Source organism: Myxococcus sp. CA039A (assembly GCF_013336645.1).
Classification (GTDB): Bacteria; Myxococcota; Myxococcia; order Myxococcales; family Myxococcaceae; genus Myxococcus; species Myxococcus llanfairpwllgwyngyllgogerychwyrndrobwllllantysiliogogogochensis.
Window position 1 is genome coordinate 1 of the sequence record NZ_JABUMQ010000015.1, and the last position, 57671, is coordinate 57671.

Here is a 57671-nt window from a genome sequence, read left to right on the forward strand (position 1 = left end):
CCGCCGCCAGTCCCACCCACCCGTAGCGCTTCCATTGCCGCATGAGGCTCCTCCCTTTTCGCGTCTTGGCCCCATCCGGCGCGCGAGCTGGTTCGTCCAGCCCCGCCACGTCCAGATGGCTCAACGGTCCGGGCGCGCTCTTGCCACCGTCATGCCAGCACCGGGCAGACAGAGGACTCCGGGATTTCCAGGGGGTTGCGGGAGACAGTGCCTCTCAGAAACCTGAGGAGCGAGGAGTCCCCGAGGGGGAAAAACCGTGGGTCCTGGGCACGAAGCGGACGAACTGCTGCGTGAGCGCCGGGTCCATGCGCTCCAGTCGCAGGCCCATGCCGGCCGGAGCACGGAAGGGGCCCGGGGTGCGCGGCGGGTTGGACCAGACAACAGTGGCCTCGGCCGAGCAGGGCGTGCGCTGCCCGGCGAGCAGCACCTTCAGCGTCAGCCGGGTGCCCTCGCGCGCGGGGGTGAGGGTGCGCACGAAGAGGGCGTCGGGGCTGGCGTCGTGGCTGAAGCCCGTCAACGTCGCGCCACCGCCCACCGGGGCGAACTCCACCACGGTGAAGAAGGGCACGCGCTCCGCGGCGCGCAGCGGCACGCGCTCCGGGACGAGCCGCGACAGCACCCGCCCCAGGAGTTCATCCGCGCCCAGGTGCCGCTTCTCCAACAGCGGCGCCCCGGCGAGCACCTGCGCGCGCGCCAGCACGTCCGCGGACTCCTCCGCGCGCGACAAGAGCACCAGCGGCTTCTTCGGATTCGCCTCGCGCAGCTTCGTGGCCAGGGCCAGCGTCTCGCGCGGCGCTCGCGAGACATCCACGAGGAAGCCGTCGAGCAGGGCCGCGTGCTCGCTCGCGAGCTTCTCCGCGTCCACCGCGTCGCGCGCGTAGAGGACGTGCAGGCCCTCCTGCTCCAGCGCGCCGCCCAGGAAGGTGTGCAGGAAGCGCCCGCCCTCCACGAGCAGCATGCGGCGGCCCTTGGGAGGACCTTCCTTCGCGCGCTCGCGGGCCCCGCGCACGGCCACCAGCTTCGCCTGGAGGGCCTCCAGCGCCACGGGCTTGGGCAGGAAGTCGTCCGCGCCCGCGCGCCAGCAGTGCATGACCTCATGCGGCTCGCCGGCGGAGGTGAACATGATGACGGGCACGTTGCGGCCGGCCGGGTGCGCCTTCACCGCGCGGCACACCTCGTCGCCCTGCATGCGCTCCATGCGCAGGTCCATCAGGATGAGCATGGGCGCGCGGCGCGCGAGCTCCGACAGACACGCCTCGCCGCCATCCAGCGTCACCGGCTCACAGCCGAGCCGGGCCAGGTGCAACCTCACCACCTCGCGAGCCGTGCGCGAGTCATCCACCACGAACACGGCCTCGCGCGTGGTGGAGGTGGGCGCATTCATGGTCAGGCGCGCGGCTCCTGCTTGCCGGACAACAGCTGCGTGAGCTGACGGGCAATGGCGGCGCACTTCGCCGCGTCCTTGCTGTCCAGCGCGGAGCGCCCGCCGTCGAGCAGCCGCTGCACCGTGCCCACCGCGGCGTCGGCCTCAGGGCTGGGGTTCTCCTGCGCGCTCTTCTGGAGCATCCGCGCCAGCTTCTCGCCGCGCTCCAGCAGCTTGCGGAACAACTCCTCCGCGCGCTTCGCGTCCACCACGCCCTGCGACTTCGCGTAGTTCGCCTGCTCCGCGCCCAGCTTCTCCGCCTCGCCGTGCGGCAGACCCGCGCGGGCCTCCAGGCGCACCGTCTCCATGTTGCCGGTGGTCAGGTCGGTGGCCTTCACGGACAGAATCGCCTCGCCGGACAGCTCGAAGACGACCTCCAGCGGCACGTCACCGCGCGCGGCCACGTGCAGGTTCTTGAGCACCACCTCGCCCAGCTTGTGGTTCTCGTCCTGGAACTCGCTCTCGCCCTGGTACACGGGGATGCGCGCCTCGGCCTGGCCGGACGTCCCGGGGAAGAAGATGTCGCGCGCGACGACGGGCACGCCCGTGTTCTTCGCGATGAGCCGCTTCACGCGTCCGCCCAACACGCCCACGCCCAGGCTCTGACTGGCCACGTCCAACAGCAGCGCCTGCCCCGACTGGCGCAACAGTTCGTCCGCCTGCACCGCCGCGCCCAGCGCCACGGCCTCGTCCGGGTGCACGTCCGTGGACGGCGCGCGGCCGAAGAAATCCGCCACCAGCCGGCGCACCAGCGGCACGCGCGTCATGCCACCCACCAGCAGCACCACGTCCACCGAGCGCGGGTTCATCTTCGCTTCATGCATCACGCCCTGACACACCTCCAGGCAGCGGCGCGACAGCGGCTCCGACAGCGTCTCGAAGAAGGAGCGCGTGAGCACCGTCTCCAGCTCCGTGCGCCGGCCTCCCGTGGAATGGTCGCCCAGCCCCGACACGGAGACGGTCGCCTCCTCGTGCTCGGTCAGCTCGCGCTTGGCCGCCTCCGCCGCGACCTTCAGGCGCCGCAGGCTCTGCGCATCCTGGGACACGACATGGCGGAGCTCGTCGTCCACCTGCGCGAGCAGCCATTGGACGATGCGTTGATCAAAGTCCTCGCCACCCAGGCGAGGGTCGCCGCCGGTGGCGCGCACCTCGAAGACGCCGGACTTCACGTCGAGGATGGAGACATCGAACGTGCCGCCGCCCAAATCAAACACCAGCGCGCTGCCCTCGAAGCCGCGCGACAGGCCGTACGCGAGCGCCGCCGCGGTCGGCTCGTTCACCAGCCGCACCACATCCAACCCGGCGATGGAGGCCGCTTCCCGCGTGGCCTGGCGCTGGTTGTCGTCGAAGTTGGCGGGGACGGTGATGACACACTTGGTGACGGTGCGGCCGAAGTGCGCCTGCGCGTCGAGCGCCAGCTCCCCCAGAATCATCGCGGAGACCTGGGTGACGGGCAGCACGCGCCCGGCCAGCTTCACGCGAACGTCTCCGGAGGGACCGGCGACCAGCGGATATGGAACGAGGGCCTTTGCTTGTTGCACCAATTCCGGCGTGTAGCGCCGGCCAAGGAAGCGCTTCGTGGCCCAGACAACGGAGTCGGGATGCTCCTCCGCGAGCGCTTGGGCTTGCTGCCCCACGACGCGCTCGCCGGCCTTCGTCACACCGAGCACGGAAGGCGTGAGGCGGCCTCCCGCGCGCGAGGGGATCAGGCGCGGTCGGCCGTCCTCCACGGTGGCGACGGCGCTGTTGGTGGTACCCAGGTCGATGCCGATGACGGGGTCGTGCATGGGGGCGGTCGGGACCCCACGGTACGGGTCTTGCCGCCTCCTCGCCAAGCCCCCTCTCGTCAGACCTGCCCTCCGCGCGTCGCTTCCCTGTCCGGCCAGGCACGTTGGCCGCGGAGGTGGACGCCCCTGGAGCACCATGCTAAGGGCGCGACCGCCATGGTGAACATGTCCATTGCCCGCCGCTACGCCCGTGCTCTCCTCGACGTCTCGTCGGAGGTGGGCCGCATTGATGCCGTCGCCGAGCAGCTCTCCTCCTTCGCGGATATCTTCGCGAAGAACCCGGAGATGACGGACGTGCTCCACAACCCCATCTACTCCCGCGCGCAGCGAGCGCAGGTGGTGGAAGGGGTCATGAAGCTGGTCCCCAACCTGGAGCCGGTGCTGGCCAACACCCTGCGGCTGCTGGTGGACCGCAACCGCCTGCCCTACGTCGCCGACATCGCCCGCGTCTTCCGCGACATGGCCGACGCCCGGGCCGGACGCGTGCGCGGCAACGTCACCACCGCCGCCGCCCTTCCCGCCGACACCCTGGCCGCGCTCCGCCAGTCGCTCCAGCAGATCACCCAGCGCGACGTCATCCTGGAGACGCGCGTGGACCCCAGCCTCCTCGGTGGCGTGTCCGCCCAGGTGGGCAGCATCCTCTACGACGGCAGCCTCCGCACCCAGTTGGAGGAGATGCGCCGCGAGTTGAAGCAGCACTAAGAGTACGGCCGCCGTCCGGCGGCCCACTCCGCAGGTCGTCCCTGTACCCCGCAGTCCGGGGCAAACCGGCATTTCCCGTTGCCCCTGGAGAGAGGTATACTCGGGGGAACGCGGGGTAACCCCGGGTTTTCTGGACGACCTCAACATGCCGCAGTCCCTGCTTCACCCCCTCCCCGGTGGCCCGCTCTTCGCGGTCGCCCCCGAAGAGGCTTGGCCCTTCCTTGGCGCGGTACTGAACGCGACGGGTTGTGGCATCGCCCTGTTGGACAGGGAGCTGCGGACCGTGTGGGTGAATGGCGCGCTGGCGTCGCTTTCCGGCATGGAGATGCGGGCCCACCTGGGGCGCCCGCTCGTCGACCTGTGGCCCAAGCTGGCGGTGTCCCTGGCCCCCCTGCTGTCTCGCGCGCTCTCTGGTGAGAGCGTGGTGGAGGCGCCGGTGACGGGGGTGCTGTCGTCGACGAGTGGAGAGCGCAGCCTGCGCGTGGCGCTGTCCCCGGCGCACCAGGCCGGCGTGCTCACGGGCGTGGTGATGTGGATGCGCGACGACACGGCGCGGACGCACGAGGAGGCCCGGCTTCGGGAGCGCGAGTCGCACATGCGCAGCCTCGCGGACGTGGCCTGCGACGGGCACTTCCTGCATGAGAACGGCGTCGTCCTGGACGCCAACCGCGCGCTGGCCCACCTCCTGGGTCACGACTCGCCCCGGGATTTGATCGGCCACCACCTCATCGAGTGGGTGTCCCCCGAATACCGCCCCGCCGTCATGTCCGCCGTCGCCCGGGGGGTGGAGACGCCCTACGAGGTGATGTGCGTGCGCCGGGACGGCCAGCGCATTCCCCTGGAGGTGCTGGGCAAGCACGTCCTGTGGGAAGGCCGGCAGGTGCGACTGGCCGCCATCTGGGACATCAGCGGCCGCAAGGCGGCGGAGGAGCGGACGGAGCGCACCGAGCACTTCCGGGAGCAGCTGCTGGGCGTGGTGGGCAATGACTTGCGCACGCCCCTGCAGACCATCCAGATGGGCACCGGCGCCCTGCAGCGGCTGGGAGGAATGGAAGAGCCCCAGCAGCGACTGGTGGGCCACATGGCCCAGGCGGCCCGGCGGATGGAGCGGATGATCCACGAGCTGCTGGACTTCACCCGGGCCCGGCTGGCCGGCGGGCTGCCGGTGCGCCCGGAGTCGCTGATGCTGGACCGGCTGGTGGAGCGGGTGCTGGACGAGCGGCGACAGGCCCACCCCGGCCGCACCCTGCTGATGGAGACACAGGGGGATTTGCGCGGCCACTGGGACGAGGCGCGGCTGACGCAGTTGGCGGACACGCTGCTGGGCAGCGTCCTGCAACACAGCACGGACACCACGCCGGTGTGGTTGAAGCTGGTGGGCTCGGTGGGGGGCGTGACGCTCTCCATCCGCAATGACTCGCTGACGGTGCCGGTGGAGGAGCACGCCACCCTCTTCGAGCCCTTCCGACGGGGCCGCCCCGCCAGCGCGGAGGGCCTGGGCCTGGGGCTCTACATCGCCCGGCAGGTGGCCGTGGCCCATGGGGGACGCCTCACGGTGGAGTCCTCCCAGGGTGGAACCCGCTTCGTCGTCTGGCTGCCCCGCGAGCCTCCCGGCCGCTGACGGCCACACGTGCCCGGAGGGGTCGTGCTCCCTCGCTCGCCGGGCACCGGGGCACCGTCGCTTACCGGGTTGATAATGCCCCGAGAGCCCCGAATGTCGTGCGCATTGCAGTGGGTAGGGGTGCGTGGTAAGGGGCCCCGACTTCTAGCTTTCGGCGGACCCGAACCGACCCGGCCCGCCCCCTGTTCGAGGACGCAAAACGCCCATGGAAATCCGCGCCGACGAGATCAGCAGAATCATCCGGGAGCAGATCAAGGACTACGGCAAGAAGGTCACCGTCGCGGAGACGGGCACCGTGCTGTCCGTGGGTGACGGTATCGCGCGCATCTACGGGCTCGAGGGCGTGCAGGCCGGTGAGCTGGTGGAGTTCACCAACGGCGTGAAGGGCCTCGTGCTGAACCTCGAGGAGGACAACGTCGGCGTCGCCATCATGGGTGACTTCCAGGCCATCCGCGAGGGTGACGTCGTCAAGCGCACCCAGCAGATCGCCTCCGTGCCGGTGGGCAAGGGCCTGCTGGGCCGCGTGGTGGACCCGCTCGGCATCCCCCTGGACGGCAAGGGCCCCATCGAGGCCACCGAGACGCGCCGCCTGGAAGTGAAGGCGCCCGGCATCGTGAAGCGCAAGAGCGTGCACGAGCCCCTGCAGACGGGCATCAAGGCGCTGGACGCGCTGGTGCCGGTGGGTCGTGGTCAGCGCGAGCTCATCATCGGTGACCGCCAGACGGGCAAGACGGCCGTCGCCATCGACACCATCATCAACCAGAAGGGCCTGAACGTTTACTGCATCTACGTGGCCATCGGCCAGAAGCAGTCGACGGTCGCCCAGGTCGTGGAGAAGCTCAACCGCTTCGGCGCCATGGAGTTCACCACGGTGGTCGCGGCGAACGCCTCCGACCCGGCCCCGATGCAGTTCTTCGCGCCGTACGCGGGCGTGGCCATCGGCGAGTACTTCCGCGACAACAAGATGCACGCCCTCATCATCTACGACGACCTGTCCAAGCAGGCCGTGGCGTACCGCCAGCTGTCGCTGCTGCTGCGCCGCCCCCCGGGTCGTGAGGCGTACCCCGGCGACGTGTTCTACGTGCACAGCCGCCTGCTGGAGCGCGCCGCCAAGCTGTCCGACGAAGAGGGCGCGGGCTCGCTCACGGCGCTCCCCATCATCGAGACGCAGGCCGGCGACGTGTCCGCCTACATCCCGACGAACGTCATCTCCATCACCGACGGTCAGATCTTCCTCGAGACGGACCTGTTCTTCGCCGGCGTCCGCCCGGCCATCAACGTCGGTCTGTCGGTGTCTCGCGTCGGTTCCGCCGCGCAGATCAAGGCCATGAAGCAGGTGGCCGGCACCATGAAGCTGGAGCTCGCGCAGTACCGCGAGCTGGCCGCCTTCTCCCAGTTCGGCTCGGACCTCGACAAGGCCACGCAGGAGACGCTGGCCCGCGGCGCCCGCATGGTGGAGCTGCTCAAGCAGGGCCAGTACGAGCCGCTGCCCGTCGAGCGTCAGGTCATGCAGATCTACGCCGCCACCAACCGCGACGACCCCAAGAAGCGCGGCTGGATTCGCGAGATTCCCGTCGCGGACGTGGTGCGCTGGATGCGTGAGTTCCTGGACTTCACGGACGGCAAGTACCCGACCATCTCGAAGGACATCGCCTCCAAGCGCGAGCTCACCAACGACATCAAGGCCTCGCTGAACAAGGCCATCGTGGAGTTCAACGACGTCTTCCAGCCCACCCCGGGCGCGAAGGTCTAAGACTCTCCGGCCTCCAAGGCCCGTCGCACCGAGCCCCGCGCTCCCTTCCCTGGGACGCGGGGCTTCGTGTTTCTGGCGTGTGCCCGGACTCCTGGAGCTTCGGCTACCGCTTCGCGCCGTCGGCGGGCTTCACCTCGCGCTCCACGGTGCCAACGGACTCGCCCGTCCACTCGGGGTCCACGGGGATGATGAGGTAGCCCTCCTGGGCCGTGGGTGGGGGGCGTTGGTGGAGGGGTGGCGGCTCGTCGCTCGAGGCCACGCGGGCGGGCACGTCCGTCCAGGCGACGAAGCGGGCCTCGTACTCCCGTACGCGCTGGCCGCCGGCCACCTTGCGCTCCAAGGGGCGCGGCAGCAGCACCGCGTCCGCGCCCATCAAACAGGCGGTCTCCTGGAGCAGCTCCTTGCGGCCCTGCGCGCCCAGGTACTCGTTGCCCGTCACCGCCAGGGTGCCGAGTTCGGCGTAGGGGCGCGGGGGCTCGCGCTCCTCGAAGACCTCGAACGCGCAGCCGGGCTCCCTCGCCGGACGCTGGACGCTGACGGGGTGCGCCTCCAGCGCCACCTGTGCCGAGGTCGCGCAGGCGGACATGCAGGCGGCGAGGACGCACGACGACAGCGAGCGGCTGACGGACATGGCGGGCTCCGATGGAAGGGCGCGGCGGACGACAGTCTCGTCAACGCCGCGCCTCTCGGGAGCATATCGGCGGGTGGCCGCGTCAGCGCAGGCGAGGCAGGAGCGCGAGCAGGCTCTTGTCCACGCCACCGCGAGCGCCCAGCGCCTCAATGGCCTTCAGCTCGTACGGCAGCACGTTGTCACGGGCGACGAGTTGCACGTGCGCGCCCAGGGCGGCCGGCAGCGCCAGGTCCAGCTCGTAGATGTCGCCGGCCACCAGCGTGTCCTCGGGCCGCGTGCCGGTGGTGTCCCAGATGCGCTTGAGGGCCTCGAAGTAGCGGCCCCGGCGCAGGTAGACGGGCCGGCGCAGCACGCCGTCCAGCGTCTGCATCTCCGGCAGCGCATCGAAGCGCGCGTCGGACACGTCCGGTGGGTCCAGCAGGAACTTGCGCGCGTCGCCGGAGACCTTCAGCCGCTCGCGGCCCTTGGGCGCCAGGGTGTCCAGCTTCTTCTCCACCAGCTCCGTGTGCGCATTCGTCACGACAGTCACGGGCAGGCCCGTGGCGAGCAGCGCCTCCAGCACCTCCTTCGCCTCCGGCTTGAAGGCCGTGGCCGAGTGCACGTAGGACTCGCGATACATCGTCTGCACGGCCTCCGAGCGCGTCGCCTCGTCGGTGCCCACGGAGAGCCGCTGGAAGATGCGGTGCGCCGCCGTCGTGGCCGTCAGGTACGGGTCCGCCGTCGCGGGTGCCACCACCTTGCCACCCAGGTTCCACCCCAGGAGGTCGGCGCCCGCTCGCAGCGCCGCGACTTCCTCCTCCCAGGCCTGCTCCACCCCCTGCCCCAGTGCGCGGACCAGTCCGTCACGAAAGTGTTTCAAGAAGGGCGCGCTCTCCGTCGCCACGTCCGTGAAGGTCCCGTCGAAGTCCAGCACCACGCAAGCAATCGCCATCAGCCCACCGACTCCCGAAGTTGGAGGAAAAGGGGCCGGATGACGCCCCGGCCCGGGTTCCGAATCAAGCCTGTGACATCATTTCGGCCCTGTAAACTTGAGGCCGCCCTGTAAATCCCGAGTGGCAGGGCCGTCGCCTTGAGTCCACAGCGGGTGGCTCGCTAGCCTTGGGCGGGCATGGAAGCGACGCGGCGAAACGAGGCGGCGCTGTGGCGCCGGGCGTGGCTGCCCTGGGGCTTGCTCGCCGGAGTGTGCGTGCTCTGCGGGTCGGCGGCCTGGGCGAGCTCTCGCTCGGTGTCCGCGCTGGCGGAGCGCGGGGCGCAACTGGAGCGCGAGGCGGCCGAGTCCGAGGCCCGCGTGGCCGAGCTGCAGGCGCTGCGCGAGGCCATGGCCCGACGACTGCGCGTGCTGGAGCAGCAACACCAGAGCGCGCGGGCGGAGGTGCTGACCGCGGCGGCGGCCTGCTCCCTGGCGCCACCCGAGGCACCCCAGAGCCAGGGCCGCTCGGAGCCGCGCCGCTCGGGCTCCGCGAAGGGAAAGAAGAGCGCGCGCCGCTGACGGGAGCGCGCTCCGACGTGGCCTCCACCCCGCGAGGTCTCTCGCGCCGAGGCCCTGCGCCACAGTCCGGGGAGCGCGCTTCGACGTGGCCTCCCCCCCGCGAGGCCTCTCGCGCCTCAGCCCTGTGCCTCGATCCAGGGAGCGCGCTTCGACGTGGCCGCCAGGTCCACACCTGCCCTCGCCACTGTGGACCTGGGGGCAACAGGGCGCTGGAGCCGCGCGCGCAACCTCACGGAAATACTGCGAGGCGAGCGTCGGCCCGCCACGTGCTACCTCGCGACTCCGAGTCTCCTTTTCGCGCGAGGTCCCTTCCGCATGTCTTCCGTCATCCTCCGACTCCCCGCCCCCCTCCGCTCCGCGCTGGCCGCCCTCGTGTGCGTGGCCGCGCTGCTCCCGCTCTCCCGCGCGGAGGCCGAGCCGGGCATCCGCATCCTCAACTCGCTTTCCACCGCCGACCTGGCCTTCAACGCGCTCACCACCAACGCGGGCTCCATCGAGGCGCTCATCTCGCAGCCGCTGACCTCGAGCGCCTTCGCGGGTGACTGGCGCCTCAGGCACCAGCTCGAGGACCCGGCCGCGCGCAACGTCATGCACTACCTGGTCGAGTGCGCGCTGGGCCCGACCTCCAAGGTGGAGTGGAAGGACCGCCTGGGCAACGTGTACACCTTCAGCGGAGGCGCGGCCCTGTGTCCGGAGTGGGATTTCACGGCGCCCAGCCCCCAGTGCCTGGGCTACGTGAGCGCGTGCCTGCTGTCGCGCAACAACGCCTACGGCCACACCGTGGAAATCTCCCTGCGCGGCGAGGACCCCCGGGACGACCTGCGCTTCAACCCCACCGGTGACACCAAGCAATGGCACCCCATGTTCCTGCCGTGCGACAAGGGCGGCTCCGGCCTGGGTGACGAGTGTGGCTGGGTGGGCGAGGGCGTGGGCGCCTGCACTCCGGGACTGGAGGTGACGGTGGCCGCCGGCGCGCCGAGGCCGGACACGTGCACCGGCCTGCTCGGCGCCATCTCCGGCCACCGCGTGCTGCGCGTGTGTGAGAAGCCCTGGGGCTGCGAGGCCGGAGACGCCCTGGCCGCGGCCGAGAAGAACGACTGCGGCGGCGACGCCCCCAGCGCCACGTTCTTCTGCCCCCGCGGCGGCAGGTACAGCGTCATGTCCGCGCCCTTCAACCGCATGGAAGCGCCGGGCTCGTGGGTGAGGCCCGGCACCACGCAGGGCCGCTACCCCGTCGCATCCTTCGGCGCCTTCACCTTCCGCGAGGGCGCGTTCTTCGGGAACATCTTCGACTCGAAGGCCCTGTCCGTGGAGGTGAGCATCAACATGGACACCTACCTGCCCCAGCTCTCCAAGCCGAACTTCACCGGCTACCCGTACCAGAACGTCCACGCCTGCTTCGCCAAGGACTGGATTGCCGGAGATGTGCACCTGGCCTCGCGCATCTGCGCCAACACCACCATCGGCGACCACACCGCCTTCGGCTGCCTGGCCCGCACCGTGGGGCCCTGCGAGTTCGGCAGCGCCAGCCCCCAGGCGCCCCGCTGCGCCGTGGGCGATGGCTTCAAGGTCCAGGGCGACGGCGACTTCGAGGTCTGCTCCGACGATGACGGCGTCTTCCACCCCGAACCCATCACCACCTACCTGAACAGCCCCTGCGACGCGCTGCCCGTGACGGACCGCAGCACGTGCGGCGGCGGCGAGTGCGACTTCAGCGTTTCGCCCCCCAAGTGCAAGAAGGGCTGCGAGCCGCGCTCCGCCAGCGAATGCCTGGCCGTGGCCTGCGTGAAGAACCCCAAGCTCTGCGTCCGGAAGTAGCACCGCGTCACGACCAGCCCGGGGGGTCGGCTTCCACCTCCCGGGCCCGGCGACACGGTGGGCTCGCGAGGGCTGCCCGGCCAGGGGGCAGGCGGCATCCCATACACCATGGGTGTATGAATAAAGCAGGCGGCCGGCCGTCCTGACTCGCGTTGCCTCGTTCCGGCCACCGCCGAGGAGCCCACCGTGTTCTCTTTCCGTTCCGTCCTGAGCGCCGTGCTTGCCCTGGGATTGCTGCTGGGCTCGACGCCGTCCGAGGCGCGCTTCGGCAAGCGTTCCCGTCCTTCGCAGAGCGACTCGAAGAAGGACGACGACAAGAACGACACGCACGAGGCCACGCCGGTGGGCCACTCGGACTCCGACGACGATGACGATGACGACAGGCCCCGGCGGCGGCGCAACAACTCGCGCCACGTCGCGTCGGATGTCGCGGACAGCATCGGCTTCCTCGCCTTCGTGTTCTCCGGCGGCAACCACCGGCTGATGGTGGTGGACGAGCCCCGGCACCGCGGTGAACTGCGGCAGGAGCGTCACGCGGCGCCCCTGTCCTTCCGCGTGGGCTTCCAGGCCGGGCCCGTCAACAGCGGCGGCGCGGGCGACCTCTTCATCGGCCTGGAGGGCCGGCGCTTCGGCGTGGACGCGCGCATCACCGGCATCAGCGTGGACGCCGATGACGGCACGGACGCGTCGGACAGCATCACGCTGGTGGAGGCGCACCTCACCTGGGCGCTCGTCTCCCTGGAGCGCGTCCGGCTGCGCGTGGAGGCGGGTGTCAGCACCGCGAACGCGCCGGACATCGCCTTCGTGGGCCCCAGCCTGGGCATGTCCCTGGAGGCGTGCCTCGCGGGACCGCTCGACTTCGAGGCGCGCGCGCAGATGACGCCCTTCCCCTATCGCCAGGTGGACGCGAGCGCCGCGCTGGCGCTGCACCTGGGCGCGCTGGTGCTGCGCGGCGGCTACCGGGGCATGGTGCTGGACGACGCGGGCCACGTGGACGGGGTCGTCCACCGCGACGGCTTCCACGGCCCCTTCTTCGGCCTGGGCCTCACCTACTGATTCGTCGAGGCACCTCCGGCCTCGGTCCCGGGCAGTGCTCCTGGACCGTGGCCATCAGGTCCTTGAGCCGCACGGGCTTGCGCAAAAGCGCCACCACGCTCGCCGGACGGGGCCCCGGCTCCGCCGCCATGGCCACCACCCGCGACTGCTCGAAGCGCGCGTCCCGCTGCAGTGTCTCCAGCAACCCCAGGCCCTGCACCCGAGGCGTCTCCAGGTCCACCAACACCAGACACGGCACCTCCAGCGACACGAGCACGCGCAGGGCCTCCCGGCCATTGATGGCCATGGCCACGTCGTAGCCCTCGTCCTGAAGCGCTTCCGCCATCGCGCCCCGCAGGTCCGGGTCGTCTTCCACCAGGAGCACGGTCGGCTGCATCACCACATGGGTCACGATTGCCACCCTAGTGCCTCCGTAGCTCGCTGACACAGTTCACACCGCGAGGCCTTCGCCCACTGTCGAACCGTGAGCATCCGCCCGGTCCAGACAGGCAGATAGTCCCAGCTCCCCCGCGCGATGAGCGGAGGAGATGGGGCGGGGACGGCCGGGATGCACGGCGAGCGTCCGCCGGTGAATGGCGATTCCTCCCACGTGTCGTGCCGTGCGCACTCATTGGACGGCGCGCTGCCCAATGCCACACAAGCGCGATTGGCCAACGTCCGCCCACCCCGGGGGGCCATGGCCGCGCGGGGCCGGCGGCCCTTGAATGTCGCTCCCCCGTCGTCCCCCGCCAGGAAGAGGAGTGGACCTTGCCCTCATCGAAGGCCGTGCTCGGCTCCGCGCTCACCGCCACCCTCCTGCTCGGCGGAGCCCCCGCCGAGGCCCGCTTCGGCAAGCGCTCCACGCCGTCATCGTCTGGAGGCACCACCCGCCCGGAGCGCGGCGCGGACCGCCCGGACGCCAGCCACGAGCGCCGCTCGCGTGAGCATCCCGCCACGCCCGTCGGACAGGGCTCGAACGACGGGCGCCCCGCGCGCGAGCACCCCGCGACAGCCATTGGCAAGGAGCGCGACGCCCAGGACGACGCTCCCCGCAGGCGGCGGCGACGGGCCCGCGTCCCCGTGAGCACCGCCGTCGTCGGAGTGGGCGCCGCGGGGGCCTCGGCTTCGCCCCGGCTGAACGCCACCACGCGCACGGAGCGCCGGCGCGATGAGCCCGTGCCGCTCCTGGTGCGCCTGGGCGCGCAGGCGGACTGGCTCACTGGCGGCGGCGCCATGGGCCTCTTCATGGCCATGGAGGGCCGGCGCATGGGGTTGGACACCCGCATCACCGGCCTGACGCTCCGGGCGGAGGACGGCTCCGACAAGGTGGACCGCATCACCCTCTTGAGCGCGCGGGTGACAGCGGCCCTGTGGGCCAGCGCCCGCGGGCGCGTGCGGGTCGAAGCGGGCCTGACGAGCGCCCACGCCCCCAGCGTCATCTTCGTGGGTCCCAGCTTCGGCGCGTCCGTGGAGGCCTGCATCGGCGCCTCACCGCTGGACGTGGAGGCGCGTGTGAATGCCACGCCCTTTCCCCACCGCCAGGTGGATGCGCAGGCGGGCATGGCCCTGCACCTGGGGGGCTTCAACCTGCGCGGCGGCTGGCGCGCGCTGTACCTCAACGACGCCGGACACGTGGACGGCGTCGAGCACGAGGAAGGCTTCGGCGGGCCGTACTTCGGCCTCGGGTTGACCTTCTAGTCCCCGGGCACCTCTCCACGGGCCGCGCGCACGCACGAGCGGCCCGTCATGCCCTGCTCACACGACGGGCCGGAGCCGCCCGATTGAGGGAGCCCCGGCCCTCCAGTTCTTACTCGTCCGGCGACGCGGCCATGGGAACCGAACCGCCCCCGCCGCCGATATCCGCCACCGTGGTGAGCCCCGAGGACGGCCGCTTGCCGGTGCCTCGGCGCTTGGGCGGCGGCGCCAGCTTCGGCTCCGAGCCGAACAGCCGCTCGTACGTCTCCGGCCCGTTGATGTTCACAATCACGCCCGGGTCCTTCAACGGCACCCGACGCACCTTCATGTTCTTCAGCACCACCTCCAGCTGGTCACCCTCCGCCGCCCGCAGCCGCTCCGCCGCGGCCCGCGACAACATCACCGGCCAGCCAGGTGCCCCCTCGAACTCCGGACGCAGCGCCTCCTCCGCTTCTCCCATCAACTTGAGCAAGGACTTCACCGTGGTGGCCCGGAGCGCTGGCATGTCCACCGGATGCAGGAGCACGACGTCCGCTCCGGCCTCCATCGCCGCGTCCAACCCCACCTTCACCGAGGCCATCTGGCTGTCCTTCCACTGCTCGGACTCCACCAGGTCCAGCCCCGGATGCTGCTCGCGCACGGCCTCAGCATCCTTCCCCACCACACCCAGCACCTGACAGCTCGCCTTGCCAAAGGTCGACGCCAGCGACTGAAGGAAGCTCTTGTCGCCTTCGTGCAGGATGAGCGCCTTGGGGTGGGCCATCCGCCGGGCCTCGCCCGATGCGAGGATGATCGCCACTGCCTTCATACCAAGCCTCCTCCGTCCCCCGGGGAATCGAGTGCCAGCTGGCCCGGGGCCACCGGGAACAGGCTGTGGCCTCCGCGGTGGTTTTTGAGCCCACCCCCCGGTGCTAGCCGTCAGACGGCCCCCAGTCACTTCGCGAGCCGTGTGAGAGGAGCGCGAGCACGCGCGAGCAGCGCCGGAAGAGGCACGGGCCGCCTGCTCGTTCGTACCACCCCGGAGGCTCGCCTCCCCTGCCCTCCGGCCACCTGCCCGCGGAAGACTCAATGCAGCCACCGGGGCGGCGGCGTGTGCAGCAGCAGCGCCGAGGCGGGCACGGACGCGGCGGTCTTTTCTTCCGTGCTCGCCAGCGCCTTGGCGGTCAGAATTTCAGCCAGCCGCGCGAGCGGCGCAAAGGAAGACAGCCGATGCAGCTCATGCTGGGACACCTCGCCCAACCACGCTCCGTCCCGGCCATCCACCACCGGCAGCGCGTGCGCCCCGTGACGGTGCATCACCTGAAGCGCCGAGAGGACGGTGTCCTCGGGGAAGAGCGTCACGGCATGGGCAACGAGCATCTCGAACTCGGGGCTGCGGCACATCGTCACGGAAGGCCTCCATAAAGCAGGCGTCAGGCGCCTCTGATCCACCCCTAAGCAAGGCCCTTGCCGGGCCCGGACGACTTCCGAAAGGCGACACACAACCTGGGACGGCTGGTGGGCGATAATCTCCAGGCAGCCCGCCACCCCCTCGACGCGTCCCGAAGTGGAGCCACCGCGATGAGCATCAAGTCCCTGCCGTCCTCCACACCGTCTGCCGCACCGCGTCGAACCCCGGAGCCCGTGCAGCCGCAGAAGGCGGAGGCCCCCAAGCCCAACCTGCTCGAGCGGATGGGCCAGGGCCTGCAGAACGTGGCGCGCGCGGCGAACCAGGTGGTGGACCGCTTCGAGGCGAAGCTGCCGGACCTGTCCAAGCTGGGCCTGCCCCAGCTCGCCGGCACCGGCGGCAAGCCCTGGGAGGGCATCACCCTCACCGGCAAGCCGCTCCAGATTCCGCTGAACAAGCTGCTGGACGTGGACCTGGGCGATTTGCGCAAGGTCCTCGAGCGCGTCCTGCCCCCCAAGATTGACGACAAGCAGGGCAAGCAGCTCGTCGAACAGACCAAGGGCTTCCGTGACGCGCTGGGTCAAGTGCGCTCGCTGTCGGCGCAGCTGGACATGCTGCCCTCCACGCATCCGCGCTACGCGCAGGTGAAGGCCGCGCTGGAGAAGGCGGAAGGGGCGCTGACGCAGCAGACGGGCTACACGAAGGCCACCGCGCCGCGCCCGGGCTCGCTCTGGTTGGATCCGCAGTTCCTGGCGAAGGAGCTGCCCAACGGACAGGTCCACGCCAGCCGCTTCCCCACGGGCACGCCGGTGACGAAGCCGCCCGCGGCGCTGGACATCGTCGCGGGGGGCGACGCGAAGAAGGCCGCCGAGTACACGGCCTCCGTCGCCCAGAACCGCGCCGAGGCGGGCATGCCGGTGCAGGGCGGCGAGCCCATGGGCGTGCACCTGAGCCTGGAGGGCGGTGGCGGCAAGGGCAAGCGCTACGCGGCGATGCTGACGGAGATGCGCGAGATGGGCGTGGTGCCGGTGAGTCTGACGGGCACGTCCGCGGGCTCCATCGCCGCCGCGTTCGCCGCCACGGGCGCCACGCCGAAGCAGGTGGAGGACGTGGCCAAGGACCCGCGCCTGGGCAAGCTGTATGACGCCGACCTGGACCTGAACGACGGCGGCCTGCTGGATGGCCAGGCCGCGTATGACCTCTTCGACCAGAAGCTGCGCGAGCTGACCGGAATCACGGACCGGCCCGTGACGTTCGCCGACCTCAAGATTCCCCTCCAGCTCGTCGCCGCCAAGGCCTACGACAGCGCCGTCCCCAACGGCGGCTTCAAGAGCGCGCAGGACCGCATCTTCGTCTTCAGCCAGGAGACGACGCCGGACACGCCCGTGGCGCTCGCCATGCGCGCCTCCATGGCCATCCCCGGCGTCTTCGAGCCGGTGCAGGTGGTGGACCCCGTCACCGGCCGGCAGATGCACCTGGTGGACGGTGGCACGCTGGACAACCTGCCCATGGGCTACAACAAGAACGACCTGCCGCAGATTGGCGCGTCGCTCCAGCCGCGCGGCGGCACGCACCCGTCCAACGGCACCGCCCAGCCCAAGCCCTTGCCCACCGGCCAGCTCGACACGGACGACGTGGTGTGGAACGGCTTCAACGGCCTGGCCCTGCTCAAGGACAACGCCACCGAGGCCCAGGACTGGCGCGACAAGGCGAAGCCCGGCGCCAACCAGTTCATGCTCAGCGTCCCCACGTGGAACCTGGACAACCCCAAGCAGGGCAACAGCATCCTGGGCTTCGGCTACGACAACAAGGTGGACCCCATCCTGGATGGGCAGACGCGCGAAGTGACGCGCGACTTCCTGCGTGAGTTCATGGATGACATGAAGGTCCCCGGCTCGCGCGGCACCAACATGGTGACCCAGGTGCCCAAGGACTTGAAGTTCAGCGAGCCCGTCCAGATCTGGGGCGAGAAGTTCCAGGTGACGTACAACGGCGGAGACACCGTCGTCGCCACCGCCGCCAATGGCAAACGTCACGAAGTGCGGCTCGGCCAGAAACAGATTGAATCCATGTGGCTGGATGGCCAGGCGTTCAACGACTTCGGCGCGCAGCTGTCTCACTCGCTCAGCGACGTGCGCAGCGTGCGGCCTTCCTGGTTCCCTTTCTGACACACGGTGTGGGGCTTGCGCCCCTGCTGCAAGGTTGAACCTCCAGACACCTTCACGCACCCGGGGCGCCTTGAGGCGCACCTGGGTGCCATCGTTACGGTGGCTCGCATACATCCCCCTGGGAGGTCTTGATGCAAGCGGAGCGAGGGCGGGCCTGGGTGCCCTGGCTGGTGACGGTGCTGGTGGTGCTGCTGGCGGGCGGAGTGCTGTACCTGGCGCACCGAGGCTCGGCGCAGTCGCAGTCGCAAGCGGAAGAGGCGCGCAAGGCGGCGGACGAGGCCACGGCGCGCGCGCGTGACGCGGAGGCCGCGCGCAAGCAGGCGGAGGAGAAGCTCGCCGCGCTGGAGACGGAGCACGCGAAGCTGTCGTCGGAGAAGGAGCAGCTCAGCACGGAGAAGGAGCAGCTCTCCCAGACGGTGCAGGAGCAGGAGGCGGAGCTGGCCAAGCTCAAGGACACCTATGACGACCTCCAGGACAAGATGAAGTCGGAGATCGCCGAGGGCGCCATCAAGCTGTCCCAAGCCAAGGGCCGCATCCAGGTGGACCTGGTGGACAAGGTGCTCTTCGACTCCGGCGACGCGAGCATCAGCAAGCGCGGCCAGGAGGTCCTCAAGCGGCTGGGCGGCGTGCTCGCCAAGGTGGATGACAAGGCCATCCAGGTGTCGGGCCACACGGATGACTCGCCGCCGTCGCAGAAGCTGCAGGCCACCTTCCCCACCAACTGGGAGCTGTCCGTGGCGCGCGCCGTCAACGTGGTGCGCTTCCTGGAGGAGCATGGCGGGGTGCGCTCGCGCCGGATGATCGCCGCGGGCTACGGAGAGACGCGGCCGGTGTCGGCCAACGCCACCCCTCAGGGCCGCGCGCGCAACCGGCGCATCGAGGTGCTGCTGATTCCAGAGCTGCCCGCGAAGAAGGCCGCCCTGAAGACGGCCCGGGACAGCCGCTAGCTACTTCTTCTTCACCGACTCCAACAACTTGCGGAAGGACTTCTCCGAGGCCGCCACCGTCTTCTCCGGGCCCGTCAGCTTGAAGAAGAGGGCGCCCTCGGGGCCTTCCACAATCGCGCCCAGCAGACGGAAGCCGGGCTTCGGCGTGGAGGGGCCCATCATCGGCCCGCCGCCCATGTACGTGCCCTTCACGTCCACCGTCGTCACCGGCATCCCGTTGAGCTTCTCCGCCTTCGTCTTCGCGACCTTGTCCACCGGCTTGCCATCCGCCGTCTGGAACTGGCCCAGCCACCGCTTCACGTTGGCGTCCACCGCGCCGCCCTGCCCCTGCCCGAAGTAGAAGACCGCCAGCTCCCCGCCCTCCGTGTCCCCCTTCGCCGCCGGCAGCTTGTACGTCGCCGCGCGCATCGGCCGCTCGCCCTGCGCCGCCCACTCCGCCGGCGCCGTCCACGCCAGGCCCCCGGCCTCCTCCGCGGACGCCGCCATCGCCATGCACATCACCAGCACACTCAGCAGTCGGTTCATCCGCTCAGCGTACCGGTGATTGGCTCCAGCGCAGTGTGTCAAAGACAGTCTGTGCCACTCCCGCATACGCTGATGCATGAGTGACACAACGCGTCAAGTCCCGTCGCTTCCGGCCAACCCACGGACGTGGTACGCCACGCGACTGTCACCTAGTCCTGAAGTCCAAACCTGGACTCGGAGGGGGTTGTACCCATGAAAAAGGCGTTGTTCCTCGGGGCCCTGGCCCTGGGCACGGTAGCGTGTGATCCAGACATCGCGCAGGACCCACCTCCGAACGCGGCGGATGTCGTCGTGGCGGAGTTCGACCCCTCGGCGTCTCCGGCTGTCGTGCCGTCTCCGAATGACCTGGCCATCGCCAAGTTGCCGGATGGCTCGAACATCGTCGCGGCGCCCATCAACCCGAAGGCGCCGGCAGCCGAGCAGGAGTTCACCCGGGACTACCTCAACACGCTCAATGGCTTCCCGACGTCCGCGATCGCCACCACGCTGGTGAAGGACCTGAACCCGGCGACGGTCAACTCGGACACGGTCAAGGTCATCGACCTCTACGAGGGCACGGAGCTGGCGAAGCCCGTCACGGCGACCATCGGCTACCGCCCGGAGACCAACCAGATCACCGTCATCCCGCCGCAGCCGCAGGGCTGGCCCAAGGGTGGCCGCTACGCGGTGGCCATCATCGGTGGCAAGGATGGCGTGAGGACCAACCAGGACAAGCCCATCATCGCCTCGGCCACCTGGTCCTTCGCCAGCTCGCGCGAGCCGCTCGTCACCTGTCCTGGTCAGGACCTGGCGTCCCCGGACTGCCGCCTCAACACGGAGCTGCTGCCGTCCATCAAGACCGACCCGGCCGAGCGCCTGGCGGACCAGCTCAACAGCGCCAAGCGCCTGGAGCAGCTGCGCCTGGGCTACAAGGACGTCCTCAACGCGGTGTCGGCGAAGTTCTCCGTCAACCGCGACGACATCGTCCTGGCGTGGACCTTCTCCATCCTGAACCAGCCGGAAGCGACGTTCGATCCGAGCACCAGCACCATCCCCTTCCCCAACGACCTGCTGCGCACGCCGAAGACGGCCACGGCGGCGGCGCACCTGAGCCTGCCCGTGCCCCCCACCGCCGGCACGGTGCAAGACCTCATCAAGGGCCTGAACACCCTGGACGGCTGGTCCACGACGGCGACCATCATCTCCGAGAACAGCGCCACCCGCGGCGTCATCGACAATGACGCCAAGCTGGACATGAACACCGTCCGGCTGGGCAAGGAGCTGCTGTTCGTCAAGCTGACTCCGGGCGGAACCACGCCCAAGGTCAAGGTGTGCCTCAACTGCGCCTCCAGCCGGAAGCGCGATGGCAGCGCCGCGGACCCCGCGCCCCAGCAGCTGCAGATCATCCCCGAGGTTCCGCTCGACCCCGCCACCCAGTACGCGGTCATCCTCCTGCGTGGCGCCAAGGACGAAAAGGGCAACTTCGTCGCCGCCACCGGTCCCCAGGCCCTGATGCGCCTGTCGTCGCCGCTGTTCGTCGACGGCAAGAGCCAGGTCGCCGCGGTGCCGGACGGCACCGCCGCCGCGCTGGAGCCCATCCGCGCGGGCATGAAGCCGCTGTTCGACAGCCTGGCCGCGAACTTCAAGATTGAACGCAAGGACGTGCTGCTCGCGTGGACGTTCACCACGCAGAGCACCCACACCGTGCTGGCCCAGCTCAACCAGGCGCCCACCCCGGTGCCCACCACGCCGCTGTACATGGTGGACCAGACGGCCCAGCTCACCGGCGCCATGGACGCCAACGGCCTGGAGCACCCGCACGTGGGCAAGGCCCTGGTCGGCGCGTTCCTGTCGCCCATCCTCCTGGACGACGTCAACGGCGCGCTCAACCCCCTGCGTCCCACGCGCCTGGACCACATCCCGTTCTGGCTGTTCCTGCCCGCCTCGGCGCCTCCGGCCACCGGCTACAAGGTCGTCGTCTTCGGTCACGGCCTGGGCAGCAACCGCACCTCCGTGCTCCCCATCGTCAACAAGCTCAACGAGGCTGGCTACGCGGTGGCCGCCATGGACACCGTGCTCCACGGCGAGCGCACCAGCTGCGCGGGCATCACCGCCGCGTCGGGGCTGGGCGCCATCACCACCCCGGACCAGGCCTGCGCCACCGGCTCCACCTGTGACGTGACGGCCAACAGCCCCACGTACGGCCGCTGCATCTCCGCGTCGCCCAACGCCTGCAACCCGCAGGCGGGTGGCGACCTGGCGTGCCAGGCTGCCGGCCAGGGCGTGTGCAGCGTGACGACGGCCAAGTGCGAGGGCGGCGACTTCCGCCGCGCGTCCGCGTCGTCCCCGCCGCTCGTCTCCAGCTGGAACTTCCTCAACCTCACCAACCTGTTCGCCACGCGCGACAACTTCCGCCACCACGTGGTGGACTTCTCGCAGCTCACCCGCGTGCTGGCCAGCGACGGCCTGCGCACGCAGCTGGGCACCGTCGTCCCGGGCGCCACGCTCAACGCCGCCACGGTGGACTACGTGGGTCAGAGCCTGGGCGGCTTCCAGGGCGCCCTGTCCGCGTCCGTCAACACGCGCGTGCGCCGCACCGTCCTCAACGTCCCGGGCGGTGACCTGGTGGACACCCTCCTGACGTCCGTCAACCCGACGTTCGTCGCCCGCCGCGAGGGCTTCCTGGGCTTCCTGGAGTCCGTGGGCCGAGTCTCCGGCACCCCGGCCTTCGACGAGTTCATCGTCCTGGCTCGCACCATCCTGGACCCGGCCGCTCCTCGCAACTACGGCTGGAAGCTGGAGAACCTGGAGGGTGCTCCCGCCGAGCGCGAGGCGTTCATCCAGTACATCGAGGGTGACGAGGTGATTCCGAACCCCGTGACGCAAGGGCTCATCGCCGCGGCCAACCGCGACAGCACCCGCACGGTGCAGAGCTACATGGCGGAAGTCGACCTGCTGCCCACGCAGACGCGCCACGTGTTCCTGCTCATCTCCGACCCGTCTGACCCGGGCAACCCGTTCCTGAAGTCCGTGCGCGACACGGCTCAGGCCCAGGTCGTCAACTTCTTCAACACGGGCGACGCGGCCACTCCGTAACGGACAGGACTCAGGGGAATGACTCACATGAAGAAGACACTGTCCCTCGTAGCGCTGCTGGCCGCGGGTTCCTCCCAGGCCGCCGGCTTCCAGATCAACACCCAGAGCGCCCGCTCCACGGGCATGGGCAACGCGGCGGCCGCGTGGCTGGACGACTCGTCCGCCATCTACTCGAACGCCGCGAACATCCTGGGTGTGAACAAGCTGGACGTGCAGATTGGCGACACCGGCATCCTCCCCGGCATCAAGTTCACCCCGGTGAACGGAACCGAGCAGGGCCAGAAGACGACGCTGTCGCCGCCTCCGCACCTGTTCGCCGTGTACAAGCCCTTCGACCGCTTCGCGGTCGGCGTGGGCGTGTACACGCCGTTCGGCGCGAACAGCCGCTGGGTGGATGACTTCGTGGGCCGCTTCAAGGCCCAGGAGTCGGCCATGGCCGTCTACAACATCAACCCCACCGCGGCGTACCAGCTCCACGAGCGGTTCCGCGTCGGCGCGGGTCTGAACATCTACCGCGGCACGCTGGAGCTCAAGCGCGCGCTGGGCTTCGTCGAAAGCGAAGGCCAGGTGCACCTGGGCGGCGCGTCGTGGGGCGTCGGCTACAACCTGGGCGTGCAGGCGGTGCTGCTGCCCAAGTGGGTCACCATGGGCCTGCACTACCGCAGCTCCGCGGACCTGACCTTCAAGGGCAACGCGGACTTCCAGAACGTGCCCGCGGAGTTCCAGTCGCGTCTGCCGGACGGTCCGGTGGAAGGTGACGTCACGCTGCCCGCGACGGTGGCGTGGGGTCTGGCCGTCACCCCGTTGGAGAACCTGACGATTGCGTTCGACGCGAACTGGGTGGACTGGTCCTCGTTCCAGGAGCTCGCCATCGAGTTCCCGGAGAACCCGGCCATCAACAACCCGCTGCCCAAGCGCTGGCGCGCCAAGTGGAACTACCACCTGGGTGCCGAGTACGGCGTGACGCCCGCTCTCCAGGTCCGCGCCGGCCTCATCCTGGACCCGGCTCCGGGTCCTGGCGGCACGCTGACCCCGGACCTCCCGGACGCGGACCGCTTCGGCGTCTCCGTGGGCGCGGGTTACCGTTGGAACTCGCTGCGCGCGGACTTCGGCTACCAGTTCGTCAGCCTGGCCGACAACAAGAGCTCCGCGCCGGGCATCTCCGGCACGTACAACGGCTCCGCGCACGTGTTCGGTCTGACGCTCGGCTACTCGATGTAGTCGGCTGACACCTCCGGCCCGCCTCACCGCGAGCCGGAAGTCCCAAACGCCCGGGTCTCCCTCATGGGAGCCCGGGCGTTGTCATTTCCAGGGCACGCACCACGGCCCGGCTCAGACGCGCAAATCCCCGTCGTGCAGCACGCGGCCGGAGGCCAGCACGCGCGCGGAGTTCTGCAGCCGCTCCGTGCCCATGCGCATGAGCAGCCCCTTCATGCCGGGCTGGCTGAGCAGGTGCTTCTCGAAGGCGGCGCGCGGCAGCCGCAGCACCACGCCCTTCACGTCCGCGCGCACCGTCGCGGACACCGGCTTGTCCAAGAGCAGGGAGATTTCACCAAACACATCCCCCTCTCGCAGCTCCGTGAGCGGCATGCGCCGCCCACCCGGCTGCTCCAGCCACGGCGTGCACCGGCCCCGCAGCAACACGTAGAAGGCATCCCCCGGCTGGCCCTGCGCCAGCAGCACCTCGTCGGGCGCCACCGCGCGCAGCATGAAGTCGTGGGAGAGCGCCGCCTTCTGCTCCGCCGTGAGCCGACTGAGCAGCGGATTGCTGCGCAGCAGGTTGTCCACCAGTCGCCGTCGGTAGAAGTCCTCCAGCACCTCGCCCACGCCCGGGTGACGCACGGCCACCGCCGTCAGGCTCGCGCGCGTCAGCTCCAGCAGCACGGCGCGCTCGGTGGCCACCACGCTGGCCAGCCTGGGCCCTTCGGACACCAGCGCCAGCTCTCCGAAGAAGTCCCCGGGCACCACCGTGCCCACCACGCCGCGCGCACCGTCCTCCAGCGCGCGCACCACCTCCGCGCGGCCCTCCACCAGCGCGAACATGGACGCGCCCGCCGCGCCCTCCTCCACCACCGACTGGCCCGGGAAGAAAGCGCGCACCTCCAGCACGCCCACCAGCGCCACGAAGTCCTCGCGGCTCAACCGGGAGAACAGCGGCACGGGGCGCTCCGCGACAACCCCCGGACAATGGGCGAAGCGCTCGGCCAGCGCCCGCGCGCACCGCAGCTTCGCGGCGTCGGAGGCGCCCAGCCGGGACAGGGCGACACACGCGGCCACCGCGCGCAGGGGCTCCTCCACCTTCGCCCACGCCAGCGCCGCCGTCTCGTGGGCCGCCGCGGCGTCGGCCGTCCGGCCCAGCCACTCCAGCAACTCCGCCACCCGCTGGCGCACGTCCGCGTCGTCAGGGGAGGACTTCAAGAGGCCCTGGTATTCCCCCAGCGCCTCCTCCAGCTTCCCCTGGCTCGCGAGCTCCACGGCCCGCGCCTTCCCCACGCCACGCATGTCCGCCATCCCGCCATCCTACCGCCACCCCGGGTCCTAGGCGCTCAGCGCGCGCACCCGCTCCGCCAGGTTGTGGGTGAACAGCCGGTAGATGCGCAGCGCCGCGGCCTCGTGCGTGGCCAGGTAGTGCTGGAAGTCCGCGCGAGTCACCCTCAGTGCCCGGACGGCCGAGCGTGAGCGCACGTGCGCGGACGTGGGACCATCCAGGATGAGGCTGATTTCCCCCAGCCACGCGCCCGGCCCCAGCGTGTTGAGCCGGCGAGCGTCCAGGCCCGGACCACTGGACACGTCCACCGTGCCCTCCAGCAGCACCAGGAGTCCCGTGCCCCGCGCGCCCTTCTCCAGCACCGTGGTGTCCTCGGGGATGGCCACCTGCTGCGCCATGCGGAACAAGTCCTTCAGGTCCTCCAGCGCCAGCTCGCCGAAGATGGGGATGGCCTTGAGGTACTCGTACCCGTCGGGCGCGGCGCTCGCCCGCTCCGTGACGGGCGCGGACTCGTGGGACGAGGACGTGCCGTCCCCCAGGCCCAGGTGACGCAAGAGGCGCAGGTGCTCCGCCTGGAGCACCTCGTCCGCGCGCGCGTCCGCGGACTCCTGCCGCGCATCCGCCAGCAGCACCAGGGCGCGCCAGGATTCGCCCTGCTCGTCGAGCAGCGCGCACATGCGCAGCACCGCCTCGCGCCGCCGAGGATGCTCGGGCGGCACGCCGCGCAGCGCCTCCAGCTCCGCGTGCGCGTAGCCCAGCGCGTGGTACAGCTCCGCGGCCTCCAGCGGACGCTGCAGTCGGGTGAGGCACTGGGCCATGGACTCGCGCGCGTCGAGCGCGCGGTACAGCTCCAGGGCCCGCTCCAGCGCACCCGCGCTCTCGAAGGCCGCCGCCGCGCGCGCCTTCTCACCCGCGCGCAGCCACGCCTCGGCCGCCAGCATCAACGCGCCCGCCTGCTCGTGCAGCGCCGCGGCCTGCGCGTCCGCGCCATGGGCTTCCAGGAGACGGGCCGCGCCCGCGAAGTCCCGGGCGCGCCGCAGCACGTCCACCAGGGCCGAGCGCGCCTGGGCAGGCACGTTCCCGGACTCCTCCAGCACCCGCTCACGTTGCACCGGCGACAGGTCCTCGTAGGCCCGCACCGCCACATCCACCGCTGCCTGCATCAGCGCCTCCCACACCGCACGGCCCGGGCCTCCCACGGGCACACTCCATCCCTTGGCGCCCTCGTCCAGAATGAGGTCGGACACCTTCGCGGCCCCCGCCATGTCGTGCTCCCCCCTGCGACTCAGTCTCCCGCGTCCGTAGCAGACCGGCCGCCAGGAGGCGAGCCCCCCGCACCCACGGCATGGAAGTGGTGGATGCAGGACTCCGCGCATGTGGCGAAGCGCCACACCCGTCCATCCAAAGCCCGCCGCTATATGTCGGCCGTCCAGGCGTTATCGTCCGGGATGGGCCGCCCCCCATACCCCCTGGAGCCCGAATCATGACGACTCGCCACATGCGCCGCTGGAGCCTGTTCGTCACCCTGTGGGTCCTGGGTGTCGGAGGGACGGCGCGAGCGCACGCGGGCCTGCCGGAGACCTCCAACGTCACCCTCCGCCGAGGTCACCCGGAGGATTTCTTCCTGGGCGCGACGTTCGGCGCGGTGATTTCGCGCGACAGCGGGAAGACCTTCCGGTGGATATGCCCGACGGCCATGGGCTACGGCGGATGGAGCCCCAACGCCTACCTGTGGCGCGAGGCGGGCGACATCGTGGCGGCCACCGGCAGCGCGCTCTTGCGCTCGCCCGACGGCGGCTGCGTTTGGAACACCCACCCCTACTTCAAGGAGACCTGGGTGGCGGGGCTGGCCGCGCATCCCACCGACGACCGCATCCTCTACGTCGTCACCTCCCGCCACGGCAGGCCCAACGGCGTCTATCGCTCCTACGACGGGGGTGAGACGTGGGCCCCCTCGCCGCTCATGCGCCTGGGCCTGGTGCTCAACGCGGTGCGCGTGTCCCCAGCCAACCCCCAGCGCCTCTACGTGAGCGGCAAGAACGCGGAGAACCAGCTGCTGCTCTTTCGCAGCGATGACGCGGGCGAGACCTGGACCGAGGTGGCCCACCCGCTGCCGGAGCTGATGCTGCCGTATGACCTGCTCGTGGAGACGGCGGACCCGACGTCCGCGGACGTGCTGTGGGCGCGCGTGTCCGCCCAGGGCGCCACGTACCTGCTGCGCAGCGACGACGCGGGCCAGACGCTGAACATCGTCTCCACCATCAACGACGTCTTCATCAACATGGAGCTGTCCGCCGACGGGAAGACGGCGTGGGTGGGCACCCTCAACCACTTCTTCCGGGGCCCCTCCACCGGCCCGCTGCAGATGCTCTCTCTGCCCACGGGCAACGCGTGCGTGCTGCGCGACGGGCAGACGCTCTACGGCTGCGGCTCCACCTGGCTGCATGACTGGGCGCTGGCGCGCAGCACCGACGAGGGCGACACCTGGCAGCCCCTGTTCGGCCTCTACGAAATCCAGGGCACGCACCACTGCCCGAAGGGCACCCCCGTGAGAGACTTGTGCCCCAGCCAGTGGCCGCAGCTCGCGGAGCAGCTCGGCGCGCCGCTCTACCCGGAAGGGCCCCCCGGGGAGCCCGACGAGGACGCGGGCACTCCCGGGGACGCGGGCACTCCCGAGGACGCCGGCACCCCCGAGGACGCGGGCTCCACTCCCAAACCATTGCCTACCCCCAAGGGCTCGGGCGGATGCGGGGCCATGGGTGGGAACATGGTGCCCGTCCTGCTGTTGCTCTCCACCCTCACCCTGCTGCGCCGTGGTCGGCGGCGCCAGAACTGAACAGGTCCCCTCATGAAGCCCCTTTCGCGAAAGCCGCTCTGGACCTCCTCCCTGGTCGCCCTGCTCTCCCTGACGGCCACGGCCTGTGGCGACGACGGGGAGCCTGAGTCGAAGTGCGGCGAGCCCCTCTACGGCGGTGACGCCACCGACGAGGCGTGGCGCTCCCTCGTCGACGCGAAGGACCAGCCCGCGGACAGCACGGAGGCCGCGCAGCTCGCGCTGCCCACGACGGGCACCACGTACTCGGTCAACGACGCGCCGCCGAAGTGGACGTGGGCCTCGTCCCTGGCCAGCGCGCTGCCCCGCCCCGTGTCCCCCGCGAGCCCCTTCGACACGGCCCGCTCCATGCTCGCGCGCGTCGGCGAGTGGGTGCTGCCCACCGCCCATGCGCACCTGCCGCCCTTCACCGGCGACATCCACTGGGTGCAAGTCACCGTGCCCGGCCGCGAGTGCCCGGTGGAGATGCTCACGTCGAACCTGGAGTGGCAGCTCGACGCCGCGACCTGGGACACGCTCAAGGCGAGCGCGGGACAGGACCTCTCCGTCCAGGTGGTGAGCGCGTACCTGCTCCAGAACCGCATCACCGAGGGCCCCTACCGTCTGGCCCAGCCCGTCACCATCCGCATCCAGGAGGCACCATGAGGCACGCGTGGGTCTGCGCGCTGGGGCTCGCCTTCGCGGCCTGCAGCGACGACTCGAGTCCCTTCGATGGCGTGAAGCCGCCCGAAGGCCTCGAGTATGCGCATCCGGAGCCGTGGGTGACGGGCACGGGCGTGCCGCCTCCCGGGCCCGGTGGACGCGTCATCATCACCAACAGCCTGGACGACACGCTGAGCCTGCTGGAGCTGGAGGGCGCGACGACCCCGGGCTGGCGCGAGCTGGCGCGCGTGCCGGTGGGACTCAACCCGGTGGAGCTGGAAGGGCCGCACCACACCGCCGTGTCGCCGGACGGGAGCCACTACTACGTCGGCATCTCCAACTACGTGCCGGGCGGAGGCTCCGGTCCTCACGGCGCGCACGGCAGCGGCGCGGATGATGGCTACTGCCTGAAGCTGGACGCGAGCGACAACCGGCTGGTGGGCTCGGTGCGCGTGGACCCCAACCCCGGCGACGTCATCGTCAGCAAGGACGGGAACACGCTGTACCAGACGCACTTCGACACGCTGAAAATCGCGGAGGTGGCGCGTCGCGGCGGCACCGAACGGGAGATGTACGCGCGGCTGGCCATCATCGACGCGAAGACGATGACTCGCAAAGCCATGGTGGACGTGTGCCCCGCGCCGCACGCCATCCGGCTGTCCGCCGACGAGCGCACGGCTTACATCGCCTGCTGGTCGGACGAGGTGGCCATCGTCGACCTCTCCGCGCCCACCACGGAGGCCCCTCGCGTGAAGGTGGCCAACAACGCGGGCACCGCCACGGCGCCACGGCACCAGCCCTACGCGCTGACGATGTCGCCCACCACGGGAGATGTCTTCGTCAGCTCGATGAGCAGCCGCGAGGTGCAGGTGCTCGAGGCGCGTACGCACGCCATGAACGCGGCCCGGACGATTCGCCTCGCGGGCTCGCCGATGTTCGGTGACATCAGCGCGGACGGGGCGACGCTGTACATGCCGTATCAAGGCGTGGAGGCCCTGGCCGTCATCGACACGGCCACGGGCTTCATCCGTCGCGAGGTGGACCTGGCGCCCGCGGGCTGTCTCAACGCACACCAGGCGAAGCTGACTCCGGACGAGAGCCACGCGCTGGTCGTCTGCGAGGGAGACCACGTGCGTCCTGGAACGCTGCACTCGGTGAATCTGGCGCAGGGCACTGTCGTGAACACGGTGCGGGTCGGCATCTTTCCCGACTCGGTGAGCATCCTGCGGGGGCAGCCATGAGCCACACGGCCTGGAAGGTGCTGCCCTTCGTGGCGCTCGTCACCCTCGCGTCGGCATGCGGTGACGATGCGAAGCCGGTGAACGCGGCGGAGTACGGAGAGCTGCTGTTCCGCGACGCGCGCTTCTCGGAGAGCCAGTTCAACGACTTCTCCTGCGCGACGTGCCACGCGACGACGCCCACGCCGCTGAACGGGCGGATGGACTCCGGCTACACGCTCTACAACGTGGCCTCGCGCCCCCACTGGTGGGGCGGCTACGAGACGAACCTGCTGGACGCGGTGAACTTCTGCTACGTCAGCTTCATGCGCGGCGTGCAGAAGCTGCCAGAGGACTCGCCGCAGAGCCGCGCGCTGTATGAGTACCTGGTGAGCATCAGCCCGGATGCCCAGGCCCCCGCGCTGCCCTACACGGTGGTGAAGGACATCCAGGAGGTCCCTCGCGGCAGCCTGGAGCGCGGACAGGTGGTGTATCAAGCCGCGTGTCAGGAGTGTCACGGCGCGCTTCACACCGGCGAGGGGCGGCTGACGGAGATGGCCTCCATCCTCCCGGAAGTGACGCATGACTATGATGAGCTCTTTCCAGGGATTCCTCACTCACTCGTCGTCATCGAGAAGGTGAGACACGGCCAGTTCTTCCACATTGGCGGCAACATGCCCGCGTACAGCCTGGAATCCCTCTCAGACGCGGATATGGGAGCACTGCTCACGTACCTGGGGCTGTAGTGCTGTAGTAAGGAAGCCCGCATGGGTTTCTGGAAGAAGCTTTTCGGTCTGGAGAAGGCGGGCTCGGAGTCATCCGCGAGCCCGCCCGAGACGGTGAGCCCGCGCGAGTACCTGTGGCGCGAGATGGAGGCGGCGCTGAAGGCCGTCCCCACGGTGACGGAAGTGACGCGGCTGCCGGATGACTACGGCCTGCGGTTCTTGAAGAACGGGGAAGCCGTCCAGATGTACCTGGACAACCTCTTCGCGGAGACGCGCGAGGTGTCTCCCGACGAACGCGCCCAGCAAATCGGCCGCTTCCTGTCGGCCTTCGCCGGGGAGAGCAGGGACAAGCTCTCGTGGAAGGAGGCGCGGAAGAGGCTGCTGCCCGTGGTGCGCTCGGCGACGTTCGGCCTGATGGCGCCACCGGGAGAGTCCCGCCCACGCCCCATGGTGGAGCGCCGCACCATCCCCTTCCTGCGGGAGCTGCTGGTGTTGGACCTGCCCGACGCCACCATGTACGTGCAGCACGACCACCTGAAGGAGTGGGGCGTCTCCGAGGCGAAGGCCTTCAAGGCGGCCTTCGCCAACCTGGACCGCATCCACGCGTCCGGAGTGGAGCTCCAAGAAGAGAATCCGAGCCCGATGTGGTCCGTGGACTCCAACGACACCTATGAGGCCTCTCGCCTGCTGCACCCGGGCTTCCTCGCGTCCTTCACCCCCCGCGTGAATGGCCGCCCCATCGCCATCGTCCCCACGCGCTCCACGCTCGTCATCGCGGGTGACGGGGACCCGGCCCTGCTCAAGCGACTGTGCACGCTCGCCGAGCGCGAGCACGAAGCCAGCACTCGCGGCATCTCCCCCGCGCTCTACACCGTGGACGACGCCGGGCACGTGGTGCCCTACCGGCTCGCCGGCAACGACGAGTTCGCGCAGTTGGTGCGCCGGGGCCACCTGCGCCTCGCGATGGGCGAGTACTCCACCCAGAAGCAGTTGCTGGAGGCCCAGCACGCGGCGGAAGACGTGGACGTGTTCGTCGCCAGCTTCGGCGTCCTGGTCCGCGAGCAGGACAACCGGCCCATCAGCTGGTCCAGTTGGAGCAAGGACGTGGACACGCTGCTGCCGGTAACGGACGTGGTGGCCATCCAGGCGGGCGAGGAGGACTTCTTCATGGTCGCCTACCCCGACGTGGAGCGGATCGCCTCCAGATACCTCTCGTTCATGCCGGAGCTGTGGCCGCCGCGCTACCGCACCATCGCGTGGCCTTCGAACGCGGTGCTCAACGAGCTGCGCGCCGCCCAGGTGGACCTGGCGGCGTACACGGGCGACTGAGGCCCTTTCGCGCGACGTCAGCCGACCGAACGCCTCGGCGTCCGCCGGAGGCCGTGCTCCCGAGGAGATGATGATGCTCGCCTGCGTGGATGTGGACTACCGCGATGACGTCACCGTGGCCGCGTGCGTCGTGTTTCGCGACTGGGCCGATGCCTCGGAGGCCGCGCACCACGTGGACCGGGGCCCTCCCGCGGCGGCATATGAGCCCGGCCAGTTCTACCGCCGCGAGTTGCCTCACCTGCTGCGCGTGCTCGCCCTGGTGCCGGAGCCGCTGGAGGCCATCATCGTCGACGGCTACGTGTGGCTGGGCCAGGACAAGCCCGGCCTGGGCGCGCACCTGTACGAGGCGCTCGGCCGCGCGGTGCCCGTCATCGGCGTGGCCAAGACGGCCTTCCACTCCAGCGACGTCGCCCTGCCCGTGCTGCGCGGCCAGAGCCAGCGGCCCCTCTTCGTCAGCGCCGTGGGCCTGGGCTCCGCCACCGCCGCTGAGTTCGTCCAGCGCATGCACGGCCCCTCCCGGCTGCCCACCCTGCTGGGCCGCGTGGACCGGCTGTGCCGCGAGTCGTGAGCCCGCTTCACCCCTGACACGCGCGTCGCGCTTACTCGCCATCCAGGCCGCCTTGGGGGGATGCTTCCCTCGGAGGAAGGAGCCCATACCCCTGGTATGCGCCTTGCTCTGGGACTGGACCCCATGCGTCCACCCCGCCTCCAAAGACATCACTTCCTCGCGGGCCTGTTGCTCGTCCTCGTCGTCTCGGCCTGTCCCGCGAAGCGCCGACCGATGACCCGTGAGGAAGCCGCGGCCATCACCTTCACGCGGCTGGAGCGCTTCGGGTCGGAGCAGGCGTTCGACAAACACGCGAAGCTGCTCCTGGCGATTCGAGATTCCCTGTCCACTGGCGGAGGCCCCGTCGTCGGCTGTGGCGGCGCCAGCTCCGACCCGGTCTCTCCTCCGCCCGCGCCTGGGACGGATGAGCCCTCCATCACCAACAACCAGGAGGCTGGCGTCGACGAGGGCGACATCGTCAAGGCCGTGGGGGACTGGTTCGTGGTGCTGCGCCGGGGCCGGCTCTTCACCGTGAGACAGACGGAGGGCGCGTTGGAGCCGGTGAGCCAGGTGGACGCCCACGCGCCGGGCTTCAGCCGCGGCACCTGGTACGACGAGATGCTCGTGTATGGCCGTCGCATCATCGTCATCGGCTACAGCTACGCCGAGTACTCCACGGAGATTGGCCTGTTCCGCATGGATGACGCGGGAGTGCTCACCCACGAGGGCACGCACTTCATGCACTCCGGCGACTACTACTCCAGCCGCAACTACGCGAGCCGGCTGGTGGACGGCACCCTCGTCTTCTACATGCCGTACTACCTGAGCCTGGGTTGGAATAGCGCCTCGGTGGACCAGATGGAGCTTCCGTCCACGCATGGCTGGCTGCGCGGCGACGACACGTCGCCACGGCGGCCCCTCCTCTCGCGCGGCGACGTCTTCAAGCCCGTGCAGACGACGCTGTGGCCCATCCTGCACACGGTGGTGCGCTGTGATTTGGACGCCCCCGGGTTCACCTGCACCGCGACCGCGCTGATGGCGCCGCACGCGCGGACCTTCTACGTGTCTCGCGACGCGGTGTATCTCTGGGTCAACCCGGGCTACGAGTCGTGGACCGTGGAGGGTGAGCGGACCGACTCGAAGACGCCGCGTGACTCCGTGGTGTACCGGCTGCCGTTGGACGGAGGCGAGCCTGGGGCCCTGCGCGCGCGCGGCGGCCCGGTGGACCAGTTCTCCTTCCGGCAGAACGAGGATGGACATCTGGATGCGCTACTCGTGGCCACGGGCAAGGGCGATTCGATGTGGGGCCCCGAGCTGACCCCGGGCGACGGCCGCTTCGCGCTGCTGCGCGCGCCGCTGGACGCGTTCTCCCTGGAGCTGACCAGCCTTCGCCCCGAGGACTTCACCACGCTCCCCGGCCCCCAGGAGGGCACGCTCCAGAATCGCTTCGTGGGCAACCACGTGCTGTGGGGCTCGGGCGAGGCATACGACGACAGCACCACCGCGGGCGAGCGCGCGGTCTGGGTGACGGACGTGCGCGCGCCCTGGGATGTCCATCGCTTGTCCCTGGGCCACACGGTGACGCGACTGGAGCCGCTGGGCGCGGGCGGCGCGCTGGTGGTGGGTGAGAACACGCTGGGCCTGCGCCTCACCACCGTGGCGCTCGGGGAAGGCGGGCCCGAGCTGAAAGGCACGCTGCTGCGCCCCGGCGCCGAGCAGGGCGAGTCGCGCAGCCATGGCTTCTTCTTCAAGCCGGACGGCTCGGGGGGCGGGGTGATGGGGCTCCCGCTGCGGTTCCAGGGTGGGGCCTGGAGTTCGCTGCGCTACGGCTCCGCGGAGGTGTCCTTCGTGCGGGTGGACCCGGAGTTGGAGCTGACGACGCTGGGCTCGCTGGGCGCTTCGGTGGAGACGGGCGACGACGCGTGCACGAAATCGTGCACGGACTGGTACGGCAACGCGCGCCCCATCTTCTACCGGGAGCGCATCTTCGCGTTGATGGGTTACGAGTTGGTGGAGGCCCACGTCACCGAGCGCGCCGTGGAGGAGTCCTTCCGCGTGAGCTACCTGCAACCGGGCCGCTGAGCCCGGCTGCCTGGGGTGGAGGGAGGCACCACGCGGGATGACACGGGCGCGTTGCCCACCGGAGCGTGACTCCGAAGCGCTTCCCCTGAGGCGGGACCTGCGAGACAACGCGGGCCATGCACCGCCGTCACTTCCTGCGATTCTCCGCCCTGGGGGGCAGCACGCTGGCCCTGGGGAGCCTCGGCTTCTGGCGCAACGTGTACGCCGCGCCAGCCACACCGAGCGTCGGCGCGGGCCCCTACGGGCCGCTGGCGGACAGCCCGGATGCCCAGGGGCTTCGGCTGCCGCGCGGCTTCACTTCGCGCGTCATCGCTCGCAGCGGTGACGTGGTGCCGGGCACGGATTACGCGTGGCACATGGCCCCGGATGGGGGCGCCTGCTTCGCCCAGCCGGACGGCGGTTGGATTTATGCGTGCAACAGCGAGACGACACCGGATGGTGGTGTGTCCTCGGTGCGCTTCGACGCGAAGGGCAACGTCACGGGTGCCTGGCGCATCCTCTCCGGCACCCACGTCAACTGCGCGGGAGGCCCCACGCCGTGGGGGACCTGGCTGTCTTGCGAGGAGCACCCGAGGGGGCTCGTCTGGGAGTGTGAGCCTTCACGACCGGGACAGGGCGTCGCGCGGCCCGCGTTGGGGGCGTTCACGCACGAAGCGGTGGCGGTGGACCCGATTGGCCGGCGGCTGTACCTCACGGAGGACACGCCCACGGGGCGGCTCTACCGCTTCACCTCGGCGAAGTGGCCCTCGCTCGAGGAGGGCACGCTGGAGGCGGCTCGCGTGATGGGAGACCCTCGCACGGGAGTGAAGGTGCAGTGGGTGCCCGTGTCGCCCCAGGCTCCGGCAGCGATGCAGGCGGCGGGGAGGGAGACCACCGCGTTCCCGGGTGGTGAGGGCTGCTGGTACGACGGTGGCGTGGTGTACTTCACCACGAAGCATGACAACCGCGTGTGGGCGCTCACGCCGCTGACGGGGCGGCTGGAGGTGCTTTACGACGCGGCCACGTATCCGAACGCGCCCCTGCGCGGCGTGGACAACGTCACCGTCTCGCGGGCGCGGGAGCTGTTCATCTGCGAGGACGGGGATGACTTGCAGATGTGCCTGCTCACGCCGGACCGGAAGGTGACGCCGTTCCTCCAGGTGATGGGACACGCGGGTTCGGAGCTCGCGGGCGCGGCGTTCAGCCCGGATGGCAAGCGGCTGTACTTCAGCTCCCAGCGCGGCTCGGACAGGCGCGGGGTGACGTACGAAGTGAAGGGCCCCTTCCGCGCCCGTGGCTAGGGGACCGTGGCAGCAAGCCCCCGAGACGGCTCGTCAGACGTGATGGGACAGCCCTCCTTCAGAGCCCGCGTGTCGGATGGTGACCGGGCGGACGAGCGTTCCTCTGGAAACCTCCCCCTCCGGAGGCATACCTTCCGGTAGCGATGGGAGTTCCCCCCTCACAGCTCGGGCTGTTCGACACGGTGCGGACCGAACGGCCCGCGTCGACGCCTCAGCCCGGCCGCGCGCAGAAGCCAGCCTCCACCGCGCGACCAGGTCGCGAGGAGCAACGGCGCGCGGCGGCACTTCCCGTTCGCGACGAGCCCACTCCCGCGCCTCGCTTCGCCGAGGATGTCGAGGCGACCACCGCCCCCCTCTTCTCCAAGCACAACGCTCCCGCCCCCGCGCCTCGCTTCGCCGGGGATGTCGAGGCGACCACCGCCCCGCTCTTCTCCGAGCACGACGAGCCCGCCCCCGAGCGCCGCCTGCCCGAGCGCGAAGAAGCGCTGCTCCAGGCCGCGAGCCTCGCGCGCCGCCTGGCCGTGGAGCTGGGCGCACCGGTCCACCTTCGACTCACCGACAACCGCGCCACGCTGGTCAGCTTCCGCCGCGTCGCCCAGGGACTGCGGCTGCGCGTGCACCACCTCTTCCTCGAAGCCCCCGACGACGTCGTGCGCGCCATCGCCCGCTATGCCGTCCGGTCCGACGCGAGCGCCGGTGAGCTGCTGGAAGCCTACGCCCGTGACCGCCAGGGACTCGTGCGCCGCGAGCGTCGGCCCGGCAAGGCCCTGCGCACCCGGGGCCGCTGCTACGACCTGCGCGCCGTGCAGTCACGCCTCAACGCGGACTGGTTCGACGGCCGCGTGCGCGTGGACATCGGCTGGGCGCGACGCCCCTCCAAGGGTCGCCGGCGCACCATCCACCTGGGCGGCTATGACGCGCGGCTGCGGGAAATCCGCATCCACCCCGCCCTGGACCGCCCCCACGTCCCCGCCTTCGTCGTGGACTACCTCGTCTTCCATTCGATGCTGCACGCCGACCTCCACGAAGAGGGCGGCTCCAACCTCGACGCCGAGGGACGCTGCACCCCAGGCCACTCGCCCGCATTCCTCCAGCAAGAAGACACCTTCCCGCTGCGAGACACCGCCCAACGCTGGCTGCAGGACAACCACACCTCCCTGCTGCGCGGCTGAGCGTCGACACGTCTCCACACGCCCGCCGACTCCGTGCGGTTGTCCGCGCTCCGGAAAACGAGCGATGGCGGCGGCGTGGCAGACCCCTGCATGCTCCACGGCCATGCGCTACTTCAGCGTCGACGAAGCCAACCGACTGGTGCCCCTGCTGAGCCGCACCTTCGAGCACATCCGCCCGTGGGTGGAGCGCGTGCAACAGCTCGTGGAGACGCTGGGCACCCCCGAGGGCAAGGCCCTGTCCAATCAGGAGGCGCTGCGCGAGGAGCGCGACGCCCTGCTGGAGAGGGTCCGCACCGAGCTGCACCACTTCCACGAGATGGGCCTGGAAATCAAAGGCGCGCAGGGGCTCGTCGACTTCCGAGCCCACCGCGGTGACGAGCCGGTGTACCTGTGCTGGCGCATCGGCGAGTCCGCCGTCTCGCACTGGCATGGCATGTACGACGGCTTCTCGGGGCGACGTCCCATCGACAGTCCGGACGAGTTCGCCCCCACGTACCTCAGTTGAGCCACACCCTCGGCTCAGCCTCCATTGAAGCTCTTCTGGAGCAACGTCATCTTGTTGCGCGCGGCCAGCAGTTGCTGACGCAGGGAGTCCGCCTGCCGCGCGATGTCGTTGAACTCGCTCTGCTCCGCGGCCTGGCTCAACGACTGGGCCTCGTCCGCCACCTCGGACATGCGGTCCTGGAGGGACTGGAACGTCACGGCCAGCGCGGCCTGCTCCTCCGGCGTCTTCGCGTTCTGGCGCTGCGTGGCGAACTCCTGCATCCGCACGTTGAGCTCCGCCGCGCTCTGCCCCAGGCCGCCGTAGCGCACCAGCAGGTCCTTGAAGGTCTCGGTGCGCGCCTGGAGTTCCTGCGCGCGCACGTGCACGGCCTCGGCCTGGGCCTGCTGCCTGTCACGCACCTGGGAGATGGCGCCCACCAGGGCGCTGACCCGGGCCCGCAACTGCTCGTCCATGTCGGCCAGGGCCTTCAAGGTGGCGGAGGCTCGCTCCAGGTGTTTCTCCGCCTGGAGGGGCGCGTCCTGGAGTTGTTGGGCCAGCGCCTCGAATCGCTCCAGTCCCTCGTCCAGGGAGCGGGCGGCCTCGACCAGCTCGGAGTCCTGCGGTTTGTCTCGCTTGCTCATGGGCGAGCGGGAACATGGCACGCGCGAGGGGCACACGGGGCGAGGACTTCACGGCGGATACGTCCAGGGCCCGCCTGCCCCCCTGCCCGGCGGGCCCGGCCGTGGGCATGGGCGGCTCCTTTCCCACGCTCGCCAGACACACCCATCGTCCCCAACTTCCCGACATCCAGCAGACCTGTCTGTCGCGAGGTTCACACATGCCCAGGGCTCACTCCCTTTCCGTGCTCGTCACAGGCGCCACCGGTCGGCAGGGCGGCGCCGTGGCGCGCTACCTCCTTCACCGGGGACACCGCGTCGTGGCCTACGTCCGCCAACCCGACTCCCCTTCCGCGCGCGCGTTGGAGTCCCTGGGTGCCGAGCTGTCCGTGGGTGACTTCGACGACGTGGACACGCTCGCCCGGGCCGCCAGCGGCGTGGATGCGTTCTACGCCATGGCCACGCCCTTCGAATCAGGTGTCGAGGCGGAGATACGCCACGGCATGAACCAGGTGGACGCCGCGCGGCTCGCCGAGGTGAAACACCTGGTCTACGCGTCGGTGGCGGGAGCGGACCGGCTGACGGGCATCCCCCACTTCGACAGCAAGCACCGGGTGGAGCTGCACGTGCGCCGCAGTGGCCTGCCCTTCACCATCCTGGGGCCCACGTTCTTCATGGAGAACTTCACCAGCCCCATGTTCGAGGAGGGACTGAGGGCGGGAGTGCTCGCCTTCGGGCTGCCCCCTTCACGCGGGTTGCAGATGGTGACGACCGACGACCTGGCCGCCTTCGCGACGCGGGTGATGGAGGACGCGGAGCGCCACGCGGACCAGCGCATCGACGTGGCGTCGGACGAGGTGACGGGCCAGCAGGCGGCGGGCCTCCTGTCGATGGTGAGCGGCCATCGCATCCACTTCGAGCAACTCCCGCTGGACTTCATCCGCGAGCGCAGCGAGGACCTGGCCACCATGTACGAGTGGTTGGACCGGGTGGGCTACCACGCGGACATCCTCACGCTGCGCCACAGCTATCCGGACCTGCGCTGGCACACCTTCGAGGACTGGGCGCGGCGTCAGGACTGGAGCGCGCTCACCTCGCCCGCCTGGCCGCACGCCGCCGCCGAGGTCACCCCGCCTGCCGAACAGTGAGGCCCCGCGCCCCCTGGCGACGCGCCGGGGTGGCGCCGCTCACGCGTGCTCGGCGTGCCTCGCCGCTGCCTACCTTCGAACAGAAGGAGGCATCTCATGCGCTCGCTCGTGCCCGTCGCCGCGATGTTGCTGGCGGCAGGCTGTGTCACTGAATCGAATCTGAAACCCTCGATGGAAGCCCAGGTCCTCCAGGGAGACAAGGACACCGCCGTCGCGGAGTCCTCGGGGGTGACCTTGGTGGCGGATGGCGCCGCGTGGAAGGGCAGCCCCTCCAACCTGGAGCGCGCCCTCACGCCCGTCTACGTACGACTGGAGAACCAGAGCGGCAGGACGCTGCGCATCCGCTACGAGGACTTCTCGCTCGTCGGCACGGAGTCGCGCTTCAGCTACTCCGCGCTGCCACCCTTCACCCTGCGACAGCCGGTGGCGTCGTCCTCGTCGATGGAGGGGACGCTGGAGGGCACGGGAGGCTCGGGGCGCGGCGCGGTGTACATCGGCGCGGGGCCCGCATGGCGCACCGGCAACTGGAGCTACGGACCGCGAGGCGCGTGGGGCAGTCCCTTCTACCCATATTATGGCCCGTACTACCCGGGGCCCTACACGACGTATCAATGCGAGGAGCCCCTGCCCACGCGGGACATGCTCCAGAAGTCCCTGCCCGAGGGCACGCTGGCGGACGGCGGCACCGTACAGGGCTTCATCTACTTCCAGGTCGTCACCGGCCGGGAGAACGGCGTCGTGCTCCAGGCGCGACCCGTGGACGCGAACAGCGGCGAGTCGTTGGGGACGCTCAACATCCCATTCCGGGTGGGAGAGAGCTGAGCGCCCACGCGCCGTCACCGTGACGGCGCGCGGGCCGATCGTCAGTGGAGCGTCATCGAGACGCAGCGCGAGGACGCGCGCCGGTGGCCGTTGAGCAGCGAGGCCTCTCCCGTGACGCCCAGCTCGCGGCGGATGTCCGAGCCGCGCATGGGAAGCCCGAAGAGGGGCCCCAGCAACACCAGGTCCAGTGATGCGGCGACCAGGGGTCCCAGGCCCAGCAGGGCCACCGCGGCGCCCCGGGCCGTCCCGGTACGCAACCCGCCCAGCACCAGACAGGAGCCCGTCACGATTCGCAGCCAACGCCCCGTTCGCGATGCCATGAAGCCGACGACCATGCGCACCTCCCCAGGGCGAAGATGGACACGCTCCGGCGAGCGACCACGGGCCTGACCTCTCCGCTCGGATGCCATGCGGGCGTCCGGACAAGCGCCCTCTTCAGTGGGTGGCCACCGCGTCTGGCTCGAGCGGCCAGGGCAACGCCGCGGCGGCCTCCCGCCCCAGCCTGCCCCGGGACTCCAGGAGGTGCTCCAGGGCCACGGCCGCGAAGTCCCGAGGTTGCTCGGGCGGGCGCCGCTGCTCCAGCGCATGGACCGCGGAGAGCTGCGCGCAGGAAGACACCAGCGCCATGTGCGTGAAGGCCTGGGGGAAGTTTCCCAGCGCCTCGCCGGTGAGCGGGACGGCCTCCTCCGCGTACAGCCCCACGTCGTTGGCCAGTCCCAAGAGCCGCGACAGCAGCACCTCCGCGTCCTCCCGCCGTCCCTCGTGGGCCAGCACATCCACCAACCAGAAGGAGCACAGCAGGAAGGCGCCCTCTCCGCCCGACAGTCCGTCCGGCGCGAGGTAGCGGTACAGCAGGCCACCGGACTCCAGCCGCTCGCGCACCCGCCGCACCGTGCCGCGCACCAGCGGATGCGCCAGGGGAAGGAAGCCCAGGGCCGGCACCAGCAGCGTGGACGCATCCGCCACGTCCGAGCCCCGCGCCTGCGGAAACCAGCCGTCCGCCGCGCACTCCATCAGGTAGCGACGCAAGGCCTCGCGCTCCCGAGCCCAGCGCACCAGCGGCACCGGCAGTCCTCGCTCCCGCGCCAGTCGCAACCCCCTGTCCAGCGCCACCCAGCACAAGAGCTTCGAGTGGATGAAGTGTCGAGGCGCGTCCCGCATCTCCCACAGCCCCTGGTCCGGCAGTCGCCAGCGTCGGCACACCTCTTCCACGAGTCCGGAGAGGAAGGCCCAGTTGCTCGGCGTCACCGGCCCGCCCGCGCGCGCATACAGCCACGTCGCCTCCAGCAATTCTCCAGGCACGTCGAGCTGGAGCTGCTTCACCGCGCCATTGCCGATGCGCACCGGGCGCGAGCCCGCGTGTCCGGACAGGTGGCTCAGCTCCACCTCGGGCATCAGGCGATGGCCCTGGATGCCGTACATGATTTGCACGTCCTCCGCGCGCCCCGCGCTGGTGCGCCGCAGCCAGTACCGGAAGGCATCCGCCTCTTCGCGGTAGCCCAGCACCAGGAGCGAGATGAGCGTCAGCGACGCGTCCCGCAACCAGGTGAAGCGATAGTCCCAGTTGCGCGAGCCCCCGAGCTCCTCGGGCAGCGACGTGGTGGGCGCGGCCACGAGCGCCCCGGTGGGCGCGTACGTCAGGGCCTTCAGCGTGAGCGCCGAGCGCCGCACCGCCCTCGCGTGCTCGCCCGTGTATTCGCAGCGGCCAATCCACGTCCGCCAGAAGGTGAGCGTGTCCTCCAGGCGGCGACGGAAGTCGTCGAGGGCCGGCGCGTCCGTGGGAACCCGCTCGACGAAGGACGGCGTCCACGCGGCTTCAATCCACGCCTCGTCTCCCGCGCGCAGCGTCCAGCGGGCGCGCAGGGCGGACTCATGCGCCATGAGCGGATGCGTGGCGGCAATCCACAGCGCGTCCGCGCCGCCGACGACCTCCGCGGTGCGCCATGACGTCAGCCGCACGCGAGGGACGAAGGCGCCATACTCGAAGCGCGGGGCCACCACCGCGCGCACCCGGACCTCGCCGTCGAGACACCGCACGCGCCGCAGCAGCGCGTGACGCGTGCTCACGCTCGTTCCGCCCGACGCGCCGGGCGACACCGGCATGCAGTCCACCACCTCCAGCACACCACGCGACGTGGTGAAGACGGTGGCCAGGACGTTGGTGTCCTCCACGTAGGCGCGCGTGGCGGTGAAGGGGCCCTCGGGTGACACGCCAAAGCTGCCGCCCCGCCGCGCGTCCAGGATGCGGCAGAAGACAGCGGGCGCATCGAAGCGCGGGAAGCAGGCCCAGTCGATGGAGCCGTCCCGTCCCACCAGCGCCGCGGAATGACAGTCACCCAGGAGGGCATAGTCGGCGATGCGTCGCATCCACGCTTCCTTCCCGGAAGGCTCGCTTGTTTCAGTCCTGGAGACAGACCTCCTCACACCGATGGGGACGCGCGGGCGCGGGTGCAACCAGGCTTCAGCCCATTCCCGGACTCACCGCGTCGGTCGCCTGCCTCCTGTGAAACATCCCTGTCGACTGAAACATCACCCGCACGCCCGGGCGCCGAGTCGCGGGGGTAGCCGTCTCCCGCAAAGCCTCCGAGGGGCCGTCTCACCGTGCGGGCGTTGCGCGGGGCGAGGTCCCTCTCCAGCTTGGCCACGAGGGGCTTCTCCCACGCCCCCAGGGAGCTCCCATGTTCAGCCGAGCCGAGATTCAGAAGGGAATGAAGGTCCGCGGCAATGATGGCCATACCATCGGCCGCATCATCGACATCACGGAGAAGGAGCTCATCGTGGAGAAGGGCCTGCTGCGCCGCCATGACTTCGCGGTGTCCTTCGACGATGTGACAGAGGTCCTCCACGGAGAAGTGGTGCTGCGCCATGGACGCGACAGCCTCTTCTCCGCCCCCCGAGAGGTGCCCCCCGTCGAGCACTGAGCGCTAGTCCACGCGCGCGGCCCCGGGAGCGGCGGTCGTCAGCGGAGCATCATTCCACCCCGCGCGGGCGTCGTCCTCGCGAGCGGCGCGCTTGCCTGCCTCCACGTCCACGCGCCACAGCACCGCCGCGCCCGCGCCGAAGAAGCCGAGCAGCGACAGCACCGCCAGGCGACTGGAACCCGTCAGCTCCACCGTGGCCGCGAACACCAGCGGGCCCGCCACCGCCGTCACCTTCTCGAAGACGCTGAACAGGCCGAACATCTCCGCGGCGCGGTGACGCGGAATCATCTGCGCGAACAGCGAGCGGCTCAGCGCCTGGCTCCCGCCCTGCACCATGCCCACCAGCAGCGCCAGCGCGAAGAAGTGCACGGGCGAGCTCATGAAGTAGCCCAGGAACGTCACCACCACGTACACCGCCAGCGCGAACATCAGCGCCGGCTTCGAGCCCACCCGCGACGCCGCCTTGCCGAACAACACCGCGCAGGGCACGCCCACCGCCTGCGTCATCAGGAGCGCCCCCATCAACGCGCCCTGGCCAATGCCCAGCTCCGTCCCATACAGCGTGGACAGCCGGATGATGGTGCCAATGCCATCGCTGTAGAGCAGATACGCCACCAACAGCAGCAGGGCCTGCCGGTATTGCCGCAGCGCCCGCAGCGTCTCCGCGAGCTGCGAGAAGACGCCGGTGAGCGACAGCCGGGGCAGGGGCGCGCCGCTCGGGGGCCGAGGCTCGGGGACGCGCAGGAACAGCGGCACCGAGAAAGCGCCCCACCACAGCGCCACCGTGACGAAGGACACGCGCGAGGCCGCCGCCGCGTCCGGCAGCCCGAACCAGCCGGGCTTCACCAGCAACACGAGCTGCGCGGCCAACAGCAGCCCGCCCCCCAGATAGCCCAGCGCGTAGCCCGCGGTGGACACCCGGTCCAGCTCCTCGTCCCTGGCGATGTGGCGCAGCAGCGCGTCGGAGAAGACGATGCTGCCCGTCACCCCCACGTTGCCCAGACCGAAGCACACCAGCGCCCAGGCCCAGTCACCGGGCCCCACGCCGGCCAGCCCCACCGTGGCCAGCAACCCCAAGGCGAGGAAGCCGCCCAAGAGCGCCTTGAGTCGGCCCGCCCTGTCGCTCAGCGCGCCGAGGACGGGCGACAACACCGCCACCGTGCCCAGCGCCACGGCGGTGACGGCGGCGAAGCGGCCCATGGCCACCTCACGCTCCAGCCCCTTCGACGCGACGGAGGCGTAGTAGATGGGAAACACCACCGCGATGACGGTGGTGACGTAGGCGGAGTTCGCCCAGTCGTACATCGCCCACGCGCGAAGCTCCGGCCGCGTGAGCCCCAACCGCGACATGAGCGAGTCCCAGACCCTCATGCGCTGAAGTCCAGGCCCTGGATGGCGTCATCACCCCGCGCGGCTTGATACACGTGCCACGCGGCCGCCAGGTCCTGGAAGGGCAGCCCCACCGCGCCAAACACCGTCACCTCTTGTGGAGACGTCCTGCCGGGTTTCAGCCCGGCAATCACCTCGCCCAGCTCCGCGTGGATGGCGTCCTCGCCCAGCCCCACGTTGCCCACGGCCCCACTGGTGACGGACAGGCCCCGGTGGTCGCAGATGAAGCGCGCCTGTCGCAGCAGCTCCGCGGAGACCTCCGCCTTGCCCGGCTCGTCCGCGCCCAGCGTGGTGACGTGCGTGCCCGGTCGCACCATGCCGGGGTGGAGGAAGGGCTGCCGGCTCCACGTCGCGGCGATGACGATGTCCGCGTCCGCCACCGCGTCCGCCACGGAGTCCTCGGGCCGCACCGGCAGGTTCAGCTCCTTGTACATTCGCGTGGCGAAGGCGAAGGCGCGCGTGGGGTCCGTGTCGTAGACCCGCACGTGGGACAGCGAGCGCACCAGGCGCAGCGACTTGAGTTGCATCACCGCCTGCGCGCCCGCGCCGATGATGGCCACCCGGCTCGCGTCCGGCCGCGCCAGCACGTCCGCCGCCAGCGCGCCCATCACCCCCGTGCGCACCGCCGTCAGGTGTCCGGAGTCCATCACCGCGAGCAGCTCGCCGGTGGCCAGGTCATTCAGGTGCAGCACACCCTGGATGGCCGGCGTGCTCGAAGGGAACTTCGCGTGCACCTTCACCGTGTACGCGGGGATGCCGGGCAGACAGCCGGGGAGGAGCGCCATCACGGTGCCCTCGGCGTGCAGCGACGCGCGCACGCGCTGGGGAGCCACGGTGCGTGCCAGGGCGTCGGTGCGGAAGGACTCTCGCAAATCCTCCAGCAGGGTGAGCGCCTGGAGATTGCGAGACACATCGGAGCGGGTCAGCAGGAGGGTGCGCATCTGCCACTCACCCTAACCGAGCGCGTGCACTCCGACAGCCCCCGACGTCGTCCTTCGGGGTCAACCGATTGCCGGTGGACGGACGAAGGCCTCGTCCAGCGGGGAGCGACGGACGACTCCGGCGGGCGCCACGCGGGCTCCTCGGATGACGAGGGTTCGGGGTGGCCCTCGCACGCGCGACTCCCGCCAAACGGAGGGGCCGGACATACATACAACTGCCCAGGTGCCCAGATTCAAGTCAGGGCGGCGCGAGGGGGCGGGGCCTCAGGAGGTCGGTGATGCTGGAGCCGGAAACACGCTCCACGGAGCACGGCGAGCCCGAGCGGGAAACACCGCTCAGGGCGTCGGACTTCCTGCGCGCGAATCGAGAGGCCCTCTTGTCGGAGTGGGAGCATGCGATGCACGCGCTCCACGCCGGCTTGCGCGAAAAGCCCTCCTGGTTGCTGGACCACATGCCGGGGCTGCTCGTGTCGCTGGCGGACGCGCTCGACCAGGGCGAACAGGGCCCCGACACCGCGCTGGCGGACGAGCACGCGGTGGTGAGACTGGACCAGGGCTTCGACTTGGGCGAGGTGGTGGCCGAGTACGCGCTCCTTCGCAAGTGCATCCTCCGGAGGCTGGAGGCCCAGGCCCGGCCCCTCGAACCCGGGGAGTTGGAGCGACTGGAAGGCGCCCTGGACCGGACGGTGGTGCGGACGGTGCAGCGCTTCGCGGAGGAGCGACAGCGCAGCCTCCAGGCGCTGGACCGCATGGCACAGGCCACGCTGGACGGCCCCGCGGTGGACACGCTCCTCGTGCGCCTGCTCAACGTGGTGATGGAGTCGACCCTTACCGTGGACTCGGCGGGGGTGTTGATGTTGGAGGCGGACCGCCTGGTGGTGCGCGCCGCGGTGGGGCTGGGCGGAGACAAGGCCCTGGGCAGCTCGCTGGCGCTGGGCGAGGGCTTCGTCGGCGAGGTCGCCGCGACACGCCAGCCCATGACGCTGCGCTCGGCCTCCACGGACTCGCGCGTCGTGCTGCCGGTGCTGCGCGACGTGGGGCTGCGCGCCGTCTACGGCGTGCCCCTGGTGGAAGGAACGCGGCTTTTGGGCGTGGCATACCTGGGCTCGCGTACGTCTTTTGGCTTCTCCGACGCGGACCTGTTGCTGTTTCGCACCATGTGTCAGCGCGCCGCCGCGTACATCCTCCAGGCCCGGCTCCAGGACATGGAGCGGGATGCGCGGGTGGAGGCCCAGCGCTCGCTGGCGCTGCTCGACGCGCTGCTGGCGGCCTCGCCCCTGGGCATGGCCTTCCTGGACCCGGAGCTGCGCTACCTGCGCATCAACCAGACGCTGGCGGACATCAACGGCTTCCCGCCCGAGGCGCACCTGGGCCGGACGCTGCGGGAGATGCAGCCGAAGGCGGTGGCGGACCTGATGGAGCCCTTGCTTCGGCGCGTGCTGGAGACGGGCGAGCCCCTGCAGTCCTTCGAGTTCGCCACGCCGACCTCGCTGATGCCGCCGCGAGGCAAGCGCATGTGGCAGGTGACCTTCTATCCGGTGCGCGAGCCCCAGGCCTCGGGGCTGTTGGGCCTGGGCTGCGTCCTGGTGGACATCACCCACCACAAGCAGACGGAGGCCTCGCTCCAGCGCGCGGTGGACTTCCGGGAACAGCTCCTCGCCGTCCTGGGACATGACCTGCGAAACCCGCTCAACGCCATTGGCGCCTCGGCCTTCCAGTTGGCGCGCGCGGAGGAGCTGGAGGCGCCGGAGCGCCGCGCGGTGGAGCGCATCCGCAAGTCCGCCGGGCGCATGGGGCGCATGATTACGGACATCCTCGACTTCGCGCGCAGCAAGCTGGGCGAGGGCATCCCCGTCTCACCCCAGCCGATGGACCTGGCGGACGTGTGTCAGGCGACGCTGGAAGAACTCCAGGTGAGCCACCCGGGGCGTCCGCTCCTGTTCGAGTCGTCGGGAGACACGTCGGGCGACTGGGACCCGGACCGGGTGGCGCAGGTGCTGGGGAACCTGGTGTCCAATGCACTTCAGCACGGAGGCGGCGACACGCCGGTGCACACCCGCGTGCGTGGAGAGGCCCACGACGTGGTGCTGGAGGTCCACAACCGCGGCGAGCCCATTCCCGCGGAGCTGCTGCCGCGCATCTTCGACCCGTTCAAGACGCCGGTGGCGACGTCCGAGTCGGCCTCGACGTATCAGAAGCAGCGCAGCCTGGGATTGGGCCTCTACATCGTCCACCAGATTGCCCGCGCGCATGGCGGCCGCGTGGAGGTGCGCTCCTCGGAGGAGGAGGGCACCACCTTCCGCGTGTACTGGCCCCGCGCGAAGAGCCCACCCGCGCGGGTGTAGCCCTTACTTCTCCTGCGCGGAGACGGGCGCGGGCGTGAGGGCCAGCGTGTGGATGGCCTCCGCGAGCATGCGCGTGCCCAGGTCCAGGCTCTCCAGCGAGATGGACTCGTCGGGCGCGTGGCCAGTGTATTCCTCGCCCGGGAAGCCAGGGCCGAAGTCCACCGCCTTGGGGAACAGCCGCGCGTAGGTGCCGCCGCGCACGGACGTCGCCTTCGCGTCCGGTGCATTCTTGTGACGCTTGTAGATGTCCAGCAGCGTGGTGACGAGCGGCCCGGACGTGTCCGCGACGTGCGCGTCACCCACGTAGCGCCCGCCACCCTCCTTCACGCGGCCTCCGGAGTCCTGGCCCACGCGCTCCGCGGCGTGGTCCAGCGAAGCATTGAACGCCGCCGCATCCTTCCCCTGGGGACGGCGCATGTTGACGCCCAGGCTCACCTTGCCATCCGCCACGCGCAGCACGGTGGGCGAGACGATGAGCGTCCCCATCAGCCCGCCGTCCGAGTACACGAGACCCAGCTTCTCACCGTGGTGGTCGCGGTCGAAGCGCGTGGCCAGGACGTGCAGCATGGCGGCGATGCCGTTGTCCTCCATGAGCAGCCTCGCCGCGACACCGGACAGGCCCCACAGCGCGTTGTTTCCCTCGTCGGCGATGGAGGCATGCACCGCCTTGCCGTGGACGGTGAGCACCACCGCCCCACCCTCCTCCTTCACGTCCGCCTTCAGCCCGGGGCGCACCCGCTGCTCCTCGGTGACGGCGCTCCTGACGGTCTCCAGGGCAACGGCGAGCGAGCCCTCCTCACCGGGCAGGAGTTTCAGCGTGGCCATGCCGGGCACCTGCGTGAGGAACTCGCCGGCCTTCACGTCCACCGGCCGCAGCGCGACCTTGGAGGACTTCAGAGCCGGCCCCACGGGCGCGACGAGGTTCCACGCGACGAAGCCGGACTGCGCGGCGACGACGGGGTAGCCCGAGTCCACGGAGATGACGTGCGTGGGCTTGGGCTCGGTGGCCGCGTACTTCGCCATGCCGTTCCAGTCGCTCTCCTCGCCGTTGCCGACGATGACGAGCACCTTGCCCTGGGGCTTGAGCCCGAGCCTCCGCGCGTGGTCGAGCGCCACCAGCGCCGACGCGAGCGGCCCCTTGTCATCCTCCACGCCCCGGCCGAACAGGCGGCCCTCCTGGACATAGGGTTCGAAGGGCGGGCGCTTCCACTCGTGCACGGGGGCGGGGACGACGTCACCGTGGAAGACGAGGCCCAGCGTCGGCGCGCCCTCGCCCCAGGCAATCTCGAACACGTCGTTGTCGCCCACGACGCGGTACGCCATGCCATGGGCCTTGGCCCACTTCTGGAGGAAGCGGCCCATGGCGGCGATGTCGGGGCTCTTCGCGGGAGGCGCCTCGCTGCTGACCGTCTTGAAGCGCACCAGCTGCTTCGTCAGCTCCACCACCTCGTCGAGCGCACATGTTTGCACATACGCGGCATGGCGCTGCTGGGCGGAGGCGCCCTTCATTTCCTGCGCGGAGAAGCGGCTGGCGCGGCAGCGGGAATCCGCACCGGCGAGCGCGAGGGAGGGGACGAGACACAACAAGGCCGTGGCGATGGGGAGGCGCATTCGGTGGGAGACCCTATTTCAGCGGGGCAGGTCGGCCTACCTTGGCGGAGGAGGGCCTGTGGCCCCAACACCGCCTGTCTGGCCGTCTGCTCCTTCTAGGGGTGAAACCAGACGGGCGGGAGGCTATTCCTAGGGCATGTTCTTCAACTCCACCAAGAAGCTGCGGATGCCGTCCCCGGCGGAGGCGCTGCCGGGCCGTACGGAGGAGATGTCCGTTCCCCCCAAGCACGAGGTGCTGGGCACTCCGCTGAAGGGGCCTGTTCCGGAGGGCTACGAGGTCGCCATCTTCGGCCTGGGCTGCTTCTGGGGCGCCGAGCGCAAGTTCTGGCAGACGCCCGGCGTGTACAGCACGTCCGTGGGCTACGCGGGGGGCCTGACGCCCAACCCCACCTATCGCGAGGTGTGCAGCGGCATGACGGGCCACAACGAGGTGGTCCGCGTGGTGTTCGACCCGAAGAAGCTCAGCTACGAGCAGTTGCTGCGAGTCTTCTGGGAGAGCCACAACCCGACGCAGGGCATGCGGCAGGGCAACGACGAGGGCACGCAGTACCGCTCCGGCATCTACACCACCAGCGAGTCCCAGAAGCGCACCGCCGAGGCCAGTCGGGACGCCTACCAGAAGGCGCTCACCGCGAAGGGCCTGGACACCATCACCACCGAAATCATCCCGGCGCCCGAGTACTACTTCGCCGAGGACTACCATCAGCAGTACCTGGAGAAGAATCCTGGTGGGTACTGCGGCCTGGGCGGCACCGGCGTGAGCTGCCCCATCGGCGTGGGCGTCAGCGCCTGAGCCGAAGTCCGTGACAGGAGTCACCGGGAGGCACCTTGGGTGCCTCCCGTCGGGGGGCAGCCTGGGGGCTCGGTGGCCCTTCCGTTCGACCGATGCGGCTACTCTGGATCGAGTGCCCAGGTCCCTTCCTCCCAGCGCTTCAATGCCTGCCCGGCTTCGAAGGGCACGAGCCCCTTGCCCTGGGCGGCTTCTTCCAAAACCGCCTTCGCCGCGGCCGTCCGGTAGCGGAGCAGATGGGCGGCGGCCATGACACGCACATCCATGCGCTCATGCTTGAGCAGGACGAGGAGGGCATCACGCCCTGCGTTTCCATTGGCCAGGAGTTCGTCGACGGCGGCACCGTACTTCCTGGCGTGCTTGTTCCCGGTCTTGGCATCTCCTCGAAAGATGGCCTCGGTCTGCGCCGCCACGTTCAGCGCGAACTGCTCGACCAGTGTCTCCAACGTCATCGCCAGAACCCCTTCGCCACGTTCTCCATGGCCTGCAGCCCGAAGTCACGCTGGGCCTCATAGGACCGCGTGCTCAACCATTGCCGCACGGTCAAGGTGCTGGAGCCCGTGATACTACGCCGGATCGACGAGTAGAGAGCGCTGACGTCGGCGTGCAGGCTCTTGTCCAAAGGGATGATGTTCTCGGTGTTGTGGAGGGCCTGGGGGCCAAAGCGGTTCACGTTGCCCGGGGTCTGCTCGACGATGTGGTGCCACTCCTTGTTCTTGCCCGCCGGGCCCATGGCCTTCTTGAAGCCACTGAACGAGCCCCAGGCCCTGTAGCCCATGGGACGCGCCTTGGCGGAGGCGCCGCCGCCCGTGTCTTTGGCCGCCATGGCCACGGCACCGGGGGCGAGGGCGATGGTGACGGTCTCGGCGCTCACGGTCACCGCTCCCACGTCCGCGACCGCCGCGAGCCTGAGGCCCACCTGCGCTTCGGCCTGCACCGCTGCCTGCGCGGCGCCTGGGAGCCTTGGCACCTTCGACCCCACCCCCGCCGCCGTGTTTCCAATGGCGGCCACGGCCAACATGGCGAACGCGCGCGCCGCGTTGCGGCCCATGACCTGGCCGTAGCGCTCGCCCGCCTCGCGGAGCTCGTCAAACGTGGTGGCCCGCTCCGCCTCCTCCACCAACTGCTTGAAGCCCACGATGAGGGTCCAGAACGTATCGACCCCCACGTAGGCAATGAGGGAGGCGGTCATCACGGCGGCCACGCCCTTCGAGAAAGGCTCGGGCACCGCGAGCAAGATGCAGTACGTGGTCCACGTCCAAAGAACCGCCGACAGCATGGCCTGGGGGTCGGTCATGTCCTTGAAGGCATCCAGCATCTCGTCCAACACGACGCCCTGTGCCAAGGCCATGGCCAGGGCGTAACGGCCATCCCCGGTGACCGTGGGGCTCTCCACCAGGAGGCGCAGGCAATCGCCGGGCTTGTTCGTGCGCTCGCACCAGCGCAGGTATGCGCGCGTCAGCTCCACCTCTGTCGCGGGTTGTTCGCCCTCCAGGTGTTCGCCCGGTCCCAACGGGATAACGCGGTGGCCGCGTGGCTCGTACAGGTACGAGCCACTGCGCGAACCCACCTCGAACAACCGCCGGGCCATTTCCTGGGGACGAGTGGACGGCCGCACGTTCTGGGCGAGCGCTTCTACAGCTTCAACGAAGTCGTCTTCGTCCAACTCAACCGGCGCGGCATCGCCGCTGAGTGGGGTGAAGACGATGGGCTCGCCGTTGCCAGTGTGCAGGCGCACGGACTTCGTGGTGCCGCTGCATCCGGCCATCATCACGAGCAGCAGCGGAATCGACCATCGCGGCGACATGCGAAGCCCTCCTGGCGATGGCCCCCATTCGTCGGGAGCCCACCGTCGACTGAAGGTCGTGCAATACCAGATAGAGCTGACAGACACTCCGAGAGGTAGCTGAGCCCGTGAGCTGGCGATTCGGGGCGCTGGCGTTTGAGGAAGGGCTCAGGTCTGGGCTTCTCCAACGCGGCCCGGGCCATGTTGGTGCGGGCACGCCCCTCGCCCCGGCTGGACGAGGTGGCGACTGAAACGTTGTCTCTCCCCCGCGAGCGCACCGAAGCGACACACTGCCACGCAATCGAGCCGCCGCTGAGCCGTAGGTGCGTTGGATATCAGAGGGGGAGCAACACACCATGCGTGTCGACGGCTCATCACGTCCGACTCAAACCATCTCATCCGAAGGCGCGACTGAAACAGCCCGGAACGAGACATCGTCTCAGAACCACGTCGTCGAGCAGGAAGACACTTCCGGCACGGAAGGCTTCGACGCGACCTCCCGCTTCGAGGACGGTGACGGCGGCGCAGTCCACCGCGAGCGGCTCCAGCCACCACCGCCTCCGCCTCCTCCCGAAGAAGAAGAGGAAGCCCCCGTCACGCTTCCGCTGAAGGACCTGAAGCGCGGCGACTCCGGCCCCGAGGTGAAGGCGCTGCAAGACGCACTGGTGACGCTGGGCTATCTCACCGAGGAGCAGGTCGCCACGGGGCCAGGCCAGTTCGGCCCGAAGACGGCGGCGGCACTGGAGCGCTTCCAGACAGAACACGACGTGACGGCCACCGGCCAGTACGCGGCGGGGACACGCGAGGCACTCACCCAGGCCCTCACGACCCAGGGCGGCGCACGGCGGCCAGCCATGTCCGCCGAGGCCGCGTTCATCACCCAGTTCACCTCCGAGTACAACCCGACCGGTCCGCGCGGCAGCACCAACTGCGGGCCCGCGAGCCTCGCGATGTCACTGGCATACACGGGCCACATGCCCCCGGGGCTCTCCAAGGAGCAACAGGTGGACTACGCCCGCGCGCTGATGAGCCCACGTCGCGAGAGCGAGTTCGCCCACGTGAAGGCGTCCGACGGCACGCGCGTGCCGCAGTTGGACAGGGACCGCGAGCTGACGGGCGGCACCATGGTGGGTGATGGCATCAAGGCCGCGGGCCTCGGCTCTCGCTACGGCCAGGGCTGGGAGGCGCTGGACCAGCAGCTCGCGGCGGGAAACCCTGTCATCGCGAATGGCCAGACGAACGCGAAGTGGCGCGACCAGTTCCCCGAGCGCATGGGCTCCGGAGACATCGGCCACCTCAACGCCATCCTCGGCAAGACACCCGACGGCAAGTACCTCGTCGCGGACCCACTGCATACCGGTGGCCCCGTGGCGATGACGCGCGAGCAGCTCGGCGTCTTCTTCTCTCCCACTCGGGGACAGCCGTCCTTCACCGCGCTGGAGGGCGCCTCGCGAGCCACGAGTCCAGCCGCCAACGCAGGCGTGAGCGCGGGCAAGAGCGTTGGAGCCTCCATCGCGGGCAGGCTCGACGAGGCCGCCCAGGGACTCCCTGTCCCTGAGCCCGAGCTCACCACTCCGAAGTCGGGCGTGGGCATCGTCAGCGTCTCCGCTGGCACGGACGTGAAGACGCGCGCGGCGCAAGACGCGAAGGCGCTGGAGGGCACGCTCAAGAACAGCCTGGAGCAGGGCGCGCGTCAGTTCGAGCAGTTCATCGCCAGCAACCCGGACCCCGTCTACCAGGAGGCGTTCGTCCGCGCCGCCGAGCCGTCCCTGGCGAAGATGGGCCAGCTCTTCGCCGGCGTGTCTCCGGAGACGAACCGCCAGCTCCACCCCCGTCCGCCGCTGCGCCAGCCCGACCTGGACAATCCGGAGGTGCTCAAGAAGCTCGCGGACCAGGAGAACCGCATCGAGCACCAGACGTTCTACTCCCTGACGCGCGCCACGGAGCTCTTGAAGGACCCCGCCGCGGGAATGGTGGGCAAGGCCTTCACGCGCGATGCGCCTCCGGGTCTGGTGAACATGTCGATGACGAGCGCGGTGCGCACCGCCGTCAACTTCGGGCTCGGCACCCGACTCGCGTTCGACATCGAGCGCTCGCTGAATCGGAGGGAAGTGATTGCGCCGGGCAGCACCGCGCCCACCTACGGCAAGGACCAGGCGGCGCTTCACCGCACGCTGTGGAGTGCCATCGACGGCGTGCGCGGCGACTTCGCCGTGGCCGCGGAGAAGGCGGAACTGCACCAGAAGAAGCTCACCGCGCTGCTCGGCGGCCCCTCCGCCATCCTCACGCCCCAGCAGCAGAAGGACTTCATCTCCACCTACGTCGGGCAGGCCGGCATCCAGAAGGACCTCGCGGAGTTCGAGCGGCTGGGCAAGCTGCTCGCCACCGCCGCGCCGGACGGCGTGCCTCAAGGCTCGGATGACCCGCGTGTCGCCGCGCTCGCTCGCGAGCTGCCCCGCATGGCGGAGACACAGGGCGGCGCCAGCTACCTCGCCGGACAGCTCGCGGCCAAGGCGGAGGACGCACCGCTCTTCCTCGACGTCGTGGGCAAGCTGAAGGACGGCAAGGACTTCGACGAGAAGCTCGCCCTCGCGCTCGTGAAGAGCGCGGGCACCGGCGCCCTGCTCGCGGCCGGCGGCAAGTCCCCGGGCACCGCCCAGAAAATCTTCGACGGGCTCGCGCGCTGCTCGGATGTGTTCGGCATGAAGCCGGACGACATGAAGGCCTACGTCCGCCTGCTGCGGACCATCAAGCCAGGCACCTCCGAGGCGGACGTGCGCAAGACGACGCAGTCCCTGAACGCCCTCCTGACGGAACAGGAGACGGGCCTGCCCTACAGCGCGAACTCTCCTCGGGGACAGGCGCTGCGCGGGCTGGGGCTGCTCGTCGTCGGCACGGCGTTCGCCGGAGACGCCAGCAACTGGAGTCAGGCGGACCTCGCCGCGAAGCTCAAGATTGTCGGCGACGGCCTCAGCTTCACCGCGGACGGCGGAGTGTTCCTCGCTGGCGTGCTCGGCAAGACGGCGACGGCGGCTTCTACTGTCGCGGCGCTCGGCAAGGCGTCCGCCGTCGGCGCGGTGCTGGGCGCGGCGGGAGACGCGTTGCAGAGCTTCCAGTATCTGCGCGAGGGCGACGGCTGGAAGGCCAGCGCGTCCGGAGCCCAGGCCCTGGGCGGCGCGTTGATGGCGGGAGCGGCGCTCTTCAGCTGGGCACCGGGCTTCCAGGTGCTCGGCGCGGCCCTGTTCCTCGGAGGACTCGGCGCCAAGTACCTGGACCCGGAGAAGGAGCGCACCCGAGAGGAACAGGTGAAGCTGCTCACGGCCAGCGGCATGGACGCCACGCTCGCGCGCAACCTCGTCACGCTGGGGCCGGAGCTGCTCGACCAACGGCTGTGCCAGGACCTGGCCATGTCGCCGGAGCAGGTGCAGAAGCTCATCGCGGACCACCCGTCGCTGGGGCAGAGCGCCACCCACCTGGACAGCCTCGTGCAGGCCGCCGACGCCATGAGGATAGACGGCGCGCGCTTCCAGGAGTTCCTCGAGCGGCTCGCGAAGGCCCACGGCGTCGACGTGGGCACACTCGCCCGCGAGGTGCACACGCGCTTCTTCGGACACCCACCCTCCAGTGGCGCGGGCGGCGGCGAGGTGTACCTCTCCCAGGCCCATGAGTTCCGCGCCTGGGTGGAGTCACGCACGCCCGAAGTCGCCGCGTGGGCGAAGCAGAACGAGACGCGCTGAACCCGCATCGGTCGAAGTGGGCGCGCGACAACACTCGCCGCGCGCCCGCACCCGACGCCCTTGTCGACAACGCAACGCGGCACCCGCGTAACCTGATGAAACTTCAACGCGGAGCACCGCCATGCCTTTCGCGACTTGCCGCGTTAGCGGGTCCTGGTTTGACTTTCTTTGCCGTCCGAAGAAATAGAATCGTGGGTTGAAAGGAAAGGACCGCTCGGACGCAGAACCGTCTCGGTATGCGCTGGCTCACCCCCTCCCCTACTTTCTCCAGCGGCCCGCTTTTCGTCCCCATGCGATTACCAACCCCTTTTGTGCAGGCCACGCACCGTGTCAGGAGTCTGCTGACGCGGGTGTGTGCGACAGCGGTAGCAGTGGGTGTGATGGCGTTCGGCGCGGACGCGAGCGCCCAGGCCGGAAACCTCGCGCTCAACCGACCGACGGTGACGTCGTCCGCGGAGCCGGGACTCACGGGCAACTACGCGGTGGATGGAGATGGAGGCACGCGGTGGGGCAGCACCTTCACCGCGAACGAGTGGATCTACGTCGACCTGGGAGCGAGCACCACCATCAGCCGCGTGGTGCTGACGTGGGAGACGGCGTACGCCATCGGCTACAAGGTGCAGACGTCCCCGGACGCGGCGAACTGGACGGACATCCGCACCATCACCGACGGCGACGGCGGGACGGATGACCTGACGGTGTCAGGCACGGGCCGCTACGTGCGCATCCTCGGCACGGTGCGCGGCGCGGTGGACTACGGCTATTCGCTGTGGGAGTTCGCCGTCTACAGCGGCACGGCCACCACGGGCGACCTGGCGAAGAACCGGCCCGCCACGGCCTCGACGGTGGAGGGCAACGCGGCCCACCTCACGCCGGGCTATGCGGTGGACGGCAACACGACGACGCGCTGGTCCTCGGACCCGCTGGACGGCCAGTGGATTCGCGTGGACCTGGGCTCGGCGAGGACGCTCGGCAAGGTGGTGCTGAACTGGGAGGGCGCCTATCCGTCGACGTATGCGATTGAAGGCTCGACGAATGACAGCACCTGGTCACCGCTCGCGACGAACATCACCGACGGCGCGCCGGGCCGCCGCGAAGTCACCGTGTCCGGCTCCGCCCGCTACGTGCGCGTGCGCAGCATCACCCGAGGCACCGGCTACGGCATCTCCCTCTGGGACTTCGAGGTCTACGCGCCCGGTGACGGACCGCAGGAGCCGCCGCCGCAGACGACGAACCAGACCATCAAGCTGATGTTCCCGGAGCTGGCGTACGCGAAAATCAACGTCTCGCCCGCGCCCATCAGCGTCACGCCCACGCCGGAGGAAGGCAACACCACGCCGTCGGTGCGCAACCCGCCCGGGCCCTTCACCTACGAGCTGACCTTCGCTCCCAACACGACGATTACGCTCTCCAAGAATCAGTTCTCGCCCACCGCGCCCAACACGGACATCCGGCTGGCGGTGACGACGTCCACCGGCACGGTGCTGCGCGGGCAGAGCGTCACCTCGCTCGCGGTGCAGGGCGCGGAGTGGAAGGTCGAAATCTTCACCACGGGCGGGCCTCCGGACGGAAGAGACCGCACCATCATCCCGGACCCGTACCAGGCACCCGCGCCTCCCGCCATCGCCGGTGCGTTCGCCGTCGTCGCTCCGGCCAACAACGCCATGGTGACGAACACGCGCCGTCCCACGTTCCAGTGGGCCGCCGTCGCGGGCGCGGCCAACTACAAGCTGTATCTGAACATCAGCCGCGTCGACTACGACTGGATGGCCGCCGGCAGCCTGCTGGACCGCTACACGCTGATGACCACCACGACGGGCACGTCATTCACGCTGACGCAGGACCTGCCGGACCGCTGGACCTACAAGTGGTACGTCGTGGCCACGCAGGCCAGCGGCACCACCAGTCGCTCGGACTTGCGCCAGTTCAGCCTGTACCTGCCGGTCGTCGAGACGGCGGCGGACGGCGTCGCGCTCATCAACGGCATGCGCGACTTGAACAAGAACGGCGTCATCGACCCGTACGAGGACTGGCACAACCCCATCGTCACCCGCGTCAACGACCTGATGGCGCGGATGACGACGCGCGAGAAGGCGCTGCAGATGTTCTACGAGGCCAAGACCTTCCCCGAGGCGGGCTTCACCATGGGCCCCTTGAGCCCGGAGGACATCGTCAGCTTCCAGCGCGCCTCGGCGGGCACGCGGCTGGGAATCCCGAACGTCGACGCGGGCGACTCCATCCACGGCTACAAGACGAGCTGGCCCACGCAGCCGGCGCTGGCCGCCTCCAGGGATTTGGACACCGTCTACGAGCTGGGTGACATGCAACGCCGCGAGCAGCTCGCGGTGGGCAGCCGAGGCACCCTGTCGCCGCTGGCGGAGGTGGGCACCAAGGTCCTCTATCCGCGCATCCAGGAGGGCAACGGTGAGGACGCGGACCTGTCGGCGGGTCTCACCCGCGCGCTCATCGCGGGCCTGCAGGGCGGTCCCGAGGTGAACCCGCACTCCATCTGGGTCACCACCAAGCACTGGCCCGGCCAGGGCGCGGGCGGCGAGGCCGGAATCACCTATGACGGCACCACCATCCACTACCACATGCGTCCGTGGCACGCGGCGCTGGAGGCGGGCACCAGCGGCATCATGCCCGGCTACGCGGGCAGCTGGCTGTTGGGCCCGGAGGGCTACGGCGCCGGTGACAGCGTGGGCATCC

At 70.1% G+C, this 57671-nt stretch carries 46 protein-coding genes (1 of these 46 running past the window's edge); 28 read left to right on the forward strand and 18 right to left on the reverse strand.

Annotated features, from left to right (window positions below; genetic code table 11):
• Positions 1–214: 214 nt before the first annotated feature.
• Positions 215–1384, reverse strand: a complete 1170-nt coding sequence (locus tag HR086_RS03850) for a TIGR02266 family protein (protein WP_141640441.1) — start codon at positions 1382–1384, stop codon at positions 215–217.
• 2 nt (positions 1385–1386) lie between these two features.
• Positions 1387–3210, reverse strand: a complete 1824-nt coding sequence (locus HR086_RS03855) for an Hsp70 family protein (RefSeq protein WP_141640440.1) — start codon at positions 3208–3210, stop codon at positions 1387–1389.
• Between the two features lie 156 nt (positions 3211–3366).
• Here HR086_RS03855 and atpH point away from each other — a divergent pair, with 156 nt between their 5' ends.
• The 3 genes from atpH to atpA all read left to right on the forward strand — a co-directional run bounded on the left by atpH (position 3367) and on the right by atpA (position 7286).
• On the forward strand, positions 3367–3912 hold the full coding sequence (gene atpH, locus HR086_RS03860; protein WP_174453859.1) for an ATP synthase F1 subunit delta: 546 nt from the start codon (positions 3367–3369) through the stop codon (positions 3910–3912).
• Positions 3913–4057: 145 nt separating this feature from the next.
• The gene (locus tag HR086_RS03865; protein ID WP_141640438.1) at positions 4058–5533 is read left to right on the forward strand and encodes a PAS domain-containing protein; all 1476 of its coding nucleotides are present in this window, start codon (positions 4058–4060) and stop codon (positions 5531–5533) included.
• A 205-nt stretch (positions 5534–5738) separates the two neighbouring features.
• Positions 5739–7286 (forward strand): F0F1 ATP synthase subunit alpha, encoded by a 1548-nt coding sequence (gene atpA / locus HR086_RS03870; protein WP_174453858.1) that lies wholly within the window; start codon positions 5739–5741, stop codon positions 7284–7286.
• A gap of 103 nt (positions 7287–7389) precedes the next feature.
• Here atpA and HR086_RS03875 read toward each other — a convergent pair whose 3' ends face one another.
• Positions 7390–7917: a hypothetical protein gene (locus HR086_RS03875; RefSeq protein ID WP_174460674.1), complete on the reverse strand. Its 528-nt coding sequence runs from the start codon at positions 7915–7917 to the stop codon at positions 7390–7392.
• Positions 7918–7999: 82 nt separating this feature from the next.
• Positions 8000–8848: an HAD family hydrolase gene (locus tag HR086_RS03880; RefSeq protein ID WP_174453856.1), complete on the reverse strand. Its 849-nt coding sequence runs from the start codon at positions 8846–8848 to the stop codon at positions 8000–8002.
• A 177-nt stretch (positions 8849–9025) separates the two neighbouring features.
• Here HR086_RS03880 and HR086_RS03885 point away from each other — a divergent pair, with 177 nt between their 5' ends.
• From HR086_RS03885 to HR086_RS03895, 3 genes are all read left to right on the forward strand, one after another.
• Positions 9026–9406: a hypothetical protein gene (locus HR086_RS03885; RefSeq protein ID WP_141640434.1), complete on the forward strand. Its 381-nt coding sequence runs from the start codon at positions 9026–9028 to the stop codon at positions 9404–9406.
• Between the two features lie 315 nt (positions 9407–9721).
• On the forward strand, positions 9722–11224 hold the full coding sequence (locus HR086_RS03890; protein WP_174453855.1) for a hypothetical protein: 1503 nt from the start codon (positions 9722–9724) through the stop codon (positions 11222–11224).
• 186 nt (positions 11225–11410) lie between these two features.
• Positions 11411–12280: a hypothetical protein gene (locus tag HR086_RS03895; protein WP_174460673.1), complete on the forward strand. Its 870-nt coding sequence runs from the start codon at positions 11411–11413 to the stop codon at positions 12278–12280.
• Here the strand turns inward: HR086_RS03895 and HR086_RS03900 are convergent.
• The gene (locus tag HR086_RS03900; RefSeq protein ID WP_174453853.1) at positions 12270–12680 is read right to left on the reverse strand and encodes a response regulator; all 411 of its coding nucleotides are present in this window, start codon (positions 12678–12680) and stop codon (positions 12270–12272) included. The genes HR086_RS03895 and HR086_RS03900 overlap by 11 nt on opposite strands.
• Positions 12681–13027: 347 nt before the next feature.
• On the opposite strand from HR086_RS03900, the gene HR086_RS03905 reads away from it, so the two are divergent.
• Entirely contained in the window at positions 13028–13957 is a 930-nt protein-coding gene (locus tag HR086_RS03905; protein WP_174453852.1) for a hypothetical protein, read from the forward strand.
• A gap of 109 nt (positions 13958–14066) precedes the next feature.
• Here the strand turns inward: HR086_RS03905 and HR086_RS03910 are convergent, their stop codons facing one another.
• Positions 14067–14762 (reverse strand): NTP transferase domain-containing protein, encoded by a 696-nt coding sequence (locus HR086_RS03910; protein ID WP_141640429.1) that lies wholly within the window; start codon positions 14760–14762, stop codon positions 14067–14069.
• A 257-nt stretch (positions 14763–15019) separates the two neighbouring features.
• On the reverse strand, positions 15020–15337 hold the full coding sequence (locus HR086_RS03915; protein WP_141640481.1) for a CBS domain-containing protein: 318 nt from the start codon (positions 15335–15337) through the stop codon (positions 15020–15022).
• Positions 15338–15514: 177 nt separating this feature from the next.
• Here HR086_RS03915 and HR086_RS03920 point away from each other — a divergent pair, with 177 nt between their 5' ends.
• Positions 15515–17509 (forward strand): patatin-like phospholipase family protein, encoded by a 1995-nt coding sequence (locus tag HR086_RS03920; protein WP_141640428.1) that lies wholly within the window; start codon positions 15515–15517, stop codon positions 17507–17509.
• Positions 17510–17640: 131 nt separating this feature from the next.
• Complete coding sequence (locus tag HR086_RS49375; RefSeq protein WP_174460672.1) at positions 17641–18456, forward strand: OmpA family protein; 816 nt, start codon at positions 17641–17643, stop codon at positions 18454–18456.
• Here the strand turns inward: HR086_RS49375 and HR086_RS03930 are convergent, their stop codons facing one another.
• Positions 18457–18981: a hypothetical protein gene (locus HR086_RS03930; RefSeq protein ID WP_174453851.1), complete on the reverse strand. Its 525-nt coding sequence runs from the start codon at positions 18979–18981 to the stop codon at positions 18457–18459. It lies immediately after the preceding gene.
• A 192-nt stretch (positions 18982–19173) separates the two neighbouring features.
• On the opposite strand from HR086_RS03930, the gene HR086_RS03935 reads away from it, so the two are divergent.
• Together HR086_RS03935 and HR086_RS03940 are read left to right on the forward strand one after the other, a co-directional pair.
• Positions 19174–22056, forward strand: coding sequence for a hypothetical protein (locus HR086_RS03935; RefSeq protein ID WP_174453850.1), 2883 nt, complete (start codon positions 19174–19176; stop codon positions 22054–22056).
• 27 nt (positions 22057–22083) lie between these two features.
• Positions 22084–23277: an OmpP1/FadL family transporter gene (locus HR086_RS03940; protein WP_174453849.1), complete on the forward strand. Its 1194-nt coding sequence runs from the start codon at positions 22084–22086 to the stop codon at positions 23275–23277.
• A gap of 111 nt (positions 23278–23388) precedes the next feature.
• On the opposite strand, the gene HR086_RS03945 is transcribed toward HR086_RS03940, so the two are convergent.
• Both HR086_RS03945 and HR086_RS03950 read right to left on the reverse strand, forming a co-directional pair.
• Positions 23389–24567 carry a cyclic nucleotide-binding domain-containing protein gene (locus HR086_RS03945; protein WP_174464910.1) on the reverse strand — a complete coding sequence of 393 codons (1179 nt, stop codon included), beginning with the start codon at positions 24565–24567 and terminating at the stop codon, positions 23389–23391.
• A gap of 27 nt (positions 24568–24594) precedes the next feature.
• Complete coding sequence (locus HR086_RS03950) at positions 24595–25809, reverse strand: cyclic nucleotide-binding domain-containing protein (protein WP_174453848.1); 1215 nt, start codon at positions 25807–25809, stop codon at positions 24595–24597.
• Positions 25810–26027: 218 nt separating this feature from the next.
• On the opposite strand from HR086_RS03950, the gene HR086_RS03955 reads away from it, so the two are divergent.
• The 10 genes from HR086_RS03955 (at position 26028) to HR086_RS04000 (ending at position 36876) form a co-directional block, all read left to right on the forward strand.
• On the forward strand, positions 26028–27380 hold the full coding sequence (locus HR086_RS03955) for a hypothetical protein (protein ID WP_174453847.1): 1353 nt from the start codon (positions 26028–26030) through the stop codon (positions 27378–27380).
• 12 nt (positions 27381–27392) lie between these two features.
• Positions 27393–28022 (forward strand): hypothetical protein, encoded by a 630-nt coding sequence (locus HR086_RS03960; RefSeq protein ID WP_141640421.1) that lies wholly within the window; start codon positions 27393–27395, stop codon positions 28020–28022.
• Positions 28019–29260: a YncE family protein gene (locus HR086_RS03965; protein ID WP_174464911.1), complete on the forward strand. Its 1242-nt coding sequence runs from the start codon at positions 28019–28021 to the stop codon at positions 29258–29260. The genes HR086_RS03960 and HR086_RS03965 overlap by 4 nt, the downstream gene beginning before the upstream one ends.
• Complete coding sequence (locus tag HR086_RS03970; RefSeq protein ID WP_141640419.1) at positions 29257–29982, forward strand: c-type cytochrome; 726 nt, start codon at positions 29257–29259, stop codon at positions 29980–29982. The genes HR086_RS03965 and HR086_RS03970 overlap by 4 nt, the downstream gene beginning before the upstream one ends.
• Before the next feature lie 21 nt (positions 29983–30003).
• Entirely contained in the window at positions 30004–31290 is a 1287-nt protein-coding gene (locus HR086_RS03975) for a DUF1444 family protein (protein WP_174464912.1), read from the forward strand.
• A gap of 67 nt (positions 31291–31357) precedes the next feature.
• Positions 31358–31858: an endonuclease V gene (locus HR086_RS03980; protein WP_254626161.1), complete on the forward strand. Its 501-nt coding sequence runs from the start codon at positions 31358–31360 to the stop codon at positions 31856–31858.
• Positions 31859–31981: 123 nt separating this feature from the next.
• Positions 31982–33919 carry a beta-propeller domain-containing protein gene (locus tag HR086_RS03985; RefSeq protein ID WP_174464913.1) on the forward strand — a complete coding sequence of 646 codons (1938 nt, stop codon included), beginning with the start codon at positions 31982–31984 and terminating at the stop codon, positions 33917–33919.
• Positions 33920–34035: 116 nt separating this feature from the next.
• A complete protein-coding gene (locus HR086_RS03990; protein ID WP_174464914.1) occupies positions 34036–35199 on the forward strand; it encodes an alkaline phosphatase PhoX in 1164 nt (387 codons plus the stop codon).
• 143 nt (positions 35200–35342) lie between these two features.
• Complete coding sequence (locus tag HR086_RS03995) at positions 35343–36371, forward strand: hypothetical protein (RefSeq protein ID WP_174464915.1); 1029 nt, start codon at positions 35343–35345, stop codon at positions 36369–36371.
• Between the two features lie 64 nt (positions 36372–36435).
• A complete protein-coding gene (locus tag HR086_RS04000) occupies positions 36436–36876 on the forward strand; it encodes a DUF2203 domain-containing protein (RefSeq protein WP_254624955.1) in 441 nt (146 codons plus the stop codon).
• 14 nt (positions 36877–36890) lie between these two features.
• Here HR086_RS04000 and HR086_RS04005 read toward each other — a convergent pair whose 3' ends face one another.
• Positions 36891–37496 (reverse strand): hypothetical protein, encoded by a 606-nt coding sequence (locus tag HR086_RS04005; RefSeq protein ID WP_141640413.1) that lies wholly within the window; start codon positions 37494–37496, stop codon positions 36891–36893.
• Between the two features lie 197 nt (positions 37497–37693).
• Between HR086_RS04005 and HR086_RS04010 the strand changes: the two genes are divergently transcribed.
• Both HR086_RS04010 and HR086_RS04015 read left to right on the forward strand, forming a co-directional pair.
• Positions 37694–38620 carry an NmrA/HSCARG family protein gene (locus HR086_RS04010; RefSeq protein WP_174453841.1) on the forward strand — a complete coding sequence of 309 codons (927 nt, stop codon included), beginning with the start codon at positions 37694–37696 and terminating at the stop codon, positions 38618–38620.
• 96 nt (positions 38621–38716) lie between these two features.
• Positions 38717–39442: a hypothetical protein gene (locus HR086_RS04015; RefSeq protein ID WP_174453840.1), complete on the forward strand. Its 726-nt coding sequence runs from the start codon at positions 38717–38719 to the stop codon at positions 39440–39442.
• Between the two features lie 41 nt (positions 39443–39483).
• Here HR086_RS04015 and HR086_RS04020 read toward each other — a convergent pair whose 3' ends face one another.
• Both HR086_RS04020 and HR086_RS04025 read right to left on the reverse strand, forming a co-directional pair.
• Positions 39484–39777 carry a hypothetical protein gene (locus HR086_RS04020; RefSeq protein WP_174453839.1) on the reverse strand — a complete coding sequence of 98 codons (294 nt, stop codon included), beginning with the start codon at positions 39775–39777 and terminating at the stop codon, positions 39484–39486.
• A 100-nt stretch (positions 39778–39877) separates the two neighbouring features.
• Positions 39878–41809 carry a glycoside hydrolase family 15 protein gene (locus HR086_RS04025; protein ID WP_174464916.1) on the reverse strand — a complete coding sequence of 644 codons (1932 nt, stop codon included), beginning with the start codon at positions 41807–41809 and terminating at the stop codon, positions 39878–39880.
• 311 nt (positions 41810–42120) lie between these two features.
• Between HR086_RS04025 and HR086_RS04030 the strand changes: the two genes are divergently transcribed.
• The gene (locus HR086_RS04030; protein WP_141640408.1) at positions 42121–42363 is read left to right on the forward strand and encodes a hypothetical protein; all 243 of its coding nucleotides are present in this window, start codon (positions 42121–42123) and stop codon (positions 42361–42363) included.
• A 3-nt stretch (positions 42364–42366) separates the two neighbouring features.
• Here the strand turns inward: HR086_RS04030 and HR086_RS04035 are convergent, their stop codons facing one another.
• Together HR086_RS04035 and HR086_RS04040 are read right to left on the reverse strand one after the other, a co-directional pair.
• Positions 42367–43734 carry an MFS transporter gene (locus HR086_RS04035; RefSeq protein ID WP_174464917.1) on the reverse strand — a complete coding sequence of 456 codons (1368 nt, stop codon included), beginning with the start codon at positions 43732–43734 and terminating at the stop codon, positions 42367–42369.
• Positions 43731–44693 (reverse strand): ornithine cyclodeaminase family protein, encoded by a 963-nt coding sequence (locus tag HR086_RS04040; RefSeq protein WP_174453836.1) that lies wholly within the window; start codon positions 44691–44693, stop codon positions 43731–43733. The genes HR086_RS04035 and HR086_RS04040 overlap by 4 nt, the downstream gene beginning before the upstream one ends.
• Positions 44694–44971: 278 nt before the next feature.
• Here HR086_RS04040 and HR086_RS04045 point away from each other — a divergent pair, with 278 nt between their 5' ends.
• Entirely contained in the window at positions 44972–47038 is a 2067-nt protein-coding gene (locus tag HR086_RS04045; RefSeq protein WP_174453835.1) for an ATP-binding protein, read from the forward strand.
• Positions 47039–47041: 3 nt separating this feature from the next.
• Here HR086_RS04045 and HR086_RS04050 read toward each other — a convergent pair whose 3' ends face one another.
• Positions 47042–48649, reverse strand: a complete 1608-nt coding sequence (locus HR086_RS04050) for a Sapep family Mn(2+)-dependent dipeptidase (RefSeq protein WP_174464918.1) — start codon at positions 48647–48649, stop codon at positions 47042–47044.
• A gap of 136 nt (positions 48650–48785) precedes the next feature.
• Here HR086_RS04050 and msrA point away from each other — a divergent pair, with 136 nt between their 5' ends.
• The gene (msrA, locus tag HR086_RS04055; RefSeq protein WP_174460659.1) at positions 48786–49442 is read left to right on the forward strand and encodes a peptide-methionine (S)-S-oxide reductase MsrA; all 657 of its coding nucleotides are present in this window, start codon (positions 48786–48788) and stop codon (positions 49440–49442) included.
• Between the two features lie 98 nt (positions 49443–49540).
• Here msrA and HR086_RS04060 read toward each other — a convergent pair whose 3' ends face one another.
• Together HR086_RS04060 and HR086_RS04065 are read right to left on the reverse strand one after the other, a co-directional pair.
• Positions 49541–49891, reverse strand: coding sequence for a DUF2019 domain-containing protein (locus tag HR086_RS04060; protein ID WP_174453833.1), 351 nt, complete (start codon positions 49889–49891; stop codon positions 49541–49543).
• A complete protein-coding gene (locus tag HR086_RS04065) occupies positions 49888–51246 on the reverse strand; it encodes a hypothetical protein (protein ID WP_174453832.1) in 1359 nt (452 codons plus the stop codon). The genes HR086_RS04060 and HR086_RS04065 overlap by 4 nt, the downstream gene beginning before the upstream one ends.
• Positions 51247–51581: 335 nt before the next feature.
• Here HR086_RS04065 and HR086_RS04070 point away from each other — a divergent pair, with 335 nt between their 5' ends.
• A complete protein-coding gene (locus tag HR086_RS04070) occupies positions 51582–54962 on the forward strand; it encodes a peptidoglycan-binding protein (RefSeq protein WP_174464919.1) in 3381 nt (1126 codons plus the stop codon).
• Between the two features lie 380 nt (positions 54963–55342).
• Positions 55343–57671: the 5' portion of a discoidin domain-containing protein gene (locus HR086_RS04075; protein WP_174464920.1), read on the forward strand. The gene runs 2045 nt beyond the window's last position; only the first 2329 of its 4374 coding nucleotides appear in the window; the start codon lies at positions 55343–55345; the stop codon falls past the right edge of the window.

Excerpts from the sequence above, each read along its gene's own strand:
- HR086_RS03995 (WP_174464915.1), top strand. The coding sequence starts at position 35,343 with ATGGGAGTTCCCCCCTCACAGCTCGGGCTGTTCGACACGGTGCGGACC.
- HR086_RS03980 (WP_254626161.1), top strand. The coding sequence starts at position 31,358 with ATGATGATGCTCGCCTGCGTGGATGTGGACTACCGCGATGACGTCACC.
- HR086_RS03885 (WP_141640434.1), top strand. The coding sequence starts at position 9,026 with ATGGAAGCGACGCGGCGAAACGAGGCGGCGCTGTGGCGCCGGGCGTGG.
- HR086_RS04045 (WP_174453835.1), top strand. The coding sequence starts at position 44,972 with ATGCTGGAGCCGGAAACACGCTCCACGGAGCACGGCGAGCCCGAGCGG.
- HR086_RS04000 (WP_254624955.1), top strand. The coding sequence starts at position 36,436 with ATGGCGGCGGCGTGGCAGACCCCTGCATGCTCCACGGCCATGCGCTAC.
- HR086_RS04015 (WP_174453840.1), top strand. The coding sequence starts at position 38,717 with ATGCGCTCGCTCGTGCCCGTCGCCGCGATGTTGCTGGCGGCAGGCTGT.
- HR086_RS04050 (WP_174464918.1), bottom strand. The coding sequence starts at position 48,649 with ATGCGCCTCCCCATCGCCACGGCCTTGTTGTGTCTCGTCCCCTCCCTC.
- HR086_RS03910 (WP_141640429.1), bottom strand. The coding sequence starts at position 14,762 with ATGAAGGCAGTGGCGATCATCCTCGCATCGGGCGAGGCCCGGCGGATG.
- HR086_RS49375 (WP_174460672.1), top strand. The coding sequence starts at position 17,641 with ATGCAAGCGGAGCGAGGGCGGGCCTGGGTGCCCTGGCTGGTGACGGTG.
- HR086_RS03990 (WP_174464914.1), top strand. The coding sequence starts at position 34,036 with ATGCACCGCCGTCACTTCCTGCGATTCTCCGCCCTGGGGGGCAGCACG.
- HR086_RS03880 (WP_174453856.1), bottom strand. The coding sequence starts at position 8,848 with ATGGCGATTGCTTGCGTGGTGCTGGACTTCGACGGGACCTTCACGGAC.
- HR086_RS03935 (WP_174453850.1), top strand. The coding sequence starts at position 19,174 with ATGAAAAAGGCGTTGTTCCTCGGGGCCCTGGCCCTGGGCACGGTAGCG.
- HR086_RS03970 (WP_141640419.1), top strand. The coding sequence starts at position 29,257 with ATGAGCCACACGGCCTGGAAGGTGCTGCCCTTCGTGGCGCTCGTCACC.
- HR086_RS04030 (WP_141640408.1), top strand. The coding sequence starts at position 42,121 with ATGTTCAGCCGAGCCGAGATTCAGAAGGGAATGAAGGTCCGCGGCAAT.
- HR086_RS03930 (WP_174453851.1), bottom strand. The coding sequence starts at position 18,981 with ATGAACCGACTGCTGAGTGTGCTGGTGATGTGCATGGCGATGGCGGCG.
- HR086_RS03945 (WP_174464910.1), bottom strand. The coding sequence starts at position 24,567 with ATGGCGGACATGCGTGGCGTGGGGAAGGCGCGGGCCGTGGAGCTCGCG.
- HR086_RS03890 (WP_174453855.1), top strand. The coding sequence starts at position 9,722 with ATGTCTTCCGTCATCCTCCGACTCCCCGCCCCCCTCCGCTCCGCGCTG.
- HR086_RS03915 (WP_141640481.1), bottom strand. The coding sequence starts at position 15,337 with ATGTGCCGCAGCCCCGAGTTCGAGATGCTCGTTGCCCATGCCGTGACG.
- atpA (WP_174453858.1), top strand. The coding sequence starts at position 5,739 with ATGGAAATCCGCGCCGACGAGATCAGCAGAATCATCCGGGAGCAGATC.
- HR086_RS04040 (WP_174453836.1), bottom strand. The coding sequence starts at position 44,693 with ATGCGCACCCTCCTGCTGACCCGCTCCGATGTGTCTCGCAATCTCCAG.
- HR086_RS04060 (WP_174453833.1), bottom strand. The coding sequence starts at position 49,891 with ATGACGTTGGAGACACTGGTCGAGCAGTTCGCGCTGAACGTGGCGGCG.
- HR086_RS04070 (WP_174464919.1), top strand. The coding sequence starts at position 51,582 with ATGCGTGTCGACGGCTCATCACGTCCGACTCAAACCATCTCATCCGAA.
- HR086_RS03920 (WP_141640428.1), top strand. The coding sequence starts at position 15,515 with ATGAGCATCAAGTCCCTGCCGTCCTCCACACCGTCTGCCGCACCGCGT.
- HR086_RS03850 (WP_141640441.1), bottom strand. The coding sequence starts at position 1,384 with ATGAATGCGCCCACCTCCACCACGCGCGAGGCCGTGTTCGTGGTGGAT.
- HR086_RS03865 (WP_141640438.1), top strand. The coding sequence starts at position 4,058 with ATGCCGCAGTCCCTGCTTCACCCCCTCCCCGGTGGCCCGCTCTTCGCG.
- HR086_RS03960 (WP_141640421.1), top strand. The coding sequence starts at position 27,393 with ATGAAGCCCCTTTCGCGAAAGCCGCTCTGGACCTCCTCCCTGGTCGCC.
- HR086_RS03955 (WP_174453847.1), top strand. The coding sequence starts at position 26,028 with ATGACGACTCGCCACATGCGCCGCTGGAGCCTGTTCGTCACCCTGTGG.
- HR086_RS04020 (WP_174453839.1), bottom strand. The coding sequence starts at position 39,777 with ATGGTCGTCGGCTTCATGGCATCGCGAACGGGGCGTTGGCTGCGAATC.
- HR086_RS03975 (WP_174464912.1), top strand. The coding sequence starts at position 30,004 with ATGGGTTTCTGGAAGAAGCTTTTCGGTCTGGAGAAGGCGGGCTCGGAG.
- HR086_RS03965 (WP_174464911.1), top strand. The coding sequence starts at position 28,019 with ATGAGGCACGCGTGGGTCTGCGCGCTGGGGCTCGCCTTCGCGGCCTGC.
- HR086_RS04010 (WP_174453841.1), top strand. The coding sequence starts at position 37,694 with ATGCCCAGGGCTCACTCCCTTTCCGTGCTCGTCACAGGCGCCACCGGT.
- atpH (WP_174453859.1), top strand. The coding sequence starts at position 3,367 with ATGGTGAACATGTCCATTGCCCGCCGCTACGCCCGTGCTCTCCTCGAC.
- HR086_RS04025 (WP_174464916.1), bottom strand. The coding sequence starts at position 41,809 with ATGCGACGCATCGCCGACTATGCCCTCCTGGGTGACTGTCATTCCGCG.
- HR086_RS04035 (WP_174464917.1), bottom strand. The coding sequence starts at position 43,734 with ATGAGGGTCTGGGACTCGCTCATGTCGCGGTTGGGGCTCACGCGGCCG.
- HR086_RS04065 (WP_174453832.1), bottom strand. The coding sequence starts at position 51,246 with ATGTCGCCGCGATGGTCGATTCCGCTGCTGCTCGTGATGATGGCCGGA.
- HR086_RS03950 (WP_174453848.1), bottom strand. The coding sequence starts at position 25,809 with ATGGCGGGGGCCGCGAAGGTGTCCGACCTCATTCTGGACGAGGGCGCC.
- HR086_RS03985 (WP_174464913.1), top strand. The coding sequence starts at position 31,982 with ATGCGTCCACCCCGCCTCCAAAGACATCACTTCCTCGCGGGCCTGTTG.
- HR086_RS03855 (WP_141640440.1), bottom strand. The coding sequence starts at position 3,210 with ATGCACGACCCCGTCATCGGCATCGACCTGGGTACCACCAACAGCGCC.
- HR086_RS03940 (WP_174453849.1), top strand. The coding sequence starts at position 22,084 with ATGAAGAAGACACTGTCCCTCGTAGCGCTGCTGGCCGCGGGTTCCTCC.
- HR086_RS04005 (WP_141640413.1), bottom strand. The coding sequence starts at position 37,496 with ATGAGCAAGCGAGACAAACCGCAGGACTCCGAGCTGGTCGAGGCCGCC.
- HR086_RS03875 (WP_174460674.1), bottom strand. The coding sequence starts at position 7,917 with ATGTCCGTCAGCCGCTCGCTGTCGTCGTGCGTCCTCGCCGCCTGCATG.
- msrA (WP_174460659.1), top strand. The coding sequence starts at position 48,786 with ATGTTCTTCAACTCCACCAAGAAGCTGCGGATGCCGTCCCCGGCGGAG.